The organism is Mesorhizobium sp. M0159 (assembly GCF_040322295.1).
Taxonomy (GTDB): Bacteria; Pseudomonadota; Alphaproteobacteria; order Rhizobiales; family Rhizobiaceae; genus Mesorhizobium.
Genome location: NZ_JAMYTF010000005.1, coordinates 169,441 through 225,690, shown reverse-complemented (window position 1 = coordinate 225,690; position 56,250 = coordinate 169,441). Strand labels below are relative to the sequence as shown.

The 56,250-nt window shown below is 61.9% G+C and carries 55 protein-coding genes (2 of these 55 cut by a window edge); 16 read left to right on the top strand and 39 right to left on the bottom strand.

Features of this window, described 5'->3' with window-relative positions; genetic code table 11:
* The 7 genes from NKJ32_RS07780 to NKJ32_RS07750 form a co-directional block, all read right to left on the bottom strand.
* Nucleotides 1-186, bottom strand: partial view of a methyltetrahydrofolate cobalamin methyltransferase gene (locus NKJ32_RS07780; protein ID WP_352568951.1) — the start only. The gene continues 789 nt to the left of window position 1, outside the view; only the first 186 of its 975 coding nucleotides appear in the window; it begins with the start codon at nucleotides 184-186; the stop codon falls past the left edge of the window.
* An 80-nt stretch (nucleotides 187-266) separates the two neighbouring features.
* Nucleotides 267-1,358 (bottom strand): methylenetetrahydrofolate reductase, encoded by a 1,092-nt coding sequence (locus tag NKJ32_RS07775; protein WP_352827246.1) that lies wholly within the window; start codon nucleotides 1,356-1,358, stop codon nucleotides 267-269.
* A complete protein-coding gene (locus NKJ32_RS07770) occupies nucleotides 1,355-1,978 on the bottom strand; it encodes a methylenetetrahydrofolate reductase C-terminal domain-containing protein (RefSeq protein WP_352568950.1) in 624 nt (207 codons plus the stop codon). Before NKJ32_RS07770 ends, NKJ32_RS07775 begins: the two co-directional genes overlap by 4 nt.
* On the bottom strand, nucleotides 1,971-2,273 hold the full coding sequence (locus tag NKJ32_RS07765) for a virulence factor (protein ID WP_352452105.1): 303 nt from the start codon (nucleotides 2,271-2,273) through the stop codon (nucleotides 1,971-1,973). Before NKJ32_RS07765 ends, NKJ32_RS07770 begins: the two co-directional genes overlap by 8 nt.
* Before the next feature lie 235 nt (nucleotides 2,274-2,508).
* Complete coding sequence (locus tag NKJ32_RS07760; RefSeq protein ID WP_352568949.1) at nucleotides 2,509-3,420, bottom strand: fatty acid desaturase family protein; 912 nt, start codon at nucleotides 3,418-3,420, stop codon at nucleotides 2,509-2,511.
* A gap of 43 nt (nucleotides 3,421-3,463) precedes the next feature.
* Entirely contained in the window at nucleotides 3,464-4,246 is a 783-nt protein-coding gene (locus NKJ32_RS07755; protein WP_352568948.1) for a formyl transferase, read from the bottom strand.
* A 79-nt stretch (nucleotides 4,247-4,325) separates the two neighbouring features.
* Entirely contained in the window at nucleotides 4,326-4,901 is a 576-nt protein-coding gene (locus tag NKJ32_RS07750; protein ID WP_352568947.1) for a DUF4893 domain-containing protein, read from the bottom strand.
* 121 nt (nucleotides 4,902-5,022) lie between these two features.
* Here NKJ32_RS07750 and NKJ32_RS07745 point away from each other — a divergent pair, with 121 nt between their 5' ends.
* The gene (locus NKJ32_RS07745) at nucleotides 5,023-5,946 is read left to right on the top strand and encodes an NAD-dependent epimerase/dehydratase family protein (RefSeq protein WP_352827242.1); all 924 of its coding nucleotides are present in this window, start codon (nucleotides 5,023-5,025) and stop codon (nucleotides 5,944-5,946) included.
* An 8-nt stretch (nucleotides 5,947-5,954) separates the two neighbouring features.
* Here NKJ32_RS07745 and NKJ32_RS07740 read toward each other — a convergent pair whose 3' ends face one another.
* Nucleotides 5,955-6,584 (bottom strand): DUF1638 domain-containing protein, encoded by a 630-nt coding sequence (locus NKJ32_RS07740; RefSeq protein ID WP_352568945.1) that lies wholly within the window; start codon nucleotides 6,582-6,584, stop codon nucleotides 5,955-5,957.
* Nucleotides 6,585-6,648: 64 nt separating this feature from the next.
* Here NKJ32_RS07740 and NKJ32_RS07735 point away from each other — a divergent pair, with 64 nt between their 5' ends.
* Complete coding sequence (locus NKJ32_RS07735; protein ID WP_023676507.1) at nucleotides 6,649-6,789, top strand: entericidin A/B family lipoprotein; 141 nt, start codon at nucleotides 6,649-6,651, stop codon at nucleotides 6,787-6,789.
* An 81-nt stretch (nucleotides 6,790-6,870) separates the two neighbouring features.
* Here NKJ32_RS07735 and NKJ32_RS07730 read toward each other — a convergent pair whose 3' ends face one another.
* The gene (locus tag NKJ32_RS07730; protein WP_023676506.1) at nucleotides 6,871-7,569 is read right to left on the bottom strand and encodes a cobalamin B12-binding domain-containing protein; all 699 of its coding nucleotides are present in this window, start codon (nucleotides 7,567-7,569) and stop codon (nucleotides 6,871-6,873) included.
* Between the two features lie 308 nt (nucleotides 7,570-7,877).
* On the opposite strand from NKJ32_RS07730, the gene NKJ32_RS07725 reads away from it, so the two are divergent.
* From NKJ32_RS07725 to NKJ32_RS07705, 5 genes are all read left to right on the top strand, one after another.
* Nucleotides 7,878-9,452 (top strand): trimethylamine methyltransferase family protein, encoded by a 1,575-nt coding sequence (locus tag NKJ32_RS07725; RefSeq protein WP_352587662.1) that lies wholly within the window; start codon nucleotides 7,878-7,880, stop codon nucleotides 9,450-9,452.
* Nucleotides 9,453-9,600: 148 nt separating this feature from the next.
* Nucleotides 9,601-10,230: a hypothetical protein gene (locus tag NKJ32_RS07720; protein WP_352587665.1), complete on the top strand. Its 630-nt coding sequence runs from the start codon at nucleotides 9,601-9,603 to the stop codon at nucleotides 10,228-10,230.
* Between the two features lie 104 nt (nucleotides 10,231-10,334).
* A complete protein-coding gene (locus NKJ32_RS07715) occupies nucleotides 10,335-11,090 on the top strand; it encodes a dienelactone hydrolase family protein (protein WP_023676503.1) in 756 nt (251 codons plus the stop codon).
* Between the two features lie 68 nt (nucleotides 11,091-11,158).
* Nucleotides 11,159-11,719: an RNA polymerase sigma factor gene (locus tag NKJ32_RS07710; protein WP_023676502.1), complete on the top strand. Its 561-nt coding sequence runs from the start codon at nucleotides 11,159-11,161 to the stop codon at nucleotides 11,717-11,719.
* Between the two features lie 2 nt (nucleotides 11,720-11,721).
* On the top strand, nucleotides 11,722-13,824 hold the full coding sequence (locus NKJ32_RS07705) for a vWA domain-containing protein (RefSeq protein ID WP_352827239.1): 2,103 nt from the start codon (nucleotides 11,722-11,724) through the stop codon (nucleotides 13,822-13,824).
* A 148-nt stretch (nucleotides 13,825-13,972) separates the two neighbouring features.
* Here the strand turns inward: NKJ32_RS07705 and bmt are convergent, their stop codons facing one another.
* Entirely contained in the window at nucleotides 13,973-14,989 is a 1,017-nt protein-coding gene (gene bmt / locus NKJ32_RS07700) for a betaine--homocysteine S-methyltransferase (protein WP_352454606.1), read from the bottom strand.
* A gap of 88 nt (nucleotides 14,990-15,077) precedes the next feature.
* Nucleotides 15,078-15,920 carry a helix-turn-helix domain-containing protein gene (locus NKJ32_RS07695; protein WP_023676499.1) on the bottom strand — a complete coding sequence of 281 codons (843 nt, stop codon included), beginning with the start codon at nucleotides 15,918-15,920 and terminating at the stop codon, nucleotides 15,078-15,080.
* A gap of 228 nt (nucleotides 15,921-16,148) precedes the next feature.
* Between NKJ32_RS07695 and NKJ32_RS07690 the strand changes: the two genes are divergently transcribed.
* A complete protein-coding gene (locus NKJ32_RS07690) occupies nucleotides 16,149-17,159 on the top strand; it encodes a fatty acid desaturase (RefSeq protein WP_031211723.1) in 1,011 nt (336 codons plus the stop codon).
* 83 nt (nucleotides 17,160-17,242) lie between these two features.
* Nucleotides 17,243-18,043, top strand: a complete 801-nt coding sequence (locus tag NKJ32_RS07685; protein ID WP_023676497.1) for a phosphate/phosphite/phosphonate ABC transporter substrate-binding protein — start codon at nucleotides 17,243-17,245, stop codon at nucleotides 18,041-18,043.
* A 108-nt stretch (nucleotides 18,044-18,151) separates the two neighbouring features.
* Here NKJ32_RS07685 and NKJ32_RS07680 read toward each other — a convergent pair whose 3' ends face one another.
* The 4 genes from NKJ32_RS07680 to NKJ32_RS07665 form a co-directional block, all read right to left on the bottom strand.
* Entirely contained in the window at nucleotides 18,152-19,465 is a 1,314-nt protein-coding gene (locus NKJ32_RS07680) for a M24 family metallopeptidase (RefSeq protein ID WP_352827296.1), read from the bottom strand.
* 25 nt (nucleotides 19,466-19,490) lie between these two features.
* Nucleotides 19,491-21,068, bottom strand: a complete 1,578-nt coding sequence (locus NKJ32_RS07675; protein WP_352827234.1) for an ArnT family glycosyltransferase — start codon at nucleotides 21,066-21,068, stop codon at nucleotides 19,491-19,493.
* Nucleotides 21,069-21,156: 88 nt separating this feature from the next.
* Nucleotides 21,157-23,754, bottom strand: coding sequence for a GcvT family protein (locus NKJ32_RS07670; protein ID WP_352756703.1), 2,598 nt, complete (start codon nucleotides 23,752-23,754; stop codon nucleotides 21,157-21,159).
* 132 nt (nucleotides 23,755-23,886) lie between these two features.
* On the bottom strand, nucleotides 23,887-25,464 hold the full coding sequence (locus tag NKJ32_RS07665) for a trimethylamine methyltransferase family protein (protein WP_023676493.1): 1,578 nt from the start codon (nucleotides 25,462-25,464) through the stop codon (nucleotides 23,887-23,889).
* A gap of 208 nt (nucleotides 25,465-25,672) precedes the next feature.
* Between NKJ32_RS07665 and NKJ32_RS07660 the strand changes: the two genes are divergently transcribed.
* From NKJ32_RS07660 to NKJ32_RS07650, 3 genes are all read left to right on the top strand, one after another.
* Nucleotides 25,673-26,833, top strand: a complete 1,161-nt coding sequence (locus NKJ32_RS07660) for an MFS transporter (protein WP_352587678.1) — start codon at nucleotides 25,673-25,675, stop codon at nucleotides 26,831-26,833.
* A gap of 95 nt (nucleotides 26,834-26,928) precedes the next feature.
* Complete coding sequence (locus tag NKJ32_RS07655) at nucleotides 26,929-28,998, top strand: prolyl oligopeptidase family serine peptidase (protein ID WP_352587681.1); 2,070 nt, start codon at nucleotides 26,929-26,931, stop codon at nucleotides 28,996-28,998.
* Nucleotides 28,999-29,238: 240 nt separating this feature from the next.
* On the top strand, nucleotides 29,239-30,618 hold the full coding sequence (locus NKJ32_RS07650) for an aspartate aminotransferase family protein (protein ID WP_352452083.1): 1,380 nt from the start codon (nucleotides 29,239-29,241) through the stop codon (nucleotides 30,616-30,618).
* Nucleotides 30,619-30,946: 328 nt separating this feature from the next.
* On the opposite strand, the gene mmsB is transcribed toward NKJ32_RS07650, so the two are convergent.
* Nucleotides 30,947-31,831 carry a 3-hydroxyisobutyrate dehydrogenase gene (gene mmsB / locus NKJ32_RS07645; RefSeq protein ID WP_023676486.1) on the bottom strand — a complete coding sequence of 295 codons (885 nt, stop codon included), beginning with the start codon at nucleotides 31,829-31,831 and terminating at the stop codon, nucleotides 30,947-30,949.
* A 169-nt stretch (nucleotides 31,832-32,000) separates the two neighbouring features.
* The gene (locus NKJ32_RS07640; protein WP_023676485.1) at nucleotides 32,001-33,167 is read right to left on the bottom strand and encodes an isobutyryl-CoA dehydrogenase; all 1,167 of its coding nucleotides are present in this window, start codon (nucleotides 33,165-33,167) and stop codon (nucleotides 32,001-32,003) included.
* Between the two features lie 151 nt (nucleotides 33,168-33,318).
* On the opposite strand from NKJ32_RS07640, the gene NKJ32_RS07635 reads away from it, so the two are divergent.
* Both NKJ32_RS07635 and NKJ32_RS07630 read left to right on the top strand, forming a co-directional pair.
* Nucleotides 33,319-33,933, top strand: a complete 615-nt coding sequence (locus NKJ32_RS07635; protein WP_023676484.1) for a dimethylsulfonioproprionate lyase family protein — start codon at nucleotides 33,319-33,321, stop codon at nucleotides 33,931-33,933.
* Nucleotides 33,934-33,935: 2 nt separating this feature from the next.
* The gene (locus NKJ32_RS07630) at nucleotides 33,936-35,405 is read left to right on the top strand and encodes a cobyric acid synthase (RefSeq protein WP_023676483.1); all 1,470 of its coding nucleotides are present in this window, start codon (nucleotides 33,936-33,938) and stop codon (nucleotides 35,403-35,405) included.
* Between the two features lie 52 nt (nucleotides 35,406-35,457).
* Here NKJ32_RS07630 and NKJ32_RS07625 read toward each other — a convergent pair whose 3' ends face one another.
* The 3 genes from NKJ32_RS07625 to NKJ32_RS07615 all read right to left on the bottom strand — a co-directional run bounded on the left by NKJ32_RS07625 (nucleotide 35,458) and on the right by NKJ32_RS07615 (nucleotide 37,063).
* A complete protein-coding gene (locus NKJ32_RS07625; protein ID WP_023676482.1) occupies nucleotides 35,458-35,877 on the bottom strand; it encodes a VOC family protein in 420 nt (139 codons plus the stop codon).
* 73 nt (nucleotides 35,878-35,950) lie between these two features.
* Entirely contained in the window at nucleotides 35,951-36,781 is an 831-nt protein-coding gene (locus NKJ32_RS07620; RefSeq protein WP_352635610.1) for a helix-turn-helix domain-containing protein, read from the bottom strand.
* 111 nt (nucleotides 36,782-36,892) lie between these two features.
* On the bottom strand, nucleotides 36,893-37,063 hold the full coding sequence (locus NKJ32_RS07615; RefSeq protein WP_023676480.1) for a hypothetical protein: 171 nt from the start codon (nucleotides 37,061-37,063) through the stop codon (nucleotides 36,893-36,895).
* A gap of 154 nt (nucleotides 37,064-37,217) precedes the next feature.
* On the opposite strand from NKJ32_RS07615, the gene NKJ32_RS07610 reads away from it, so the two are divergent.
* Nucleotides 37,218-37,649: a TerB family tellurite resistance protein gene (locus tag NKJ32_RS07610; protein WP_023676479.1), complete on the top strand. Its 432-nt coding sequence runs from the start codon at nucleotides 37,218-37,220 to the stop codon at nucleotides 37,647-37,649.
* Between the two features lie 298 nt (nucleotides 37,650-37,947).
* On the opposite strand, the gene NKJ32_RS07605 is transcribed toward NKJ32_RS07610, so the two are convergent.
* The 12 genes from NKJ32_RS07605 to NKJ32_RS07550 all read right to left on the bottom strand — a co-directional run bounded on the left by NKJ32_RS07605 (nucleotide 37,948) and on the right by NKJ32_RS07550 (nucleotide 48,198).
* Nucleotides 37,948-38,223, bottom strand: coding sequence for a hypothetical protein (locus NKJ32_RS07605; protein ID WP_023676478.1), 276 nt, complete (start codon nucleotides 38,221-38,223; stop codon nucleotides 37,948-37,950).
* 134 nt (nucleotides 38,224-38,357) lie between these two features.
* The gene (locus NKJ32_RS07600; RefSeq protein ID WP_156937333.1) at nucleotides 38,358-38,549 is read right to left on the bottom strand and encodes a hypothetical protein; all 192 of its coding nucleotides are present in this window, start codon (nucleotides 38,547-38,549) and stop codon (nucleotides 38,358-38,360) included.
* Between the two features lie 17 nt (nucleotides 38,550-38,566).
* Entirely contained in the window at nucleotides 38,567-39,007 is a 441-nt protein-coding gene (locus tag NKJ32_RS07595; protein WP_352568929.1) for a hypothetical protein, read from the bottom strand.
* Nucleotides 39,008-39,134: 127 nt separating this feature from the next.
* Complete coding sequence (locus tag NKJ32_RS07590; protein WP_023676476.1) at nucleotides 39,135-39,335, bottom strand: DUF4926 domain-containing protein; 201 nt, start codon at nucleotides 39,333-39,335, stop codon at nucleotides 39,135-39,137.
* Nucleotides 39,336-39,474: 139 nt separating this feature from the next.
* On the bottom strand, nucleotides 39,475-39,666 hold the full coding sequence (locus NKJ32_RS07585) for a hypothetical protein (protein WP_023676475.1): 192 nt from the start codon (nucleotides 39,664-39,666) through the stop codon (nucleotides 39,475-39,477).
* A gap of 137 nt (nucleotides 39,667-39,803) precedes the next feature.
* On the bottom strand, nucleotides 39,804-40,427 hold the full coding sequence (locus NKJ32_RS07580) for a DNA polymerase Y subunit UmuC family protein (RefSeq protein ID WP_156937332.1): 624 nt from the start codon (nucleotides 40,425-40,427) through the stop codon (nucleotides 39,804-39,806).
* Nucleotides 40,428-40,719: 292 nt separating this feature from the next.
* Nucleotides 40,720-41,184 (bottom strand): Imm26 family immunity protein, encoded by a 465-nt coding sequence (locus NKJ32_RS07575; RefSeq protein WP_023676473.1) that lies wholly within the window; start codon nucleotides 41,182-41,184, stop codon nucleotides 40,720-40,722.
* A 448-nt stretch (nucleotides 41,185-41,632) separates the two neighbouring features.
* Complete coding sequence (locus tag NKJ32_RS07570) at nucleotides 41,633-43,252, bottom strand: ABC transporter ATP-binding protein (protein ID WP_352757453.1); 1,620 nt, start codon at nucleotides 43,250-43,252, stop codon at nucleotides 41,633-41,635.
* Nucleotides 43,249-44,118, bottom strand: coding sequence for an ABC transporter permease (locus tag NKJ32_RS07565; RefSeq protein WP_352757454.1), 870 nt, complete (start codon nucleotides 44,116-44,118; stop codon nucleotides 43,249-43,251). The genes NKJ32_RS07570 and NKJ32_RS07565 overlap by 4 nt, the downstream gene beginning before the upstream one ends.
* Nucleotides 44,115-45,062 carry an ABC transporter permease gene (locus tag NKJ32_RS07560; RefSeq protein WP_352757455.1) on the bottom strand — a complete coding sequence of 316 codons (948 nt, stop codon included), beginning with the start codon at nucleotides 45,060-45,062 and terminating at the stop codon, nucleotides 44,115-44,117. The genes NKJ32_RS07565 and NKJ32_RS07560 overlap by 4 nt, the downstream gene beginning before the upstream one ends.
* A gap of 236 nt (nucleotides 45,063-45,298) precedes the next feature.
* A complete protein-coding gene (locus tag NKJ32_RS07555) occupies nucleotides 45,299-46,777 on the bottom strand; it encodes an ABC transporter substrate-binding protein (RefSeq protein WP_352568927.1) in 1,479 nt (492 codons plus the stop codon).
* A gap of 131 nt (nucleotides 46,778-46,908) precedes the next feature.
* The gene (locus NKJ32_RS07550) at nucleotides 46,909-48,198 is read right to left on the bottom strand and encodes an acetylornithine deacetylase/succinyl-diaminopimelate desuccinylase family protein (RefSeq protein ID WP_352757456.1); all 1,290 of its coding nucleotides are present in this window, start codon (nucleotides 48,196-48,198) and stop codon (nucleotides 46,909-46,911) included.
* A gap of 222 nt (nucleotides 48,199-48,420) precedes the next feature.
* Between NKJ32_RS07550 and NKJ32_RS07545 the strand changes: the two genes are divergently transcribed.
* A complete protein-coding gene (locus NKJ32_RS07545; RefSeq protein ID WP_352757464.1) occupies nucleotides 48,421-48,849 on the top strand; it encodes a L,D-transpeptidase in 429 nt (142 codons plus the stop codon).
* 143 nt (nucleotides 48,850-48,992) lie between these two features.
* Here NKJ32_RS07545 and NKJ32_RS07540 read toward each other — a convergent pair whose 3' ends face one another.
* The 7 genes from NKJ32_RS07540 to NKJ32_RS07510 all read right to left on the bottom strand — a co-directional run.
* Entirely contained in the window at nucleotides 48,993-49,985 is a 993-nt protein-coding gene (locus NKJ32_RS07540; RefSeq protein ID WP_352757457.1) for a lipid A biosynthesis lauroyl acyltransferase, read from the bottom strand.
* Nucleotide 49,986: 1 nt separating this feature from the next.
* A complete protein-coding gene (locus NKJ32_RS07535) occupies nucleotides 49,987-51,015 on the bottom strand; it encodes a zinc-binding dehydrogenase (protein ID WP_352757458.1) in 1,029 nt (342 codons plus the stop codon).
* 36 nt (nucleotides 51,016-51,051) lie between these two features.
* Complete coding sequence (locus NKJ32_RS07530) at nucleotides 51,052-52,323, bottom strand: beta-ketoacyl-ACP synthase (RefSeq protein WP_352757459.1); 1,272 nt, start codon at nucleotides 52,321-52,323, stop codon at nucleotides 51,052-51,054.
* Between the two features lie 75 nt (nucleotides 52,324-52,398).
* Entirely contained in the window at nucleotides 52,399-53,586 is a 1,188-nt protein-coding gene (locus NKJ32_RS07525; protein ID WP_352757460.1) for a beta-ketoacyl-ACP synthase, read from the bottom strand.
* Nucleotides 53,587-53,625: 39 nt separating this feature from the next.
* Nucleotides 53,626-53,910 (bottom strand): acyl carrier protein, encoded by a 285-nt coding sequence (locus tag NKJ32_RS07520; protein ID WP_023676462.1) that lies wholly within the window; start codon nucleotides 53,908-53,910, stop codon nucleotides 53,626-53,628.
* 213 nt (nucleotides 53,911-54,123) lie between these two features.
* Nucleotides 54,124-54,672, bottom strand: coding sequence for a histidine phosphatase family protein (locus tag NKJ32_RS07515; RefSeq protein ID WP_352454578.1), 549 nt, complete (start codon nucleotides 54,670-54,672; stop codon nucleotides 54,124-54,126).
* 106 nt (nucleotides 54,673-54,778) lie between these two features.
* Nucleotides 54,779-56,250 carry the 3' portion of a caspase family protein gene (locus NKJ32_RS07510; RefSeq protein ID WP_352757461.1) on the bottom strand. Its footprint extends 964 nt past the window's final position, so the window shows 1,472 of its 2,436 coding nt (coding positions 965-2,436); the start codon falls outside the window, past its right edge; it ends in the stop codon at nucleotides 54,779-54,781.

The following is a 56,250-nucleotide window of genomic DNA, read 5'->3' as shown; positions in this document are numbered from 1 at the left end:
CATGGTCGCCCCGCAGGCGGCCTGCTCCAGCGCATCCTTGATGACGGTCTCAAAATTGCCGGCGATCATTTCGGCGGCCAGCTTTTTGCGGCCGGTCGGATTGATGCGCTCGCCGATCACGCAGAAGGGCTGATCGAAGCCGATGATGATTTCTCGTGTCGCCGAGGCGACGATGGTGCGGGTCATGAAATCTCTCCATCGTGATATAAAGAGTTCTTTATATCGTTATCTGTTTCTGATCAAGCGAATGCTGACGATTCGCGCTGTCAATGCGCGGTCTTGACCATGTCGACCTGGGTTTCAGTGAGGTCGTCATGCAGTATGTGGTCGAGCCGGTCGGCAACGAGCTGGTCGTCGCGGCGGATTTCGCGTTTCCACGGCCGGCGACCCTTCAGCACGCCGGATTCGTCGACGATCTCGGCGACGTATTCTTCCTGGCGGTAGGCCATCACATGGACGCCGGATACACCGGGAATTTCCTTCACCTCATTGATGATGTCGATGCAGAGCTGCTTGCCTTCCTTCTTCTGATCCTGGGCGCCTTCCAGGCGCTTGACGATCTGATCGGGAATGTGAATGCCCGGTACGTTGGAGCGGATCCATTTGGCCGTCTTGGCCGAGGCCAGCGGCCCGACGCCGCACAGGATGAAACATTTCTCGGTATAGCCGAGATCGCGGACCTTCTGCATGTAGGTGCGGAACATCGGTACGTCGAAGCAGTACTGGCTCTGCACGAACTGTGCCCCGGCGGCGATCTTCTTGCCCAGCCGATAGGGCCGGAAATCGATCGGCGGCGCGAACGGGTTGATGGCCGCGCCAAGGAAAAGCTGCGGCGGCGTCGTGAGTTTTCGGCCGGACAGGAATTTGCCGTTATCGCGCATAACGCGGCAGGTTTCGAGCAGCGACATGCAGTCGAGATCGAACACCGGCTTGGCGCCGGGCTGGTCGCCGGCCTGCACGCCGTCGCCGGTCAGGCACAGCATGTTGGCGACGCCCATCGCAGCACCCCCAAGCACGTCGCCCTGGATGGCGATGCGGTTCCGGTCGCGGCAGGCGATCTGCATGATCGGGGCATAGCCCATGCGGGTCAGCAGCGCGCAGATGCCGACCGACGACATGTGGCAGTTGGCGCCGGAAGCGTCGACGGCATTGATGGCGTCGACCCAACCGTCGAAAATCCTGGCGCGGTTGTAGACGTCTTCCGGATCGGCGCTGTCAGGCGGATTGAGCTCGGTCGTCACTGCGAACTCGCCGCGCCTGAGGACGCGTTCCAGCCGGCCACGCGAGGTGTGGCCGGGCAGGGGATCGAGCGGCAAATGGATGCCGGCCGGATTCTCGTCTGGGTGACGGCCGATCATGCCGACGCTCCGGTCTTCGTAGTATTCCGGGCCGCATTGCGGGCGGCCGCGGCCTGCGCGGTGACCCGCAGCCAGGCGGAGGTTTCGCGCAAGGACTGATCCACCGGCTTCTGCACTTCCAAAATCTTGTCGCCATGCACCATGTTCCGCGAGCCTTCCCAGGCTTTGACCCAGACGCAAGGCATGTCAGGCTCGACCTCGCAATTGCCGTTGGCGCGGACACCGCCGCAAGGGCCGTTGCGCAATTGCTTGGGGCAGTTCATTGGGCACGACATGCCGGTCGAGGAAAGGATGCACTGGCCGCACATGCGGCAGTCGAACATGAATCCCTTGACGCGCTTTTCGACGAATTTCACCGGCCCTTCGACCCGGCTGTAGCCGATGCCCTTCCATAGCGGGTGGAGAGCCAGGAATATGTCGGCGAACCTGGCGTAGAACCATTCGAGCAGCCGCGAATGCCGCACCGACCAAAGCCGCACCGCAAACGACCGCTGCACACGCCGCTGTGGCGACACGTCGGCCGGCTTGTAGTCGGATTTCGGCGCCGCCTTCTTGACGATGGTCGCCTGGGTCACGCCGGCTTGAGCCGTCGTCGCCGGCATTGATTGGGGATCAGACATTTTCTTTGCCCCCCGCCTTGACCAGAGCGACCAGCCGCTCACGGTCGTATTTCGCATCAAGTTCCTGAAGAGCCTTCTCGGCCTCGGCTTCAAGATCGTCACTGACCGGGAGGGGTTCTGCCTTGCGCCATTCGGCAAGATAGTCGTCGGTGCCGCCAGCGCCGGTGCGCATGGCGCACATGTCGATCGCCTCGGTGAAGCGCAGCGGCAGTTCGCGCTTGGCGTTCTGCCGGCCCTTCTTGACGATGACCTGGGCGGGGATGTCGCGCCAGTAGACGACGATCAGATCGGCCATAATTTCCTGCTCCTGCAGAGCGCCGTGCGTCCAATCGGACGCACAAACGATGCTCTACCATTTAACTCCGCTGCATCGTGCTCTCCGAAGATCGATTCCGATCTTTTGGCCAATGCAGTGGTTTCGAGCATTGCCGGAAGCGCTGTTGGGCTGCTTGTTATGGGACGACGCGGGGGCCTTCAAAAGCGACGCAATCGACGGCCGCGGTTGAAAGCGGAGTTTCTTCCAGCACTGGTCAGCCGGCGCGGCCATCGTAGCTGCCGACCAGCTTCCTGTGGAAGCGCACGTAACCTCGTTCGGTCGTGCGTAAATGCTCCGCGACGATGTCATGGAAGCGCGGCAGGCGGTGGAAGGGAACGGCCGGATAGGAATGGTGCTCGGAATGGTACGGCATGTTCCAAGCCACGAAGCGCACCAGCCTTGTGGTGAAGGTGGTGCGGGTGTTCTCGAGCATGTTGGCGACATGCGGGCACAACGCGTGCTCGGCCAGCAGGTAGGCACGCAAAAACGGCTGTCCGACCAGCACCGGCACGATCCAGACCCACAACAGCAGCGCCGACTGTATGGCGAGAGATGCGGCCAGCAACACCGCATAGCCGATCAGGAACAGCCGTGCTTCGGCAGCCACCTTGGCGCGGCCCTTTTCCGGCACAAAACCGTCGCGGTTGCGGCCAGCCGCGTTGGTTATGACCACGCGGGCCATGCCGCTCCAGTAGGGGCCGCCGGAGAGATAACGCAGGTACTGGCCGATGGTCTCCGGCTTCGGGGCCATGAGTTCGGGGTCGTTGTCCGGGTCGTGCGTGTGGCGGTGGTGGGCGAAATGGAAGTAGCGGAACCATGCCGGCGGCAGCAGGATCAGGAAGCCGGCCACGGTGGCGATGGTGCGATTGAGCAACGCCGTTCTGAACGCCGTTTCATGGATGGTCTCATGCAACAGCGTGAAGAAGAAGACGATCAGGATTCCCTGCGGCAAGATGAGAAGCGGCCAGAACGGGATGCGGGCGGCGATCAGCGCGCCCAGCACGACAACCAGCCCGCCATGGACGGCCAGCCGGATAATGCCGGGTCCGTCCAGCCTGGCGGTGAGGTCGCGACGGTCCTCGACCGAAAGGCCGGCAATGATGGTGCGGTGGTCGATGTCGCTCATGATGCAATGTTAGTGGCGGGTGGCTGTCCGGTAAATCGGCGCGTCACCAGACGCCGTTCCTTATCCCCGTCCAGAGATAAAACCATACCGTCGGATGATACCATTGTTTCGAAGGCAGGCCGGGATCCACCGTGCCGACCTTGCCGGCCAGCGCATCCCTGACGGCTTCGACGCAGATGTCGCGCGAGAAGGCCGCCTGCCGCAACGCGTAGCTTGAAATTGTGTCGCCCGGCTGCGGTTTGCCACGCGTCTGCCGCAGCACGCCGCCAGTGTCGACGCCGGCGTCGACCAGATGCACGGTGGTGCCGAAGTTCTCCGCATCGCCTGAAGCCAGCGCCCAGTAGCCGCCGTTCATGCCACGATATTTCGGGGCGATGCCGGCATGGTAGTTGAGGACCGGGCAAGGGATTTTCGCCAGCGTCTGCCGCGACAGCAAGCGGCAGCCGGCGAGCAGCACCACACCCGGCTGGATTTCCGCGATCGCCTGCAGGCACTCCGGCGCGTTGGCCGACGAGACATAAATGATCTTTTGCCCAGGCTTCGGTTCGGTTTGCAGCTTCTGCCCGGCGGCAAGCCGTGCTGCGTGGCCGGCGAAGAAGCGCTTGCCGAAGCGCGTCAGCACCATCGTGCCGAGTTGACCGATGGCCGAGGTCCAGCCTTGCCGCCGCGCCCGCGCGAGAAGCAATTGCTTTTTGGATTCAGGAGCTTCGAGGATGACGCTGACCGGGCCGAGTTGATCGGCGACGGCGTTGACGATCGCCCAGATATGCGGGCCGCCTTCGGTGACGACGACGATCGGCCGTTGGTTTGTTTTCGACAGTGCCATGCTCTGCGACCTCCCGCAAAGAACCTGTTCTTTGCGCGCGAATGCTAGGCTGACCGGGTTAACCCCTGGTGATCGGGGCTCAGCGCTTGAATTCGAGGATATCGAGCTTCGATTCATAATAGGGCGCCGGGAACTCGATGCGCCATTCACTGGCGCTGTTGCGGAAGGCATAGCCGACCTGATCGCTTTCCGGGCCGCTGCCGTAGGGCTTTGCCGGATCGTCGTTGACGTGGAAGGAACCGAGATAGATCGCGCGTTTCTCGCCATCGTCGAAGAAGCGGCCCTTGGTGCGCTGCGAGCCGGTGATCTTTTCCAGGCTCCAGCCGGAACCGTCGTCACTCACCTTGCATTTGAACCAGCCATAGATGACGAGCGGGCTCAATCCGCCGGCCTTGATGGTGCGGCATTGCCATTTGCCGGTCAGGTCCTTGTCAGAGAAGGGAACCAGCGGCTTTGCCAGCAAGGCGTCGAGCTGCTTGACCTCGGCGGGATCGCCGGCCTTCGCCTCGTCAAGCGCTGCCTTGCGCGTCTCGCCATATTTGTTGAGCCGCGCCTTGTCGGCAGCCGTTATCAGCTTCTGCACCTCGCCATCGGCGAACGCGGGCATGGTCAAGCAGAGGACAGTTGCTGCGGCAAACATGAGGCGAGCGATCATCGGTGGCGTTTCCCTTTTGATGGCTGGAGCAGGCTGTTTTCTTGTCTGGCGCATACCTTAATGTTTCGCCGCGTTCTGTCATCCGTGCCTGAGCATCGACAGCAGAAACGAGGTGGAAAGAATGCGGATCTTGCTGACGGGATCGTCCGGTTGGCTGGGCAGCGCCTTGGCGCCGCGGCTGCGGGCTCTTGGTCATGACGTCACCGGCCTCGATCCCGTCCCATCCTCGGAAACGCGAATCGTCGGCTCTGTCGCCGATCGCGACCTGGTCATGAGGGCGGTCGAGGAGAACCGCATCGAGGCCATCATCCATAGCGGCGCGCTGCACAAGCCTGACATCGAACGTCATCACAACGAGGATTTCGTCGAGACGAATGTGCGCGGCACGCTCAACCTGCTCGATGCGGCAGCAGCTTTTGGCGTTCAGCGCTTCGTGTTTACGTCGACGACATCGCTGATGATTTCCGAGTCCATACGCACCGGCTTCACCGGCGGGGCGCGCAAGGCGGCATGGCTGACGGAAGACATGTCGCCTGAACCGCGCAACATCTACGGCGTCACCAAGCTTTCAGCCGAACAGCTCTGCCGGCTCTATCATTTGCAGTTCGGCCTGCCGGTGATCGTGTTGCGCACCGCCCGGTTTTTTCCCGAGGCGGACGACACGGCGCACGTGATCGAACAGTCGGATGCCAACACCAAGGCCAATGAGCTGTTGTTCCGCCGGCTGACGGTGGAGGACGCAGCCGACGCCCACATCGCTGCCCTGGAGAAAGCGCCGCAATTGGGCTTCGACACTTTCATCATCTCGGCACCGACGCCTTTCCAGCCCGAAGATTGCGCGGCCTTGATCGCAGACGCGCCGTCGGTCGTCGCGCGCTATTTTCCGGATTATCCGGCACTCTACACGAAGAAAGGCTGGACGATGTTTTCGTCGATCGACCGGGTCTATGATGCGTCGCGGGCGAGGGACCGGCTGGGTTTCGTCTGCAAGACGAGCTTTGCCGATGTGCTCGCCGGGCTCGAAGCTGAAGAACGCTTTGCCTAGAAATATCGTCAAGCCAGGATTGCAGCGCTGGCCAGTTCCTTCGTCAGGTCACCATAGCCGGTCGAGCGCCGCTCATAAGCGAGGCCGAGCATTTTCGCCGCCTTTTCGGCGACCTTGTCGAGTTCCGGGTCGTCGGTCTGGGCGATATAGATCAGCTTCTCGTAATTGCCGAAATAGTCCTTGATCAGCTCCGGGTGCTTGTCCAGACCGAGCGGCTTCATGAAGAAGGCATCGAATTGCCGGCAGAGGAAATCGGTCATGTAGAACGACATCATGTCGTCATCGGCGACCTTCGCATAGGCATCCATGCCCTGGTAGAAGGCAAAGCAATGCGGCCCGGCCATACGCTCGACGCCGTGCTTCTCGCAGATCCGGTCGAGCAGGCCACCCGTGCCGCAATCGGCATAGCCGACGAATATGTGTCTGTAGCCGTCGGTCTTGGCCTTCTCGATAGCCTTGTCCATGGCCGGCGCGATGCGGTCCGGATAGAAATGGAACTCCGCCGGCAAGCAGGTCAGGTCGAGATGGTCGAGCCCGAGCTGCTCCTTGACCGCCAAAACTTCGCGCGCAATCATCCCGCAGGCGATGACGAGCAGCCTGTCGCCTTGATCGGATTGTTGTTTTCGCGCGGTAGTCATGGAACCAGTCTAATCCATCTTCGTTGCTGTCCAGCGAATTTATATCCTGAGGGAGACACCATTCATGAAATTGTTCCGCGTCGCGCCAATCGCTATTCTCGCCTGCGCCTTGGCTGTTTCGGCCTGCGCCAACACGGTGCGCGGCGTCGGTAAGGATATCAAATCCACTGCGAAGGCTGTTGACGATACCGTCAAGAAACCCTGATCCGCACGGCTCTAAATATTTGGGAATAAAAAAGCCGCACTGCAAGGCGCGGCTTTTCTCGTCGGTGCCGGACTTATTGGCTCAGGCCGAAGCGCGGACGTTGTGCTTGCGCTTCATGAAGTCCTTGGCGGTCTCGACCGCCACCGCGGCGTCGCGGCAATAGGCGTCGGCGCCGACGGCTTTGCCGAATTCCTCGTTGAGCGGTGCGCCGCCGACCAGCACGACATAGTCATCGCGAATGCCCTTTTCCTTCATCGTATCGATGACGACTTTCATGTAAGGCATGGTCGTCGTCAGCAGCGCCGACATGCCGATGATGTCGGGCTGGTGCTTTTCGATGGCATCGAGATATTTTTCGACCGCATTGTTGATGCCGAGGTCAATGACATCGAAGCCGGCGCCTTCCATCATCATGCCGACCAGATTCTTGCCGATGTCATGGATGTCGCCCTTGACGGTGCCGATCACCATCTTACCCTGCTTCGGCGCGCCGGTGGCGACAAGCAGCGGACGCAGGATGAACATGCCGGCCTTCATCGCGTTGGCCGACAGCAGCACTTCGGGAACGAACAGGATGCCGTCGCGGAAGTCCTCGCCGACGATGCGCATGCCCTCGACCAGAGCCTCGGTTAACACCTTGTAAGGCGCCCAGCCGCGCTCGAGAAGGATATTGGTGCCTTCCTCGATTTCTTCCTTCAACCCGTCATAAAGATCGTCGTGCATCTGCTGCACCAACTCGTCGTCGGAGAGTTCCGAAAGGATGATCTCGTCGTCGGCCATTTTTTCTCAGGCTCCTTGCCGGCTACAACTGTTGCGGCAGCTTAAAAATATCGCGTCAATACCTAACCCGCACGGGCCGGTTGTCCATAGCTGATTTGCGACTTCCCGCAAAACGAAAGCGACCGTAAATCTCTTGGAATTCTTGTCGATTTTGCGACAGGCGTTGGCGCTGGCGGGCCGTTTCGAATAGGGTGCATGGCTACGATCCGGCCAGAGACCGCAATATGCGGCCGCAAACGGATTTCAGGCCGGTGCAAGAGCCCGGCCGGAGTAAATCAGGCCAGAACGAAAGCCAGGGAAGAACGATTATGAGTGAGAACGCGCCGGTCGATCAGGAAGCGTCAAACGCACGGCGCGGGCGCGCTGCCAGCGGTGGCGCCGCAGCCCGACGGGCTGCACGTTCGGGCGGCGGCCCCGGCACACAGCTCACCTATATCAAGCGCAAGATCAACGTCTATGAAGTGCTGGACGAGGAAGGGCTGGCGCTGATCGAAAAGAACACCGACACGGTGCTGGAGGAGATCGGCATCATCTTCCGCGACGACGCCGAGGCGCTGCAGCTTTGGAAAGAGGCGGGCGCCGACGTCAAGGGCGAGCGGGTGCATTTCCCCAAGGGCCTCTGCCGCTCGCTGTTGAAGACCGCTCCGTCCGTCTATACCCAGCACGCCCGCAACGGCGAGCGCTCGGTGCAGATCGGCGGCAACGCGACAGTGTTCGCGCCGGTCTATGGACCGCCCTTCGTGCGCGATCTCGACGGCGTCAGGCGCTATGCGACGATCGAGGATTTCCGGAATTTCGTGAAACTCGCCTATATGGCGCCGTCGATCCATCATTCGGGCGGCACGGTTTGCGAGCCGGTCGACGTGCCGGTCAACAAACGGCATCTCGACATGGTCTACAGCCATATCAAATATTCGGACAAGCCGTTCATGGGCTCGGTGACCGCGCCCGAGCGCGCTGAAGATACGGTGGCGATGGCCAAGATCGTGTTTGGTGACGATTTCGTCGAGAACAACACGGTGCTGACCAGCCTGATCAATGCCAACTCGCCGATGGTCTTCGACGAGACCATGCTGGGAGCGCTGAAGGTCTATTCGCGCCACAATCAGGCCTGCATCGTCACGCCGTTCATCCTTGCCGGTGCGATGAGCCCGGTGACGGTCGCCGGCACGCTGACCCAGGTTTTGGCCGAGGTTCTGGCCGGGGCGTCGTTCACACAGCTGATCCGGCCGGGTGCGCCGGTGCTGTTCGGCACCTTCGCCTCGTCGATCTCAATGCAGTCTGGCGCGCCGACCTTCGGCACGCCGGAGCCGTCGCTTGTCTCGTATGGCGCCGCACAGCTTGCCCGTCGGCTCGGCCTGCCGTTTCGCACCGGCGGTTCGCTCTGTGCTTCAAAAATCCCCGATGCGCAGGCCGCCTACGAGAGCGCCAACACGCTCAACTCGACGATCCTCGCCGGCACCAACTTCGTGCTGCATTCGGCCGGCTGGCTCGAGGGCGGTCTCGCCTCCTGCTACGAAAAATTCATGATGGACATCGACCAGCTCGGCATGACGCAGAAGTTCTCCGAGGGTGTCGACCTGTCGGAAAACGGCCAGGCGATGGATGCCATCCGCCAGGTCGGCCCAGGCAGCCACTATCTCGGCTGCGATCACACCCAGGCCAATTTCCAGACCGCGTTCTACCGCTCCAACATCGCCGATAACAATTCCTACGAGCAGTGGCTGGCCGAAGGCGAAAAAACCGCGCCGCAGCGCGCCAACGAGCTCGCGCGCCGCTGGCTCGAAAGCTACGAGGCGCCGTATCTCGATCCGGGCATCGACGATGGGCTGAAGGACTTCATCGCCAGGAAGAAGTCGTCGATGGCCGACGCCTTCACCTGAAAGGAGCCCGAATCAGGCGGGGCTAAAGTCGCCAACATCATCCACAAGGAAGTCTGGCGGAGTGCCTTCTCCGACCCGGACAAGAAGGGGTGATCCCGAGCGCGGCATGACTGAAACCATCGCGGCAGCGCTTTCCGCCTCCGGCCTCATGCTTCGCGGCGGCTTCAATTTTGCAGGTGGTGAAGAAACACCCTCCGGTCTCTCCGGCGTCGCCGCCAAATCCGTGCTGCTGGTGGGGCAGGCGGGTGCCGCACCTTGGCCGCACTTCCTGCGCTGGTTGGAGAAACAGTCACAGCCGATCGACGATCCGCTCGACAGATGGTCGCGCGAAGTGATCGGCGCGGTGGCCGGAAAATTCGGGGCGCGCGCCGTGTCACCGTCCGACAGGCCTTATCTGCCGTTCCAGCAATGGGCGATGCGTGCGGAGGGGCTGAAGCCGTCGCCGCTCGGCATTCTCATGCATCCGAAATACGGGCTCTGGCATGCCTATCGCGGCGCGCTGCTGTTCGAAAATGAGATTGCGCTCCAAGAACCCCACGACGTGATTCACCTTTGCGATACATGTTTGGAAAAACCTTGCCTGAAATCCTGTCCGGTCGAGGCTTATTCTGCGAATGGTTTTGCACATGAAACCTGTCTGGCCCATGTGCGCGGGCAAAACGGCGCGCCCTGCCGGACCGGCGGCTGCCTCGAACGCAACGCCTGTCCTTACGCTACCGATTATCGCTATCCGGCCGAGGTTCAGGCCTTTCACATGGCAGCATTCGCGCGTCTGTAGCGTCGCCGAATGCCGCACGAAATCTTGAAGCAGATCGCCTCATTACAGCTTGCCGCGACGGTCACCGCGGGTATCTATCGCACGTCAGATCAACGGAGCGGATGATGGCCACGCAAGCGATGCAGATCAAGACAAGCGACGGCATTGCCAAGGCCCGGCTGTACCGTTCGGCGGCCCCAGCCAAGGCAGCGATCATCCTCTACATGGACGTTTTCGGTCCGCGACCGGCGCTTGATCAGATGGCGGAGCGGCTTACGGGCGAGGGCTATGCGGTGCTTGTGCCGGACCTTTTTTACCGCAATGCGCCCTACGGTCCGTTCGATCCCAAGACTGCGTTCGGCGACGAGAGGAGCAAGGCCGCCATCACAGGTCTCCTGGGCGGCACGACCCAGGAGATGACGATCCGCGACAGCGGCGCTTTCCTCGATGTGCTCGCTGCCCAGGGCCTAACCGGGCCGGTCGGCATTGTCGGCTATTGCATGGGCGGAGCGCGGGCGCTGAACGCGGCGGCCAGCTATCCCGATCGCATCGCCGCCGCGGCCACTTTTCACGGCGGCAATCTGGCTGGTGACGCAGCCGACAGTCCGCATCGGAAGGCCGCCTCGGTCAAGGCAAGGGTCTATATCGGCACTGCCGGTGTGGACCGCAGCTTTCCGCCGGAGCAATCGGCGCGGCTGGCCGAAACACTGCGCGCCGCCGAGGTCGATCATGTCATAGAGAACTATGCCGGCATGGCGCATGGCTGGTGCATGCCGGACCATAGTGCCTTCGATGCAGCCGGCGCCGAACGCCACTGGAAGCGGCTGACGACGCTGTTTGCGGAGACGCTCGGCCAAGGCACGCCAACCATTACGACGTGACCGCCCGCCAAAAAATTCTTTCCATCGCCCCAAGGAACCGCCATTAGCCTTCGTCCAACAGGCAAATGATGGCGATGATGCTGGACGAAAGCGAAGCCTCCGACGCCGAACTGATCGGACGGGCGAAGGGCGGAGACCGGGGTGCTTTCGGCAAGTTGCTCGAAAGGCACTATGGTTTCGTCTATCGCGCCGCCTATCGTTGGTGCGGGAAAAAGGCCGACGCCGAGGACATCGCCCAGGAAGTCTGCGTCCGGCTCGGGCGGGCGATCCGCGACTATCACGGCAGCGGTGCCTTCACGACGTGGCTCTACACCATGACGCTGAATGCGGCGCGCGACATGATGCGCAAGACCGCCCGCGAGACGGTCAAGACCGAGGCCTATGGCGCCTATGCGCTGATTTCGGGGGAAATCTCGGCTGAGCCGGAAGACCCGGCCGAGACGCTCTGGGCAGCGGTGCGCAAGCTGCCGGACAAGCAGCGCGATGCGGTGCTGCTGGTTTATGGCGAAGGGCTGAGCCACGCCGCCGCCGCCGAGGCGATGGCGATCTCGGAGACGACGGTTTCCTGGCACATCCATGAAGCGAAGAAACGGCTGAAGACGCTGATGCGTTCAGCCGGGGAAGTGTGACCATGGTCGACGACAACGAACTGAACAGACTGCGCGACATCGCAGCACCGGCGCCGGACGCGGACGCAAAGGCGCGTGCCCTCCAGGCCGCGCTGCGCGCCTATGACATGGAAGAAAAAACTTTGCCGGGCGCCCAAGGATCGGTGAGCGGGCTTCGTCTCACAGAGCGAGCACAAAGGCTCTGGAGCGAAATCATGCAAAAGAAACTCTTCGCCACGCCGGCCATTGCCGGGCTCGTTGCCCTGCCGATCGCCGGATACGCTACCATTTATATGCTGGGGGAATCCAAATTCGGCGGGGATAAGATCACCGAAACGCTGGCTGACAAACCGGCGACCGTCAAACCGCCGGTCGTTGCCGAAGCGGACAAGCAGAAGAAGGCGGACGCCGACAGTGAAAGCCGCGACACCGGCGAGGCGCTTGTGGCGCCGACATCGCCGCCGAAGGCGGAATCGACCGCGGTCGGCGGGCTGACGCAGCAGGATGTGCTCAGCCGCAATGCACCCGAACCGGCGCAGAGCGGCGAGTTCGCGTTGGATGGGGGTGCAAGCTCCGCGGCTCCGGCAGTCGATGGCGGCGCGCGGGTCGGACGCGTGCCTGGCACGGTTGCCGAGCCCAAGCTGATGGCACAGCAGCCCGCCGCTGCGCCGGCCGACCAGATGCTGCCGCAAGAGGAAAACCGCGACCGCGTCGAGAATTTCAAGACCAACCCGGTGCATGCCGCACTTGAAGACCCGGTCTCGACCTTCTCGATCGATGTCGACACCGCTTCCTATTCCTTCGTCCGGCGCTCGCTGAAGGAAGGCTTTATCCCGCAGGCCGACACGGTTCGCGTCGAGGAGATGATCAACTACTTCCCTTATGCCTGGAAGGGACCGGACTCCGCCTCGACGCCGTTCAACTCGACCGTCAGCGTCATGCCGACGCCGTGGAACGAGCACACCAGGCTGATGCATGTCGCAATCAAGGGTTTCGACGTGAAGCCGGCCGAGCAGCCCAGGGCCAATCTGGTCTTCCTGATCGATGTGTCGGGCTCGATGAACGAGCAGGACAAGCTGCCGCTCCTGCAGTCGGCCTTCCGGCTGCTTGTCAACAAGCTGAGACCTGACGACACCGTCTCGATCGTCACCTATGCGGGCGATGCCGGTACCGTGCTGGAGCCCACCAAGGCTTCGGAAAAGGACAAGATCCTCGCTGCCATCGACAATCTGACATCCGGCGGCTCGACGGCAGGCGAGGCCGGCATCAAGGAAGCCTACAGGCTGGCGCAGAAATCCTTCGTCAAGGACGGCATCAATCGGGTGATGCTCGCCACCGATGGCGACTTCAATGTCGGCCAGACCGACGACGACGACCTGAAGCGGCTGATCGAAAAGGAGCGCAAGACAGGCGTATTCCTGTCGGTGTTCGGCTTCGGCCGCGACAATCTGAACGACCAGATGATGCAGACCATCGCCCAGAACGGCAATGGCACTGCTGCCTACATCGATACGTTGGCGGAGGCCGAGAAGGTGCTGGTCGAGGATGCCTCCTCGACACTGTTCACCATCGCCAAGGACGTGAAGATCCAGGTCGAGTTCAACCCGAACAAGGTCTCGGAGTACCGGCTGATTGGCTACGAAACCCGCGCCTTGAACCGAGAGGATTTCAACAATGACCGGGTCGATGCCGGCGAGATCGGCTCAGGTCATTCAGTCACCGCGATCTACGAGATCACGCCTAAGGGCAGCGGCGGCGAACAGATCGACCAGCTGCGCTACGGCCAGGCCTCGGTGAACAATGGCGGTGTCGCCAATGCCGACGAATATGCTTTCGTCAAGATCCGTTACAAGCTGCCGAACGAGGACACCTCGAAGCTGATCACCACGCCGGTAACGTCAACCAACGAGGTGGCGTCGTTCGACCAGGCCAGCACCGACCAGCGTTTCTCCGTTGCCGTTGCTGCCTTCGGCCAGAAGCTGCGCGACGAGGATGCGACCGCGAAGTTCGGCTACGACAAGATCATGCAGATTGCCACCGCCGCCAGAGGAGCCGACCCGTTTGGATACCGGTCCGAGTTCCTCTCGCTTGTGCGCCTTGCCTCGGCGCTCGGCGGTAACCCGTAGTGGCAATGACGGCCGGTTTCTTCAGATGGGATCGTTCTGATAGGGGGAGCCGGCCTACGGGCGGGTGAGGCAGGCCGGCGAGGGAAACCTTGCCGGCCTTTTTTCGCGGCCGCACTGCTTCGCGCGGACCATGTCGCAGACGAAAGCGTCAGGCGCGTCCGCGGCGCCGCTCGCGGCGGGCTTCGCTGGTCTCGGCGACGTTGACCGTAGCCTGCTTGTTGCGCATCGGGCCGATGCGTTCGACGATCTGCTCGACGGTCGGGCGATCCGACTTGGTGTGCGCATCGAGCGCCTTGCGCATGGCGGCGAGGTGCTGGAACGAGGTGCCGCAGCAGCCGCCGACGATTTTGGCGCCGGCATCGACGGCGAGGCGCACATAGTCGGCCATCAGCTCGGGTGTGCCGGAATAGTAGATCTCGGCACCGCGAAATTCGGGAATGCCGCAATTGCCCTTGACGATCACCGTTGCTTCCGGCTTCGCCTCGGTCATGTCGAGCAGCGAAGCGAGAATGTCGGAGGCGCCGACACCGCAATTGGCGCCGACACCGAGCGGTGTCTGCGACAGGCCGTCGACGACGCCGTGGATGTCCTTCGGCAGCAGTCCCATCATGGTGCGGCCGGCGGTGTCGAAGGAGCCGGTATAGGTATAGGGCAGGCCGACGCGGATGGCGGCTTCGGCGGCGGCGCGGATTTCGTCAGGCGCCGACATGGTTTCGATCCAGGCGACTTCGGCGCCGCCGGCCTTCAGCCCCTCAATCTGCTCGGCAAAGGCTTCGACCGCCTCGTCATAGGTCATGGCGCCGAGCGGCACCAGCAGCTCGCCGGTCGGGCCAACGGAGCCGGCCACGATCACCTTGCGGCCAGCGTTGCCGGCGACGGCGCTTGCGATCTCGGCCGCGCGCTTGTTCAGCGCATAGACGCGGTCCTGCGCGTGGTGCAGCTTGAGCCGATGGCGGGTGCCGCCAAAAGAGTTGGTCAGGATGATGTCGGCGCCGGCATCGACAAAATTCTGGTGCAGGCTGGTGATGGTGTCGGGCGCGGTCTCGTTCAAGAGCTCGGGAGCCTCTCCGGCCTCAAGGCCCATGGCGAACAGATTGGTGCCGGTGGCGCCATCGGCGAGCAGGACGCCCTTTTCGGCAAGCAGAGCGTCGATCGGATTGGTCATGTGAAATACGCCTTCCCGGAAGAATAACTGAGATAAGGATATAAAGAATTCTTTATGTGCCGTCAATGTCGGCACGTAGAGCAACCGGTCAAAATTGCATCTCCGCCAGCTTTCGTGTGAAGCTGGCCGCTTCATGCGCGTTGACGTCCGCGGCACGGATCAGATTGTCGAAATGGCTGGTCAGGGTGCGGATCGGCTGCGTGGCGTTCAGCACCAGATACATGTCGCCGACGTAAATGGCGGCGCGATAGGGCCCGAAGATGGTGTAGGGGATCGAATAGCGCATCCGCCCGTCATAGAGAAACAGGCGGAAGGTGGGATAGAGGTCGTCGAGCAGCGTCGCCATATGGAGGAGCTGCTGGTGGCGGTCGGCCTCCGGAAAGCGGTCCCACACGCCCAGCCCACGCGCGAAGATCTCCAGCGTGTGGCGCGGCATACAGACTTCCATGTCGGTTTCGGGCCGTCGGTTGTAGTCGATGCGGTACTGCGTTTCGCCGGCCTGTGCCTCGCGGCTCTTGTTGGCGATGACGGCTTCGTAGTCGACAAGCGCCTCGGTGCGCAGAAGATCGGGAATGCCGGCCGGCACGTAGCGGATTTTCGTTCCCGCCGCCTCGGCATGCCAGCGAGCCAGCAGCGTGCGGTCGAAGCCGTCCGGCGCCTCCTCGATCTCAAGGCTCTCGCGGATTTCGCCGGTAACACCCTCGTCGTGGCTGAGGCCGAGCAACCAGTCGAGCGAGACTTTGAATTCGGCGGCGATGTTGAGCAGCGTTTCGGCGCGGGGAAGGCGGGTCGAGGCGCCGGAGAGCAGCTGCGACAGTGCCGAACGGTCGATGCCAACCGCGGCGGCGAAGGCCGACTGGTTCAAATCGGACCTTGTCAAGAGCATTTTCAGGCGCTCGCGAAAGATCGTCGACAGGTCGCGCTTGTCCAAATCTCTACTCTCCCTGACGTGAGCAAAATTTTGCGCCGAAGCGCTCTACATGGCGTTTCGAGCGCAAATGAATCTACGAGCTTGTTTACAATAGATAACATCTGCAGCTGAAAATGCGCAATCGCAACAGTTTGTGCGCTTTATCGCGTTGCAGCGATGCAACGCTCCTGACACAATGCTGTCAGGAATCAAACGGGTTCCGGCGACTGGAAGGCAGTGGTCGATAGCATGACGAGCATGGGCAACAGGCGACACGGCGCAGCGGGCATCGAATGGCCGACCGTATTTCTCGCACTTCTCTGCTACGGCGGCTGGCTCGCTACCGGCTTCCTGCTCTGGCCATCCTACCCGCTGCTGGCACTCGCCTTTCTGACCCTGATTGCGGCGCTGCAATCCTCGCTGATGCACGAGGTCCTGCACGGCCACCCAACCCGGAATGCGCGGCTCAACGAAGCCTTTGTGTTCCTGCCGATTGGCCTTGTCTGGCCGTTTCGCCGATTCAAGACCATTCATCTGCGCCACCATGCAGACGAGCGCCTGACCGATCCGCTCGACGATCCCGAAAGCTATTACAAGGCTCTCTGGCAGCACGAGGAGCTGCCGTCGGCGATGAAATTCCTGCTGAAGGTCAACAACACGATGATCGGGCGTTTGGTGCTAGGCCCGTGGCTTTCCTGCATCGGCTTTTTCATCGACGACGCCAGGCAGGTTGCCGCGGGCGACAATTCCATCCGCAAGGCATGGCTGCTGCATGCGATCGGCCTCGTCGTGGTGCTGCCCATCGTGCAGTTCGGCTTCGGCATGCCGTTGTGGCTTTACGTTCTGGTGCCGGTATGGCTGGGACAATCGCTGATTTCGATCCGCACCTACGCCGAGCACCAATGGTCTGAACATCCGGAAGGCCGCACGATCATCGTCGAGCGCTCGCCGCTGTCCTTCCTGTTCCTCAACAACAATCTGCATTTCGTCCATCACAAGAGCCCGACGGTGGCCTGGTACAGGCTGCCGAAGGTGTTTCGCGACCGCCGTGACGAATGGCTGCGGATGAACAATGGCTACGCCTATCCGAACTATTTCGCGCTGCTCAAGGCCTATGCCTTCAAGGCGAAGGAGCCGGTCGTCCATCCCGTGCTGCGGCGCATGCCGGAACCAGGACGCGCATTCAAGCCGCGCGTCAGGGCACGCAGCCTCAATGGGCTTGGCAGCGCACCGGTACCCGCCGAGCCGCCGAAAGAATGATTCTTGCGTTGTTGCAGGCGGTGCCGCGCGGACGACGCTTTCCTGACCTTGTCAATTTCCCCGCATAACGGTCAAATCCCGGCATGAGCGAATTCATTGCGGCTTTGCCGATGTACGACTGGCCGGAAGCGCGGGACGATGTCGACGCGCAATGGGCGCGGCTGCGCGATGCTTTCAGACAAAAAGGCATCGATGCGCCGGAGACGATCATCCGCCGCACCGGCGATTTGCCCCCCGTGCCTGGCGGTATTCGCGATGATCAGGGAAAACCCATCGCGCCCGATCCGGCGACATTGCCGCCGGACGAACTGGATTTTCACCAGCTCTGGCTGCATCCGGCGCTGCTCTTTGCGCAAACCTGCTGGGGACCGATGGAACTCGGCCTGTCGCAGCGTGTCCAGCTCGTCGGCCAGCCGCGTTACGACGCCTTCGAGGGTGGACAGGGCGAACTCTATTCGAGCGCCATCGTCATGAGGGCGGGCGAGGCACCGCCGGCAAGGGCGCCGGCCGACGGCGGTGCCGTCATTCCGCTCGATCAGCTTCGCAGCAAGCGCTTCACCTTCAACAGCCTCGATTCCATGTCGGGCATCATCGCGCCAGCCCGCGACCTGCAAGCATTGGGCGAGAGTTTGGATATCTTTTCCGCGCTGAGCGAAAGCTGTGGGCACCGTGCTTCGATCGTTGCCGTTGCCGAGGGCAGGGCGGACGTCGCGGCGATCGATTGCGAGAGCTGGGCGCTGGCGCAGCGTTTCGAGCCGGCGGCGCAGAAGGTGACGGTCGTCGGCTGGACAAGGCGGCGCAAAGGCTTGCCGTTCATCACCGCCAGGACGACGCCGGAAACGATCGTCGCCGCGATGCGCGAGGCGATCGCAGCGCTCACGTAAAGCGCGTCGCGTTCGGTCGGCCTCATGCGACGCGCTTTAGATTCTTGTTTTATGCATGTCGTTATCGCAAAGCCGCTGCACACTTTGCGCGACATGCATTAGCGTCGCTCAGCCGCCAAGTAGCCGATTGTCGAGCGGGTAGGTCGAAAGCTTCTCGTTGCCGGTTTCAGTGATCAGGATCTGTTCTTCGATCTTGACGCCTTCGTAGCCGCCAAGCCGACCGATATAGCTCTCGACGCACAGCACCATGCCAGGTTCGAGCACTCCGTCCGGTGTGTCGTCGGTCCAGTCGCTAGCATGCGGCAAAGTCGGGTATTCGTCGGCAAGGCCGACGCCGTGATAGAGCACCCCGTAACGGGCCGGGAAGCAGTCTCCCGGTGGCACTGACGAGCCCTCGACGAGGTCGCGGAACGATATGCCCGGCCGCATCAGCTCCGTGTTGTGGGCGATCTGGTCGGCGGCGATGCGGAACAGGTCGCGCTGCTCCTGCGACGGCGGCGCGTCACCGCAAAGCCAGGTGCGCGAAAGGTCGGCGCAGAAGCCGTAAGGACCGATCAGGTCGGTGTCGAAAGCGACGAGCTCGCCGGCCTCGATCGCCCGCGACGAACACTCCTGGAACCATGGATTGGTGCGCGGCCCCGACGACAGGAGCCGGGTTTCGATCCATTCGCCGCCGCGCGCGATGTTGCCGCGATGGAGTTCGGCCCACAATTCGTTCTCGGAGATGCCAGGCCTCAGCGCCTTCTCCATCTCGCCCATTGCCGCCTCGCAAGCGGCGATCGCCCGGCGCATGGCAAGGATCTCGTCGGGTGATTTTATCAGCCGCGCATTTTCCATCACCGCCTCGCCATTGCCGGTCGAGATGCCGAGGCGGGCGAGCTCTTCGATGCCCTCGGGATTGATATGGTCGACGGCGATACGGCGATTGTCGCCACCATGTTCCAATACCAGCTCGGCGATGCCGGCTGCCCAGCGGCGGACTTTTCGACCGGTCAGCTCGCCGCTGTACAGATAAGCCCACGACACCGCCGGCCGCACCTCGTCGACGACGCCGGAATGATCGGAAAGGTGCTCGCAGGAGAAATAGTCGAACAGCACCACCGGGCCATCGGTGGCAACGAAACAATGCCTGGTCCGATTGTGTGAGACCCAGAGCTGCATGTTGGTCGCATCCGTTGCGTAGCGGATGTTGACCGGATCGTAGAGCAGGGCTCCCGCATAGTCGCGGCGCTTCAGCTCGGCGCGGATGCGCTCGAGCCGGTATCGGCGCATGGCGGGCAGGTCAGGAGCAGCAATGCCCGCCGCCTGCCATTCGGCTTCCGCCAGCGCTCCATAGCCCAGCGCATGCTGGTTGAGTTCAGCGGCCTTCAGCCGCGATTTTTTGTGCAGCACATCATTCGAGCCGTCGGGCTCGAACGGCATGATCTTGCGGTGATGACGGGGCCGGTCAGTCGGGTTCCTGTCCACCCTCGGCTCCTCCGCTAACGCCTTCCTTGGGCGCCGTGGCTTCTCCCACCGCCATTCTCTTCAATCTTACATAGGCGCCGGCCCGGGCGGACTTGCCGGTGCCGCGCAACAGCGGAACCATCATTTGCCGTGGTTGGCCGTCCGGCTCATAGCCGGCCGCTTTGAGCTGCTCCAAAATGACCGGACGCGGATCGTCTCGGTCAAGCCAGACGAGTACGGCTGGCTCCTGCATCAGCGTTTCGAAATTAGGCACTTCCTGGTCAAGTGCGACCAGTTTTTCGTCGACCAACCGCAGGTTTCCGACCCATGCACCATCAGATATTGCGGTTTTGACCGGTCCGTCCGCAGTCAGCTGGCGATAGAGGGCGGGGTAATCCACGCGGATCATCCGCGAGAGGCCACTGGTCCCGTTTATCTGGACGTACCAGGTGGCGGGCGCGAGCAGCACGGCGATGATCGCTCCAGCCGCGATCACCAGAAGCTGCGCATTCCTGCCCCGCGGCGCCAGCCGTTCCATTGTAGCGACGATGGCCAGCGGCAAGATGAACAGGACGGGCAGCAGCCAGCGGTCCTTGACCACCGTCACGCCGGTGGCAAGTACAAGTATTGCCAGCATGGCCAAGCCGAGCGCCAAAGTACGCCACAACAGAATTTCCCTTGCCGGACCTTTCGGGTGCCGCTCGGAGAAACGGAACTTCGCCAGCCAGAAAGTGAGGGCGGAAACGAGAACGGGCAAGACCGCGAAATTGAAGGTGCCCATGATAAACTTGCCGGCGCCGACAAAGGCCGCCGCCACGCGCCCTTGTTGCGCGTCTATTCCGAACTTCTCGCCTCTCGACAATAAATCGGCGGGATGCATGAGGCTCCAATAGGTGGTTGGCGCCAGCACCAATATCGCGACTGCTATGCTGATGGCGAACTTCGGATCGAGGATCGCGCCGCGCCATTCGCGCAGCGACAGCACGGCCGCAACAAGGGCCACCACGAGGAAGACATCATTATATTTGGCAAGAATTGCCGCCGCCGTGGCCAGGCCAAACGCCGCATAGGCGATCATGCTTCGCCGCTCGAGAAGATAGGCCATGGCCAGCAGGAGCAGCGAGCAGAAGCCGACGACGGCGACGGAATGCGACAAGGCGCGCTGCGATTCCCAGACGATCTGCGGGATCGTAAACAGGCCGAACATGGCCGCCGCCGCTGTCGCTTTGGTGTAGCCGAACCGCCGCATGGCGGCGAACACGCTGCAGGCGCCAAGGAACAGCACGGAGTATTTGACGAGCTTCAGCGTGAAGATACTGGTGCCGAAAACATGCGCGGCCAGCCAGTTGATCCAGGTGTACAGGGGTGGTTGCGAGCCGCCATATCCAGCCCAGAGATACGGAACATAGATCAGCTGCTCCGCATCATCGATGCCGACGCCGGTTCCCGCCCAAGAGCTCAACAGGGACAGTATGATGGTCTGCAAGGCAAAGTAAGCCGCGACCATGATGATCGCCGCCGGGAAGGGGCCGATCCGTCCCTCGGCCAGCCACTCGGCCCATCTCAGATTGTACTTCAATGAAATCTCATCGCACTTGCCAGCAGAGTGTTGCCGGCTGCGCTAGCATGAAGAGTATGCTCCGCACAATGCGACCGGCTGGCTGCGCCTACGTCCTCATCTTTTCGCCGCTCGGGTCGAAGGGCGGCTCGACATTGATGCGTGCCGGCCGCCGTTGCCCGAGGATTTCGATCTCGAACAGCCCGGCGCTCTCGTTCTCGGCAAGCGCTGCCGGTACATAGCCTTGCGCCATCGACTTCTCGACATAATGCGCATAGCCGCCGGAGGTGACCCAGCCGACCACGCGCCAGTCGCCGTCGACAATGCCGCGCACGGCAGACGCGCCTTCGGCGGCGTTCGAGCCGCGCACTTCCTTGCCGCCCGCGTCGAAGCGCGGCGCGCCATAGCCATGCGGCTTTTCCACGGTGCCGTAATCCTTGCCGCCGACCTTGGCCCAGATCGGCTCGTCGCCCATGACGTCTGCATCCGCGGCATCGACGATGAAGGAGACACGGCGCAGTTTCGGCCCTTCTGCCTGTTCCTTGGCCGCTGCTTCCCGGCCGATGAAGTCGTTCTTCTCTAGCTTGATGAAGCGGTCCATCGAGCCTTCGAACGGTCCGTAGATCGGACGTAACTCGCGGAACCAGGTCGGGAAGTTCTTCTCAAGGCGCATCGAGAGCAAAGCCCGCATGCCGAAATCGACAAGGCCAAACTCTTCGCCAGCCTCCTTGATTGCCTTGTAGACCAGGCGCTGGTAGGCAGGCGCCATCCAGATCTCATAGCCGAGGTCGCCGGTGTAGGTGATCCGGTTGACCATGCAGGGCGCTCCGCCGACCGCCATCTCGCGGAAATCCATGAAGCGGAAGGCCTTGGTCGAGATGTCGACATCGACCAGTTTCTGCAGCAGGTCGCGGGATTTCGGCCCGGCGATCGACAACCCGACCAGCGTCTGGTCGAAGCGGTGGATGCGCACCTCTGACGCCCTTGGACCGTCCTTCGGCAGATGCTTCTCGAACCAGCGCATGTGGTATTTTTGCGCTGCCGAAGAACCCCATATCATGAAGCGGTCTTCCCCACCCCTTGGGCCCGCCTTGGCAATGGTGAAGTCCCCGATCAGCCGGCCGAACTCGTTCAGCATGGGCGTCAGCACGATGCGGCCGGTCTTCGGCATGCGATTGGTCATCAGACGGTTGAGGAAGTCCTCGGCCCCTGGCCCGGAGACTTCGTATTTGGCGAAGTTGGCGATCTCGGTGACGCCGACCCTCTCGCGGGTGGCGCGCACTTCCTCGCCGATCGGGCGGAAATCATTGGAGCGGTGGAAGGACACGACGTCCTTCGGCTCCGAGCCTTTCGGCGCGAACCAGAGCGGGGTTTCGAGACCCCAGCTGTCGCCCATGACGGCGTTGTTGGCGAGCATGGTGTCGTAAAGCGGGGTCGTCTTCGCTGGTCTTGCCGCCGGTAATTCCTCGTTGGGAAAGCGGATGGAGAAGCGGCGCGAATAATTTTCGCGGACCTTTGCGTTGGTATAGCGCAGCGTTGCCCATTCGCCGAAGCGCGCAACGTCCATGCCCCAGACGTCGAAGCCGGGGTCGCCATGGACCATCCAGTTCGACAGCGCCAGGCCGACGCCGCCGCCCTGGCTGAAGCCGGCCATGACGGCGCAGGCGCACCAGAAATTGGTCAGGCCCTGCACCGGGCCGACCAGCGGGTTGCCGTCCAGCGCGAAGGTGAAGGGGCCGTTGATGATCTGCTTGATGCCGGCCTTCTCGATGCCGGGGAAATGCTTGAAGCCGATCTCGAGCGACGGCGCGATGCGGTCGATGTCTGGCTGCAGCAGCTCGTGGCCGAAATCCCAGGGCGTGCTGACCGGCGACCACGGCTTGCAGGCCTTTTCATAGGTGCCGAGCAGGATGCCGTTGCGCTCCTGGCGGGTATAGATCTCGCCCTTGAAATCGAGCACGCCAATCATCTCGCGGCCGGTCGACTTGTTGAATTCCTCGACCTCCGGCATCGGCTCGGTCAGGAGATACATGTGCTCCATGGCCAGCACCGGCAGTTCGACGCCGACCATGCGACCGATCTCGCGCGCCCACAGGCCGCCGCAGTTAACCACATGCTCGGCTTTGACTGTGCCTTGCTCAGTGACGACGTTCCAGGTGCCGTCGACCTCCTGCGTCAGTTCCACGACGCGGTTGCGCAGTACGATCTCGGCGCCTAGCTTCCTGGCGGCCTTGGCATAGGCATGGGTGGTGCCGGAAGGGTCGAGATGACCCTCGACTGGATCCCACATGGCGCCGACGAAATTCGTCTCGTCCATCAGCGGGAACATCGCCTTGGCTTCGGACGGCGTGATCAGTTCGGTGTCCATGCCGAGATAGCGGCCCTTGGCGTGGGCGAGCCGCAAGAAGTCCATGCGCTCGGGCGTGTCAGCCATCATCACGCCGCCGGTCAGGTGCAGCGAGCAGGATTGGCCGGAAATCTCCTCGATCTCCTTGTAAAGCTGCACCGTGTAGGCCTGCAGCTTGGCGACGTTGGGATCGCCGTTCAGCGTATGGAAGCCGCCCGCCGCATGCCAGGACGAGCCGGAAGTGAGCTCCGAACGCTCGATCAGCATGATGTCGTTCCAGCCAGCCTTGGCCAGATGATAGAGCACCGAGCAGCCAACGACCCCGCCGCCGATGACAACCGCTTTTGCATGAGATTTCATGAAGATAATTCCGTTTTTGAAGAGATTGAATCGAGTGAGCGGGGCGCGAAAACAAAGCGGAGATCGGATACAGCGATGTTTCCGGTCAGCCTGCCATCAAGACGGAGTGGGGGTCGACTACTCATCAGATGATCAGAAATCGGTCGGCGCGCCGCCTTCGGCCCGGCGCTTGTCGACGAAAGCGTTGAGCTCCTCCCTGATTGCCGGATCCATGTAAGGCTCTTCATAGGAGGCCAGCCGTTCCTTCCAGACGCGATTGGCCTTTTCGAGCGCCGTCGGCGACCCGGCCTCCGCCCAACTCTCGAAATTGCGCCAGTCCGAGATAATAGGCGCATAGAACGCGGTCTTGTAGCGGTCCTGCGTGTGCTGGGTGCCGAAGAAATGGCCGCCGGGGCCGACGGACTGTATGGCGTCGAAACCGAGTGCTTCCTCGGAAAGATCGAGCGGCGTCAGGAACTCGGCGACCATCTGCAACAGGTCTATGTCGAGGATGGTCTTCTCGTAGGAGCAGCGCAGGCCGCCTTCCAGCCAGCCGGCCGCATGCATCATCAGATTGCCGCCGCCCTGGATGGCGCCCCACAGTGAGAACACGCTTTCATAGGCGGCCTGCGCATCGACCGTGTTGGCGGCGCAGGTGTTGGAGGTGCGGTAGGGGATGTTGTAGCGGCGGGCGAGCTGCCCGCCGACCAGCTGCGCCTTCATATATTCCGGCGTGCCGAAGGCCGGCGCGCCGGACTTCATATCGACGTTCGAGGTGAAGCCGCCGTAGCCGACAGGCGCGCCCTTGCGCACCATCTGCGCAAAGGCGATGCCGGACAGCGCCTCGGCATTCTGCTGCACCAGCGCGCCGGCAATCGTCACCGGCGCCATGGCGCCGGACAGGGTGAACGGCGTCACGATGACCACCTGGCCCTTGCTCGACATCTGGATGATGCCTTCCATCATCGGCACGTCGAGCTTGAGCGGCGAATTGGTGTTGATGATGGTGAATACCGACGGCTCTGCAAGCAACTGCTCATGGCTGATGCCACGTGCGATCCTGGTGATCTCAATGCCGTCGACGTTGCGCTCCTTGCCGAGCGAATAGATGTGGAACATCTTGTCGGTCAGCGTGGCGAGGTCACGGATGCATTCAAGGTGGCGGACGGACGGATGGATGTCGATCGGCTCGACCGGATAGCCGCCCGTGCAGTTCAATATGTTGTGCATCTGCGCAAGCTTGAGGAAGTTGCGGTAGTCCTGCTGGTTGCCCGGCCGGCGGCCGCGGTCGACGTCGGAGCAATTGGGCGCCGACGCCATCATCGAGATGATCAGATTATCGCCGCCGAAGCGCACGTTGTGCGCCGGGTTGCGGGCGTGGATGGTGAATTCCGGCGGGCAGTGCGCAACCAGTTCCAGGATCATGTCACTGTCGAAGCGCACCCGCTCGCTGCCTTCGCGGACATCGGCGCCATGCGCCTTCATGATGCGCCGGGCTTCGTCATGCAGCACGTCGACGCCGATTTCCCGCAGCACGCGCAGAGAGGCGAGGTGGATAGATTCCAGCTCGTCGTCGGAAACCAGCCGGGTCGGCGCCAGCGGGTTCTTCAACTGCCGAAACGGCGGCTGCTCGAACGCCGCCGATCCGCCGGCACGCTTTCCCGCGCGGCCGCCGCGACGGGCGCGGTCGTTTGCCAATGCGGGTTCGGCGGGCTGAAGGGCGGCGGTCATGATAGTCCTCGTACGCTGCGGCAATGCGGCGGCATAATGGACTGCCGGCCGACCAGCCATTGCGGAGGCGGCGACCACTAGGACGAGGGAAGCGACATGCCTGAAGGGCAGCCGGAGGGATCGTCAGGCTCTTATCTCTTCCGGCTGGCGCAAGCGGTTTTCGTTGCCGGTGCTTACCGCGATGAAAGCGAAACGCTAGTCCTGCATCATGGACCGGGCGGAACAGGACAGCGGCGAGACAGTGCAATGGGCGGCGATCACCGGCGTGATCGCCACCGTCTCGGTGTTCGCCATCGCGCAAGGGCTGAGCTATCCGCTGTTGAGCTTCATCCTGCAGCGCCAGGGCGTCTCGCCGGCCATGATCGGCCTATCGGCGGCAATGACGCCGATCGGCTTCATCGTCTCGTCGCCGCTGGTTCCGGCGCTGGCGCGGCGTTTCGGGGCAGGGCGCACCGCGCTTACTTGCGCGGCACTTTCCGCGCTGGTGCTGGCGCTGATCGGCTGGACGCAAAGTGTCTATCTGTGGTTTCCGCTGCGCTTTTTGATCGGCGCCGTCACCAACCCGCTCTACGTGCTGAGCGAAGTCTGGGTGATCGCACTGGCGCCGCCGGCACGCCGCGGCCGCGTCATGGGCATCTATTCGACGATCATTTCGGCGGGCTTTGCGGCGGGGCCGCTGTGCCTGCTTGCGGTCGGCACCGAGGGATGGCCGCCGTTTCTGGTCGGCATCGCCGCATTCCTGTTTTGCGGCGCCTGCCTCGCCTCGGTGCTGGCACGGCTGCCCAAGGTCGACGAGAGCGGGCACCGCGTTTCGGTGCTGGGGTTCGTGCCGCAGGCGTGGCTGCTGTTATCGGCGGTGATCGTGGCCGCCGGTTTCGAACAGGCGGTGCTCGCCTTGCTGCCGGTCTATGGAACGCATTACGGCATCGCCGAAGCGCGCATGTCGGCGCTGCTGTCGGTGATGATCGCCGGCAACATCGCTATGCAGGTGCCGCTCGGCCTGCTGGCGGAACGACTGACGGCGCGGCTGGTGCGGTTCATCTGTGTTTCGATGACGGTGCTGGGATGCGTTCTGTTGCCGGTTCTCATCGAGACGCCGCTGATCTGGCCGTGCGTCTTCATCTGGGGCGCGGTTTCCTACGGCATTTACACGATGTCGATCATTGAACTCGGCGAGCGGTTCACCGGCTCGGCACTGGTCGCCGGCAACGCCGCCTTCTCGCTGATGTGGGGCGTCGGCGGCATCGCCGTGCCGCCGCTGGCGGGCAGCGCCATGGATGTTGTTGGCGCCGGCGGCCTGCCAATGACGCTCGGTGCCATTTGCCTGGCGCTGGCAGTTGTAACGGTCATTCGAAGACGGATGGTGTGAATGCCAGAAAGCCGCCGTTTCTGACGAATGGCTTGAATGTAAGCGGCCCCATGTCGATCTTGGCTATGTCGCCACCCGACTCAACCGGAGACCTCATGACCAAATCGAATACCAAGGGCCAGCCGGGTTCGGCGGCCGAAGACCCGTTTCTCTGGCTTGAGGACAGGAGGGGCAAGCAGGCGCTCGACTGGGTGCATCACCAAAATGCAGTTACGGTCGGGGAGCTGCAGGGTGATCCGTCCTATCAGACGTCGTTCGAGACGGCGCTCGACCTGATGACAGCCGAGGATAACATCGCCGTCGGGGCCGCTATCAACGGCTATGTCTATAATTTCTGGCAGGACCGGACGAACGTACTCGGCCTCTGGCGGCGCACCACCGTCGCCTCCTACAAGACCGACAAGCCGGAATGGCAGACGATCATCGACTTCGACAGTCTGGCGGCGAAAGAGGGGGTGAAATGGGTGTTCAGCGGCGCCAGCCGGCTCTACCCCGACTTCAGCCGCTGCCTGCTCAACCTGTCGCCGGATGGCGGCGATGCCAGCGAGATGCGCGAATTCGATATCGAAAGCAGATCGTTCGTCGATGGCGGCTTTCGCGCTCCTGCCTCGAAATCGAGCTTTAGCTGGCTGGACGAGGACACGGTTATCGTTTCCGCCGCCTTCGAGGAGGACGACAAGACCCAGTCCGGTTATCCGCGCGTGGTCAAGCTTTGGCGGCGCGGCACGCCACTGGAAGCGGCGATGCCGATCTTCGAGGCGCTGAAGCAGGATCTTGCCGCCGGCGGGTCCGTCGAATTCGACGGCGACAAGCGTCATGTCTTCCTCGCCCGGACCATCGACTTCTTCGCCTCGCACAGCTTCCTGCGGCTGCCTTCCGGCGGAAACAGGCGCATCCCGTTGCCGGACGACGTCACCGATACGGCGCTGTTCAAAGGCCAGCTCGTCTTTGGCGTGCGTACCCCGTGGACTGCGCCGGACGGCACGCTGTGTAAGCCCGACGGACTCTATTCACTCGATTTCGAGCGCTGGATCGAAACCGGGCTATTCGGATCCCTCGATACCGTGCTCGAGCCGGCGCACCGCGTCTCGATCGCCGGCATTGCCCGCACGCAGGACCGGCTGTTCATCAATTTGATGGACAATGTGCGCGGCAAGGTCGTCGCCGGCAAGCGCAGCGACAGCGGCTGGGAGTTCAAGCCCGTGGCGTTGCCCGAAAACGGCAATGTCGGCATCAGCCATGCCGAGCATTTCGGTTCCAGCGTCTCCTTCTCCTTCACCGATTTCCTGACGCCGAGCTCGATCATCTGGTCGGACGACAACGCCGCGGGGCTGGCAACGGTGAAGTCGCAGCCGGCGCGTTTCGACGCGTCGTCCCTGCTCTCCGAACAGTTCGAGGCGCGCTCGAAGGATGGCACGATGATCCCGTACTTCGTCGTCAGGAGGCGCGACTTGCATGGACCCGTGCCGACATTGCTTTACGGCTATGGCGGCTTCGAAGTGCCGCTGCTGCCCGGCTATGCCGGCGTACGCGGCAGGCTGTGGCTGGAGAAGGGCAATGCCTATGTGCAGGCCAACATCCGCGGCGGCGGCGAGTTCGGCCCGAACTGGCACCAGGCGGCGCTCAAGGCCAATCGCCAGAATGCCTTCGACGATTTCGCTGCCGTCGCGCAAGATCTGGTCAAACGCGGCATCGCTACGCCCGCCACACTGGGCATCCAGGGCGGATCGAATGGTGGCTTGCTGACCGGCGTCTCGCTGACCCAGCACCCGGAATTGTTCGGTGCAGTGATCATCGACGTGCCGCTGCTCGATATGCTGCGCTACACCGAGCTGCCGCCCGGCGCGTCATGGATGGCCGAGTATGGCGATCCGGCGAAGCCGGAAGAGGCAGCCTGGCTCGCCGCCTATTCGCCCTATCAGCATGTAGACACGGATGCAGCCTATCCGCCGGTGTTGCTGACGACCTCGACCGCCGACGATCGCGTCCATCCCGGGCATGCCCGCAAGATGGCGGCACGGCTGCAGGCGGCCGGCCACGGCAAGACGCTGTTCTTCGAGGAGACCGAGGGCGGCCATGGCGGACGCGGCGACCGGCGGCCGCAGGCCGCACAGGCGGCGATGAAGTACGTCTTCCTGCAGCGGGCCCTGACTGGCACCAATTGACCGGCGTCGCTTGACCGGCACGGCTTGAACTGAGGGCTCGAGGCAGCCTAAGGTGCATGCATGGCTCGGCTGGCGAAATCGGGTTGCGCATTTGGGGTGGCGGTGACGCCGTCGTCGCGCACGCTACGCGCCGAGCTGTTGCGGCTCTGCGCTCGCATCGGCTATTCGCCGCCCGCTGTCCTCTGACGAATCCGCCCCGGCGCGAAAGCTGCCGGATTGGTTCAAGAGGAAAGACCAGACATGACCTACCAGAATTATTCGCTGAAGCAGCTTCAGCAGATCGATGCCGCGCATCACCTTCATCCGTTCACCGACCACAAAGAGATGCGCGAGACCGGCTCGCGCATCATCACCCACGCCAACGGGCCGTTCATCTATGATGCCGAAGGGACGGAAATCCTCGACGGCATGGCTGGGCTGTGGTGCGTCAATGTCGGCTATGGCCGCGACGAGCTTGCCGACGCCGCCTACGCCCAGATGAAGGAATTGCCCTACTACAACTCTTTCTTCAAATGCTCGACGCCGACGCCGGTTCTGCTGTCGAAAAAGCTGGCGGAGATCGCGCCAAGGCACATCAACCAGGTGTTCTACGGCTCGTCCGGTTCGGAGGCCAACGACACGGCGCTGCGCCTGGTCCGTCACTATTGGGTGCTGGAAGGCAGGCCCGAGAAGAACCGCATTATCTCACGCAAGATGGGCTACCACGGCTCGACCATCGCCGGCGCCTCGCTCGGCGGCATGGATTTGATGCACAAGCAGCTCGGCGGCGCCGTGCCCAACATCGTCCATGTGATGATGCCCTATGCCTATGAGCTCGCACTGCCCGGCGAAAGCGACCATGATTTCGGCCTGCGTGCGGCAAAAGCGGTCGAGGACGCGATCCTCGAAGCCGGCGCCGACAAGGTGGCCGCCTTCATCGGCGAGCCGGTAATGGGGGCAGGCGGGGTGAAGATCCCGCCGATGAGCTATTGGCCGGAGGTGCAGCGCATCTGCCGCAAATACGATGTCCTGCTGATGCTGGACGAGGTCATCACCGGATATGGCCGCACAGGCGAGTGGTTCGCCGCACAAGCCTTCGATGTCGAGCCCGACACCATCACCACGGCCAAGGCGCTGACCTCTGGCTATCAGCCGCTGTCGGCGCTGCTGGTCGGCGACCGCATCGCGGCGACGCTGGTCGAAAAGGGCGGCGAATTCTATCACGGCTACACCTATGCCGGGCATCCGGTGGCCTGCGCGGTGGCACTGAAGAACCTCGAGATCATCGAGCGCGAAGGCCTGGTCGAGCGCGTGAGGAACGACACCGGGCCTTACTTCGCCAGGGCGCTGCAGGAACGTCTCGGTGGGCACGATCTGGTCGGCGAGGTGCGCTCGTTCGGGCTGATGGGGGCGATCGAGATCGTCAAGGACAAGGTGACCAAGGAGCGCTTCCTGCCGGCCGGCAGCGCGGCGGTGATGGTTCGCGACCACGCGATTGTCCAGGGCATGATGCTGCGCGCTACCGGCGACACGATGATCCTGTCGCCGCCGCTGATCTGGACGCGCGAGACGATCGACATGGCCTGCGACCGCATCGCCACGGCGCTCGACCTGGCGCAAGCAGATTTGCGCAAGCATTAGGGAGGCGATCGCTGGGCGCTCCATGTCGGGCGCCCGGCGTTCGAATGGGCGCTCGCCAGGCGAGGATGCGAAAACGCAAAAACCGCGCTCCATCGGAACGCGGCTTTGCCAGATACGCATGGCGCTTCGCCAACAATACACTTGCGAAACTAACGGCGAAACTTACGGGCTCCGGTACGCGAGACCTGATCCGGAGCGCCGGGCGGATGTCCGCCTCGCAATCCGTTCTAAACGCATATCGTTACTGCAGGGTTAGCAAGAGCTTAAGCAAACCTAAATTTGCCGACTTTCCGCTTTGGGCAGATCGAAAACCTGTGAACTTGGAAGCTTACGCCGGGTTACCACGGAGGAAATTAATGATGCCGGAAAAATCCGCGCCGGCATTCCCTTGTGCGTTGAACAGCGCATAGAGCTGGGCTGCCTCGGCGCCGAGCGGCGTTGCTGCACCGACGCTCTGTGCGGCCTCCTGCGACAGTTTCAGGTCCTTCAGCATCAGTGCCGCCGCGAACCCAGGCTTATAGCCATTGTTGGCGGGCGATGTCGGCACCGGGCCGGGCACCGGGCAATAGGTGGTCAGCGACCAGCACTGGCCGGACGAGGTCGAGGCGACGTCGAACAGCGCCTGGTGCGACAGGCCGAGCTTTTCCGCCAGCACGAAGGCCTCGGCAACGCCGATCATCGAAATGCCCAAAATCATATTGTTGCAGATCTTCGCCGCCTGTCCGGCGCCGTCGTCGCCGCAATGAACGATGCGGCCGGCCATCGGCTTGAGGATTGGTTCGGCCTTGGCGAAGGCATCCTTCGAACCGCCGGCCATGAAGGTCAGCGTGCCGGCCGCCGCACCGCCCGTGCCGCCGGAGACCGGCGCGTCGATCGACAGCAACCCGTGCTTGGCGGCGATGGCATGGGCCTTTCGAGCCGACTCGACATCGATGGTCGAGGAATCGATGAACAGCGCGCCTTTTTTTGCCTTGGACGCTATGTCTGCGTAAACCGACAGAACATGCTTGCCGGCCGGCAACATGGTGATGACCGCATCGGCGTCTTTCACCGCCGCAACGGCGTTGGCCATGACGACGACGCCGTGTTCCCTGGCGATGACGAGGTTCTCCGGCACCAGGTCGAAGCCGTGCACGGCATATCCGGCCTTGACCAGGTTGGAGGCCATCGGATTGCCCATATTGCCGAGGCCGATGAAGGCGATGGTGGTCATAATGGCGCTCCGTGAGTGGAATAGTGAATAGTGAATAGTGAATAGTCAGTAGTCAGTAGTCAGTAGTAAGTAGTCAGTATGGATCATGTATTACCTCATGGTCTATATGATAGCCTCACCATTCACCATGCACCATTCACCATTCACTATTCACTATTCACTAAATTCTCTATCGTCCGATCAGCGCGCGAGCGATGATGACGCGCATGATCTCGTTGGTGCCTTCGAGGATCTGGTGGACACGCAGGTCCCGCACCAGCTTCTCGATGCCGTAGTCGTGCAGGTAACCATAGCCGCCATGCAGCTGCAGGGCGTCGTTGGCCACGTTGAAGCCGGTGTCGGTGACGAAGCGCTTGGCCATCGCCGACCATTTCGAGGCATCCGGCGCGTTGCGGTCGAGCTTCGAGGCGGCGGTGTAGAGGAAGACGCGCGCTGCCTGCAGTTCGGTCTCCATGTCGGCGAGCTTGAACTGCAGCGCCTGGAACTGGTTGATCTTCGAGCCGAAAGCCTTGCGTTCGGCGGTGTAGGCGAGTGCCTTGTCGAGCGCCGATTGCGCGCCGCCGAGCGAGCAGGCAGCGATGTTCAACCGGCCGCCGTCCAACCCGGCCATGGCGATGCCGAAACCGGCGCCCTCGACCGACAGCAGGTTTTCCGCCGGCACCTTGCAGTCCTCGAAGACGACCTGGCGGGTCGACTGCATGTGCCAGCCCATCTTGCGCTCGTTGGCGCCGAAGGAAAGGCCGGGCGCATCGTTCGGCACGACGAAGGTGGAAATGCCTTTCGGCCCGTCGGCGCCGGTGCGCGCCATGACGACATAGAGGTCGCTGTCGCCGGCACCGGAGATAAACTGCTTGGCGCCGTTCAGCACATAATCGCCGCCGCTTTTGACCGCACGCGTCTTCAGCGCCGCGGCATCGGATCCCGAACCCGGCTCGGTCAGGCAGTAGCTGGCCAGCCATTCCATCGAGGTCAGCTTCGGCAGGAAGCGCCGACATTGCTCGTCGCTGCCGAAGCGGTCGATCATCGATGCCGCCATATTGTGGATCGAGATGAAGGCGGAAAACGCCGGATCGGCCCGCGAAAGCGCTTCGAAGATCAGCACGGCGTCGAGCCGGCCGAGCCCCGAGCCGCCGACATCCTCGCGGACATAGATGCCGCCAAGGCCGAGCGGACCTGTCTCGCGGATCACATCGGCGGGGAAATACTTGTTGCGATCCCAGTCGAGTGCGTTCGGCGCCACACGGTCGGCGGCGAAGGCTTGCGCCATCTCCTGGATGGCGCGCTGGTCTTCGTTGAGTTCGAACTGGCTGGTGCCCGCATCGACAGCGGCGTCCATGGCGTGCTCCCTGATGTTTCCGGCCTGCTGGCCTGTCGTTTTTGGCTTTGCGCGCAGTCCAATCTAGACCAATGATGCCGCCGCGCAACCCGATCGTCTCCATCCAACCATCTGGGCAGCGGCTGTGTGCGAATGCGCTTTGGAGCAAAGTGTGACGACAAATTTCGACGAACTGCTTGGACGCTTCCATGCCTATCTCCAGACGTTCGATGATGCGCTGGTGCGCGACGCCGTGGCCCGAATCGGCTGGGACATGCCAAGCCGGCCGCTCGAACCGCATGCACTGCCTTGTCTCCTTCAGCTCGACCGTATCGTCGAACTCGCTCCCGCTGCGGCCAAGCCGCTGGCGCGGCTGGTTGCGGAGCGTCGCGGCGATCTGCGCTGGGGGCAAACCTATGGCGAGGCGGATTTCGGCAAGGTTTTCATCGACAATTACGGCTGGCTGGAGGTGTTCGGTACACGCGGGCATTTCGTCAATGACGAGGTTGCGGCCGGCCTGCTGATCCTTGGACCCGACATCGTCTACCCCGATCATCACCATGTCGCGGAGGAGATCTACATCCCGCTGACCGGCGGCACCGAATGGCGCATGGGCGACGGCGGTTTTCGCCTTCGAGCGGCGGGCGAGGTGATCCACCATGCCTCTGACATCAACCACGCCATGCGCACCGGCAAGGAGCCGCTGCTGGCGCTCTATCTCTGGCGTGGCGGGCCACTGGCGGCCAAGTCGACGATCACCGGAACTGTTGCGCAGGGCAGGGGCTGATAATGGCCAAGGCGATCATGCTGCAGGGCACGGGTTCGGATGTCGGCAAGACGGTGCTCGTCGCCGGTCTGTGCCGCGCGGCGAAGAAGCGCGGCTTGAAGGTGCGGCCGTTCAAGCCGCAGAACATGTCCAACAACGCCGCCGTCGCCGATATTCCAGGCGATTCAGGCGGCGGCGAGATCGGCCGCGCCCAATGGCTGCAGGCGATCGCCTGCGGCGTGGCGCCGACGATCCACATGAACCCGGTGCTGCTCAAGCCGCAGACCGATGTCGGCGCTCAAGTCGTCGTGCAGGGCAAGGTGTTCGGCGAGGCGCGGGCGCGCGACTACCAGGCGCTGAAGGGCCGGCTGATGGATGCGGTGCTGGACTCCTGGGCGACGGTCGGCGAGGGCGCCGACCTAGTCATTGTCGAGGGCGCGGGATCGCCGGCCGAGATCAATCTCAGGAGCCACGACATTGCCAATATGGGCTTTGCGACGCGCGCCGGCGTGCCGGTGATCCTGGTCGGCGATATCGATCGCGGCGGCGTCATCGCCTCGGTCGCGGGCACCCATCTGATCCTGCCGGACGAGGACCGGCGCATGATCGTCGGCTACCTTATCAACAAGTTCCGCGGCGATGTCTCGCTGTTCGACGATGGCATCGAGGCGATCGAAAAATTCACCGGCTGGCGCTGTTTTGGCGTCGTGCCGTGGCTGAAGGCGGCGGCGCGGCTGCCATCGGAAGATTCCGTCGTGCTCGAACGACTGGCGTCCGGCGAGAAGCGCGCGCTGAAGGTTGCCGTGCCGATGCTCTCGCGCATCGCCAATTTCGACGATCTCGACCCGCTCAAGGCCGAACCGCAGGTCGAGGTGGTGTTCGTGCCGCCTGGTGAGCGCTTGCCCGAAGATGCGGGTCTGGTGGTCATTCCCGGCTCGAAGTCGACGATCGGCGATCTCCTGAAATTTCGCGAGAACGGCTGGGACCGCGACCTTGCCGCGCATAGGAAACGCGGTGGTCATATCGTCGGCATTTGCGGCGGCTTCCAGATGCTTGGTCGTAGCGTGCGCGATCCCGACGGCATCGAGGGCAGCGTTACAGAAACGCAAGGCCTCGGGCTGCTCGACGTCGAAACGGTGATGGAGCCGGAAAAGACGGTGCGCAACGTCAGCGCGCGCTCGGTGCCGTTCGATCTGCCGCTCGAGGGCTACGAGATCCATCTCGGCCGCACCACAGGTCCGGATACGCTGCGGCCGTCCGCCGTTATCAACGGCATCGATGACGGTGCTATCTCGGCCGACGGCAAGGTGCTGGGCACCTATATGCACGGGCTGTTTTCCGCCGATGCCTTCCGGGCGAAATTCCTCGAAAGCCTTGGCGTCAAGGGCGGCGGCATCGACTACCGCGCCGAGGTCGAACGGGCACTGGACGAGATCGCAGCCGAACTGGAAACCCACCTCGACTGCGACGCGATTTTTGGGCTGGCGCGTTAGATACTTTGCTTGAGCATGATCTTGTCCGAAAACCGGTCTCCACTTTTCGGGATCATGCTTTCTCGTCAGCCTTCGGCCAGTAGGTGCCGAACGACCAGACATTGCCTTCCGGATCGCGGCAGATGAATTCGCGGCTGCCATAGTCGCGGTCGGTGAGTTCTTCCAGAATCTCGGCGCCGGCGGTCTTTGCCCGCGCGTATGCCGCGTCTGCGTCAGCGACCGCAACGTAGATCGACTTGCCGCCGTCCGAACCCGGCGCGCCGACCATCTTGCCATAGGCGTCGTCGCGCGCCGTGCCGAGCATGATGATCGAGGAGCCGAACGCGAGTTCGGCGTGGTGCACCACGTCGCCTTCGCCATAGCGGGCGCGGACGCTGAAGCCGAAGGCCTCGCACAGCCAATCGATCATCTTGCCGGCATTCCTGTAGCGCAGCGCCGGATAAAGCCGCGGTGGTTCGGTGGTGTTCGGCATGGCTGATCTCCTTCAGCGGGTTGGTCGATCAACCCAGTCTGCGCGAAGGCCGGTTGCGCGTCTTGAAGAAATGTTACCTGGCGGCAAGGGCCGTCGGCGCGACGCCTGCGAGGTCGCGAAACTCGCGTACCAGATGCGCCTGGTCGGCATAGCCGCAGTCGGCGGCGATGTCGGCCCAAGCGCTGTTCGACTGTCTCGACAGCCCAAGCGCATGGTTGAAGCGGACAATGCGCGACAGCGTTTTTGGGCCGGTTCCGATCGCGTCCGAAAATTTTCCGTTAAGATGCTTGCGGCTCCAGCCAAGCTTTTCGGCCAGCGTCGAGATGCGGGTCCGCCCACGCGTCGAGACGATCGTCTCATAGGCCCAGACTATGTCGGCTTGAGTGCGGTCCGCGGTTGCCAACCGATCGCCGACGAAGGCTTCGGCGATGGCAAAGCGTGAGCTCCAATCCGGCGCATTGCCGAGCCTTTCGCGAAATGCGATGCCTTCAACGCCGAGCACGTCATCCAGGCCGACCATGCGGTCGGTCAGTTCGCTCATCGGCCGGCCGAAGAAGCGACGAGCGCCGAGCGGGGTGAAATTGACCTGCATACAGCAGGTGCCGCCGCAGGATTCGATCACCACCGGCCCGGCATAAAGGCCGGCGGCAAAACTGGCGAAGCGGTCATTGTCGCTGGGGTCCCTGCCGAGCCCAATGGCAAAGGGTTCGGCAAAGCTGATGACCAGCGGCACGGTCAGCGAGGCATATTCGATGGCGCGGAAATGGCCTGGCATGGTTTCGCGAAAGCCGCACATGTCGGTGACGACGCCCTGAAGCCGATGGCTCGGCGCGCGCCGCACCATCTCGAACCGATCGAGGCCTGGGCTTTCGTGACGGCTGTCGTCTTTGCTGTCGGCGGGCATCAAGCTTTCCTTCCGCCAAGCAACTTTAACAGACCATCCGCCGGAATCAAAAGCGCCCGGTTTTGGCCGGGCGCTCCGAGTTGCCTGAGATTCTGAATTGTCTGGACGTGTTTAAGCGCCGCGCATCAGGCAGCCGGCGGCCAGCACAATGTAGGCGATGACGACAATCCACGCGGCATTCAAAGGGATGAACGCAAGAACGCCAAGCGCGGCGAGAACGCCGATGATGGCGATGACAAGGGATATAATGAAAATAAGCTGGGTAGGCGCACTGAGATTCATGTTCGGTCCCTCCTCAACATGATTCGTACAGCGGCATACTATCAGTCGCGCGGTCACACACCAATGAGTGCACGCAGGCGGCTTTTCCACCATTCGCACCCCGTTTGCGCAAATCCGATTCCGCGCTACCTTCCGAACGAATCGGAAGGGGCTGATGGCGATGGGATTGCTGGACCAGATACGCTCGATCTTCGACGGCGATCCTGGCGTGCGCAAGGTCGCGGACGATCCGGTGCTGTCGGCGGAGCTGCTGATGCTGTTCCGTATGATATTGGCCGATGGATCGGTCAGCGAAAGCGAAATGACAGCCTTCAGGCGTATCTGCCGGGACGCCTTCGGCATTCCCGAAACCAGCATCGACAGCGTCATCGAATATCTCAACGAATTCGGCTACGAGACCAACGGCTCGCAAGCCGTCGCGCAGTTCCGCGACCTCGACGTCGAACGGCGCAAGCTGCTCGCCCGCCACATGGCCGAAATCGCCAAGGCCGATTCGCAACTCGCCGGGAGCGAAATGCAGCTGTTGCGCCGCACGCTCGACCTGCTCGACATCAGCCCGGCCGATGTGGTGAAGCCTCAAGGCTGAGGCATCGGCTGACTTTCTGAACGTCATTTTGTCTGTCATAGGCCATCCTCCAGGATAACCTGTCACAGATATTATCTGTGTTCTCACTTACGGGGTGCAGTGTATTCGCGGGTGGCGCACGGGGTATGGGATAGTTTGCCAAGCGCACGTCACTGTCACCACTACTCCTCAAGCGTCAAATGTGATGAATTCAGTATAAACTTGTGGTCAAATAAAATAACGGTGCATTGGTAAAACATATATGCCGCGATCGGATCTTGATGATCCGGTTCCGCCTTATATTCTTCAGTGCTGTATACTACGTCGAAAGATTTTCAAATAAAGCATCGTCAGACCAAAGATCGTATTGCTTGGGCATATTTGGTTCATCAGGCTTGCCGAGATAGGTCCAAATCTGACTTCTTCTAATGGCTTTTATGTCACCAAATTGTGCGGTCAATTTTTCACGCGATAGTGCGTCCTTCCATCTGGACGAAGGGCCGGTGATTTTCTGATAGAATATAAGCAAGACCAATACGGCAGTCACAGCACTCAGCACAGCTGCCGAAAATATGCACTGCTTACTAATTTTCATTTCAGCCCCCAATTTCTGACGTCGACATCAATCGGGATCAAGCGACCTGAAAGAGGGTGAGCTATAAACCCCGGGGTAATCGTGCTTCAAGCCCTCCTCTGTTCCGTAGTGAACATCGAACTAGCCCGCACCAATCATTCCAAAATCGCCGGCAACTGTCGGGGCGCGCTACCATTAACATTCAGACTTCCCGTGTAAACTGCAGTGTGCCCGGTGGCATCATCGAATTTTGCAGTCCACGAAACAACATCACCGATTTTAGCGTCTTTTTGGGAAACAATCTTGGAACCGGGAAGATCCCCCTTGCCGCTCCAGCGGATGCTCAAAGTACTATCATAGTGCGCTATCTCTTTCTCTTATGCCGGGCAATAAAAGCAACGGAAATCAAAGAGAATGCAGCCATAATTGCGAGATACGCGACAGCTAATTCGCTTTCACCCAAGGCACCTGAAATCAAAAAATGAATGACAGTAATTAAAAGTAATACATAGTGATACTTCTGGATCATACCCAAATTATATATCATGTTTATGTTTGATTTTGTATACGACCATCCGGTCCAGTCATTTTTGAAATTCCTCTCCAGATAACCGATGGGGTGTTCGAAACGATTAAGAAGCTCCGCTAACCTTCTTGGAAATGCAAAGGAGGCAGCAAGTATCGCGAAAATAAAAACCACCATCCAGGCGGATTCACCCCACGCCAGCGAAATAGGAATGGTCGCAATCGACGTCCATACGGATGTTACTGAGAATATCCTCTCAAAAGTCCCGTTCATATCCATAGTCTCTGCGCCTCCGATCTTCTAGCTATTTCGACCGAGCGAACACAACAAAAAGTGCACTGTTACCGTAATTCGCACTGTCACCGTAATTCGGAGAGGAGATATGGAAAGAGTGCGCTGTAATTCCTTACACAGCAATCAGTACGAACTGGTTTGGAAGTAAGGCTAATTGAGCGATGGTCTTCCCATTTTCGCTACTGAATTCAATCTCGTATGCCTCCTCGGGATAAGAATGCTCTTCAACAACGACTCCTAACGCTCCGGCCTGAAGGGATTCTCCCAGCATATCACAAATCAATCTCACAACGTCGTTGATCTTTGGTTTCATAGCGGGACTCTACTTCACGAATAGTGTCATCAGCGACGGGACGTTTGAACCGGGGGCTAAAAATCCACCCGGTGCGAACCTCAACGGTGCCGGCCGGACCTGTAACAGTTACGTCCACCGTATATCGAGCTCCGTATTATCAACAACCCGTCTGGCCGGAGGCATCGCGCACGCTGGTCGTGGTGTGGGTCAGCGTGCCCAGCGTGACGTCCCGGCGGGCGAGCTTGCCAAAGCCGTCATACTTGTTGCCTTGCGTTGCCCCAGGGTTGGTGGAGGTGAGCTGGCCGATGTTGTAGAAGCCGGACGCCGCTATGCGGGCAAGGCGGGCCATGTGGTCAATCTACGTGCAATGATAGCCGGGCGAACGCGATAAAAGTGCACCGAAATTGCGAAATTCTCTCCAGTTCCTGCCGCACAATAGCGGCCACTAAGTAATGACCCGCGTCATTTAGGATCTGTGAATGGCAACTAACGACCTTGTGCACTGGCCCGATAATCCAACAACTCTTGCATTTCTACAATCTCTTCCCCGTATTGTCCCGTGACCTTAATGGTGTGGGTGTCAAGATCAACCAGACTCTTCAGGAACAAAATGGTGGGCCGCGCGTGCTCAATTCGAACCAAACCTAAAAGCCTTATCGCATAGAGCGAATTCGCATCCCCGCCTCCTTTTTGGGCCAAAGACATTTTCAATTCTTCCTGCAATTTTTCAATATCGTCGTAAATGCCAACATAAGAGTCCGTAAGCGATCGAGTTACTTGATCAAAATCTTTCGTTCTCTCGTCCAATTGCAATGGAGTCGCAAGATTCTTATCAATCAATCTCGTCCATATAAAAAGGTAAAGTGCACCAGTATCCTCATTAAATTCTTCATATTTCGTATTCCAGTCTATGAACTCCTTCGCAATTTGCGAGGTTACGCGTGATATACATTTCTCCTCAACTGCTCGCCAAGTGAACGGCCAATTATCTGCAAAGATTCCATTTGAACAGTTCAGTATCTCAGGAGTTGATGGCACAGTACAGGCCGATCCTCCGAAAACCAAAATTGCAACAAATCCGGCAATTTTCAATGCTATTTTAAAATGCATGATGGCAACTCCTCACGGACCAATTGGGAAATCATTTACCTGTAAACTCGCACTACCCACCTTATTCGGGCCGATTACATTCATAAGCGAGTTATAGTCTTTATTGTTCTCCACCAAACAACCCAGTGACATCCCTCCTTCACTAGTCGTGGGGCTCCTCCCCGGATGAATAGTCCGCCCGATGCAAATTAGCCGCTGACGCCGCCAAAAAAGTTCCGCGCGGCATTGACGAGAGGCCGGCTAGTGGGAGTCACCGTAATTCGTAATTCACATCGTTACCGTCATTCCTTGATCAATGGGGTTTCAGCTGCTCGATCAGAATCAATTCGACGGCTTGATATCCGTGTAAACCGTCCTGCTCCAAATCGCCCGCCGAAGCTACGCTAGTTTGGCTCTCTAGCTTCGATGGATCAGACTCTGAGTATTTTCGAATAAGAATTCGGTTGGAAAGGCTTTCTTTGTGAACGAAGGTTGGCATAGGCCATTTGTCTTCTGCCCAGCTCTTCATTTGACCAATAATTGGCCAAGTTCCATTTATTAAACCGAGATCGCCACACCGTAGGCACCTGACTGCATTATCTGGACTAAGGTCATTTAATTCATCCGCCTTTGGCAATTCCAGACGCATTGGTCCAAATAGATATGCTAGAATAATCTTTCCCATTGGGGCCATATGAGCTACCAAGCCAAGCCCATAGCCACCTGATCTCAACGGAATGGCAAACAGGGTGCCTTCCTTGTAGGGTAGTTTTCTCACTTTAAGGTTACCTTTACTACAGATGCCGGCGTGATGCGGAAGGCGCGAGTGGTGATTAGTTACGGCTTTGTTGGAGCGCCAAGCTCTCGTGTGTTTGGGGGCTATCCGTTGCTGCCAGTCGTTTTGCTTAGCTTAAGCGCGACGATGCGGAGAATACGCGGCAGGACAAAGCCGAACGGGCGAGGCAGAAAACATACATTAATACCGCAATTTCCAAACCTAAGTTCGCTAAATCTCCTTCGCGCGCAAAGGGACGATCAGGTCCGGGTTGCGCGATCGGCGATCGGCCCAATGGCCCCATATTTTTTCTACTTTCATAGGCTGGCCACAAACAGTCGTCTCCCCCACGTCGCCAACCACCGGAGCCTCCTCGTGGGGCGAGCCACCGGTCTCGCCCCGTCCTTCGGACCCCACAGTGGGAGATCGGAAGGCCCGTGCCCCTTGCGGCTCAGCCCTGTTCCTGCAGCCTTTTTGCAATTGCCCGGTGCAAATCGGGAGCAGCAGTGACCAGCGCCTTGGCCGCTTCGGATTGCGGGTGGTCGAGCACTTCGCTCGTCCTGCCGCGCTCGACGATCTTGCCATCATGCATGACCATCACCTCGTCGGTGATGGCGCGGGCGACGGTCAGATCATGGGTGATGAACAGATAGGCGATGCCGAGTTTTTGGTTGAGCTCGGCGAACAAATCGAGGATCTGCGCGCGGATCGAGACGTCGAGCGCCGAGACCGGCTCGTCGGCGACGACCAGCTTCGGCCGGGTGATGATGGCGCGGGCGATCGACAGGCGCTGGCGCTGGCCGCCCGAAAACTCGTGCGGGTATTTGTCCATGTCGCCTGGTGAGAGGCCGACCTCGTGCAGCGCATGCGCCACCATCTCGCGCCGCGCGGCGGGCGCCGGCTTCTTCTCCAGCACATGCAGCGGCTCGGCCACCAATCTCTCGACCTTCTGGCGTGGGTCGAACGAGCCGTACGGGTCCTGGAACACGACCTGCATGTCGCGCCGCGCCGGCTTCAGCTCCGCCTCGCTCTTGCCGGTGAGGGTGTCGCCGCGGAAGCGGATTGTCCCTGATGTCGGCCTGTCCAGCGCCAGGACCATGCGGGCAAGCGTCGACTTGCCGCAACCGGAGCGCCCGACCAACGCCACCGACTGGCCGGGCGCCATGGAGAAGGAAACATCGTCGACGGCGCGGATGGGAGCCCCTCGCTTGAGCAGCGATATGCGCCGTGCCGGATAGTCGCGCGTCACGCTCTCTACCTCAACCAGAGGTTTTCCTTGGCCGACGCTGTGCCTAGCCCGCGCGGGCACATGCATCGAGGCCTGCGCCAGCTGGCGCGTATAGGGATGAAGCTGTCCGGACAGAATGCGCGCCGTGTCGCCGGCCTCCATCACCTCGCCATGGCGCAGGATGGTGATGCGGTCCGCCATCTCGGTCACCACGGCGAGGTCGTGCGAGATCAGCAGCAGGCCCATGCGGTTTTCCGCTACGAGGTCGCGCAGCAGGTCGAGGATCTGCGCCTGCAGCACCACGTCGAGCGCGGTCGTCGGCTCGTCGGCGATCAACAGCTTGGGTTTCAGCGCACAGGCGATGGCGATGACGACGCGCTGGCGCTGGCCTCCGGACAACTCGTGCGGATAACGCGACAGCGGGAACTGCGCCGCCGGCAGGCCGACCCGGTCCAGCATTTTTCGCGCCCGTTCCTCGGCGTCGCCGCGGCTCGCCCTGGTGTGCCAGCGAATACCCTCGGCGACCTGCTCGCCGATGGTCTTGACCGGGTTGAGCGCCGTCATCGGCTCCTGGAACACCATGCCGATGTCGTCGCCGCGCAGCGCGCACATCTGGTCCTCGCTCGCCGCCAGGATGTCGATGCCGTCGAAGGTGACGCGTCCGCTGGCGTGCGCCGCCCAGGGCAGCAACTGCATCACCGCGAGCGCCGTCATCGACTTGCCGGAGCCGGATTCGCCGACCAGCCCCATGACTTCGCCGGGCGCGACGGAAAGTTCGATGTCCCTGAGGATGGGCGTGCCGCCGATGGTCAGCGACAGCTTGTCGATTTCGAGCAGGCTCATCGCTGCCGCCGCGATTTCGGATCGAGAATGTCGGCAATGCCGTCACCAAGCAGGTTCAAGCCAAGCACGGTGATGACGATCGCCATGCCGGGAAAGATCGCCATCCACGGCGCCACCACCATGCGGGTCTGGGCGTCGAACAGCATGCGGCCCCAACTCGGCATCGGCGGCTGCGTGCCAAGCCCGACATAGGAAAGCCCGGCTTCGGCCAGTATGCCCAGCGCGAACTGGATGGTGCCTTGCACCAGCAGCAGCGTGGCGATGTTGGGCAGCACATGTTCGATGCTGATCAGCGTCCTGCTCTTGCCGGCGGCGCGGGCGGCGAGGATGAATTCGCGCGGCCAGATCGCCAGGGCGCCGGCCCGGGCGACGCGCGCGAACACTGGGATGTTGAAGATGCCGATGGCAATGATGGCGTTGAACGCGCCGGGCCCGAAGATGGCCGTGATCATGATTGCCGAAAGCAGCGCCGGAAAGGCGAAGACCAGGTCGTTCAGTCGCATCAGCACGTCATCAACGAAGCCGCCGCGCGCCGCGGCAAAGGCGCCGAGCGGCACGCCGACGCCCATGCCGATGCCGACCGCCACCAGCGCCACGGCAATCGAGTTGCGGGCGCCGACCATGATCATCGACAGGATGTCGCGACCGAAATGGTCGGTGCCGAACCAGTGCGCCAGCGACGGCGCCTGGGTCTTGTCGGAAATGACCAGCCTGGTGACATCGTAAGGCGTCCAGAAGAAGGACAGGATCGCGACCGCCGCCACCAGTGCGGTGATGACGAAGCCGGCGAGGAACGAACGGTTTCGAAACGCCTTGGCCAGGATGCCGGCAAGGTTCTCGTCGGGGATGTCGATGTGCAGCGTCATTGCCGGCCTCTCAGGCGCGGATCGACCACCGCATAGGAGAGATCGACAACGAAATTGACGATGATGACCGCGGCGACCAGCAACATGACGACGCTCTCGACCACAATCAGGTCACGCTGGTTGATCGCCTGGAACACCAGCCGCCCGAGGCCGGGCAAATAGAAGACGTTTTCGATGATGATGGTGCCGGCAAGCAGGAAGGCGAATTGCAGGCCTAAAATGGTGACCACCGGGATCATGGCGTTGCGCAGTGCGTGCCGCCACAAGACAAGGCGATAGGGCAGGCCCTTGGCGCGGGCGGTGCGGATGTAGTCCTCGTTCAGCACTTCGATTAGCGCCGAGCGGGTGACCCGGGCGAGGATCGCCGCCTGCGGCAGAGCGAGAGCGACCGCCGGCAGGAGCAGCGACTTCAGCGCCGGCCAGACACCGGCGCTCCAGCCGGGAAAACCGCCGCCCGGCACCAGCCGCAGCCAGACGGCGAAAAGATAGATCAGCATCAGCGCAAACCAGAAGTTGGGCACGGCGACGCCAAGCTGGGCGGCGCCCATCGCGATCGTGTCGCCGGCCCGGCCGCGCCGGCTGGCGGAAGACAGCCCGACCGGAATGGCAATGACGGTGGACAGCGCCAGCGCCATCAGTGCCAGCGGCAGCGAGACGACGAGGCGCTCGCGGACAAGATCGATGACCGGCACCGAATAGGTGTAGGAACGGCCGAAATCGAGGCTCAGCAAGCCGCCGGCCCAATGCAGGTAGCGCAGCACGACGGGAGCGTTGAGGCCCATCTGGTTGCGCAGCAATTCGATCTGGTCGGCGCTGGCGTTCAGGCCAAGCATCAGCCGCGCCGGGTCGCCGGGAATGATCTCCAGCACGGCAAAGACCACCATCGAGGCCAGAACCAGCGTGACGATGGCGATGGCGAGCCGCTTGAGGAGATAGGCGGTCATGAGGGGACCGGTGCAAGCGCCGGGCGAAGCTTGCGTTCCCGCCCACCCCCCTCTGTCCTGCCGGACATCTCCCCCTCAAGGGGGGAGATTGGCAGTTTCCACGCCGGCACTGTCCTTGCAACGCTAGTGGTTAGCGAAAGCGGGGGTGAGGGCTCAATCTCCCCCCTTGAGGGGGAGATGTCCGGCAGGACAGAGGGGGGTGTGACGGAGTGCAACTTTCGCCTTTCTGTCAGCGATCAATCCGTCCACTTCACCTTGGTCAGGTCGTTGGCCTGGATCGGGGCGTTTTCCCATAGGCCCTGCAGTTTGGCGTCCCAGACGCCGACCTTCGGCAGCTCGTAGAGGAAGCCGACCACGGCGTCATCGGCCAGGACCTTCTGCGCCTCGCCGAGCAGCGTCGTGCGCTTGGCCTCGTCGGAGGTAAGGTTCAGCTCGTCGATGATCTTGTCGAAGGCCGGGTTGTCGTAGTTGAAGTAATAGTCCTTGCGCGAATAGATATCGATGTCGTTAGGCTCGGTGTGGGAAACGATGGTCAGGTCGTAATCCTTCTTGGTGAAGACCTGGTCCAGCCATTGCGCCCATTCGACCGGGATGATCTCGAGATCGATGCCGATTTCGCGAAGCTCGGAGGCGATGATCTCGCCACCAAGCCGCGCGTAGGAGGGCGGCGGCAGCTTCAGCGTCGCCTTGAAGCCATTCTCCAGGCCGGCTTCCTTCAGCAACTCCTTGGCTTTCTCCACATTGTGCGGGTAGAGGCCGGTGAGGTCGACATAGGCCTTGCTGGCCGGCGACATGTGCGAGCCGATCGGCACGCCGAGGCCGGCCGAGGCGCCGTCGATGATCGCCTTGCGATCGAGCGCAAAGGAAATCGCCTGCCTGACCTGCAGCTTGTCGAAGGGCGGCTTCTTGTTGTTGATCGACAGGATGGTTTCACCCTCGGTCGAGCCGATTACCACCTTGAAGCGCGGGTCGTCCTTGACCTGGGCGACGCTGTCGGGGTCGAAGAAGGGAAAGGCCTGAACGTCGCCGGAAAGCAGCGCCGGAACGGCGGCGGCGGCATCCGGAATGATGCGGAACTCGGCCTTGTCGAGGAACACCGGGGCGCCCCAGTAATTTTCCGACTTGACCAGCGTGATCGACGAGCCCTTGGCCCAGTTCTGGAACTTGAACGGGCCGGTGCCAACAGGCTTTTCCTTGTTGGTGTCGGCGGTCTCAGGCGCCACGATCACCGCATCGCCCCAGCCCATATTGTAGAGGAACGAGCCTTGCGGGTTCTTCAGCGTGACATTCACCGTCGCAGGATCGACGACCTCGACCTTGTCGATGGCGGCGAACAGGCTCTTTTGCGCGTTGACGGAATTGTCGGCGCGGGCACGATCGAGCGAGAATTTCACGTCGTCGGCGTTGAAGTCGCTGCCGTCATGGAATTTCACGCCTGTATGCAGCTTGAAAGTGTAGACCTTGCCGTCGTCGGAAATGCTCCAGCTTTCGGCGAGATCGGGCAGCACCTCGCCGTTCGGGCCGATGCGGGTCAGGCCCTCGAAGACATTGGCATAGAGTACCTCGTCGATTGCCGCGGCGGCACCCGCGGTCGGGTCGAGATGCGGGGGTTCGAGCGTAATGCCGATGACCAGGTCGGTGCGCGCGGCCATCGCCGAGGTTCCGGCGGCCAACGCTAGCGCCGCGGCGGCCAGAATGGTTTTCCACAATTTCATCGTGCAACTCCCCATATGCTAAAACACGTGCTCAAAACCCGGCGGATAGAAGCGTGAATTCGCCGCCGAGTAAATTGCGTTTCGTACCGTCCGCCGACGCCGGGAGGAATGTTTTTTCGCCCATGGCCGGATCATAGCGGGCCGGCGCCCCTCAGCAGCACGTCGAGGCCGATCGCCATCACCTTTGCCGAGTCCAGCATGTCGGCAATGCCGACCCATTCGTCGGGCCGGTGGGCGAGATCGAGAATGCCCGGGCCATAGGCGATGCAGTCATAGATGTGGCCGATGCGGGCGATGTGCTTCTGGTCATAGGTGCCGGGCGAAATCACATAATCCGGCTCGCGGTCGAATATCTCCATGATGCCTTGCGCGACCGCCTTAACCACCGGCGCGTCGCGCTCGGTCATCAGCGGCAGCACCTCCATCAGATCGCGGATTTCGTAATCGAATTTTTTGCGCTCGCGCTTCAGCCGTTCCAGAATATCGGTCACCTCGCTCTTGACCGCAGCGAGATCCTCTTCGAGCAGGAAGCGGCGGTCGATGGTCAGCCGGCAGGAATCGGGCACGTTGGGCGAGGGCAGGCCGGGCCGGAAATCCTCCGTCTGGCCGCCATGGATCGAGTTGATGTTCATGGTCGAGCGTTTTGCGCCTTCGGGCACGACCGGCATGCGCGTCATCTTGCGGTCGAGCGCCGGAAACAATTCGTCTTCGAAGGCCCGCAGCACGGCGCCCATATGGCGCACTGCGTTGTCGCCGAGGAACGGCATCGAGCCGTGCGCGATCTCGCCCTTGGTCTCGATCTCCGCCCACCAGACGCCGCGATGGCCAAGGCAGATGCGATCCTTGTTGAGCGGCTCGGGAATGATGACGTGGTCGACCTTCGGCCTGGAGAAATAGCCGAGCTTCGCCAGATGCGCGACGCCGCCAAAGCCGCCGGACTCCTCGTCGACCGTGCCTGAAATCTCGATGGCGCCGGGAAAATCGGGAAAGACCTCCATGAAGGCTTCAGCGGCGATGATCGAGGCGGCAAGCCCGCCTTTCATGTCGCATGCGCCGCGGCCATAGACCTTGCCATCCCTGACGATGCCGGCGAACGGATCGAGGCTCCAGCCGTCGCCGGGCTCGACGACGTCGATATGCGAATTGAAGTGCACGCAAGCACCCGGCGCCCGGCCATCGAAACGGGCGACGACGTTGACGCGCGGATAATGGTCAGTGTCGCCAGGCGTGCCTTCAGCACGGATGAATTCGATCTCAAAACCGCGCTTCTTCAGCCGCGCGCCGATAAATTCGGCACATGGCCGATAGGCTTCGCCGGGCGGATTGATGGTCGGAAAGCGGATCAGATCCGCGGTCAGCGCAACCAGATCATCGGCCCGGTCATCGATCGCCTTGAGGAGCCGTTCGTTCGGTTCGTTCATTCGGCGAATTGAGCAGCGGATGAGGGGGTTTTGCAAGCCCGATGGCGAATTGCGAGGCGATTGCGTGTCGTTACGGCAACTATTGCGGGAAATCGTTCAAATTCGCTGCTTTGGATTGGTGAAATCGTCAGGGAGTAGGTGTTAGCTCGCTGGCTTGCCATCAAAACGCTGGAGAACAGCGTGACGGCAGGCAGGCAAGGGGCATCAAAGGGGTTTGATTGCATGAAAAACACTGTTCTCATGGCAGCGGCATTAGTAGCGATGCTGTTCGGTTCGTCGTTCGAGAGCCGTGCGGCCAGCCTGGTCGCAAACATCGACATATCCTCACAGACGATGACGGTAAGATACGGGCTTGCGTATTACCGGTGGAGCGTTTCCACCGCCCGCAAAGGCTACATCACGCCGCGCGGCAGCTATCGCCCACAGCGGACGGCCCGGATGTGGTATTCGCGCAAATACGACATGTCGCCGATGCCCTATTCGGTGTTCTTCCGCGGCGGCTATGCTATCCACGGCACCGGCGCGATCCGGCAATTGGGGCGCCCGGCATCGCATGGCTGTGTGCGCCTCCACCCCAGCAACGCCGCCGCGTTCTATTCGATGGTGCGCAAAGCCGGCTTCGGTAATACGCGGATTCTCGTGACGAATTAGGGCCTGCTCCTCGGCCCGCAATAAAAAACCCGCCGGAGCGGCGGGTTCGTCGGGGCCAAATAGCACCATACCGAAATTAGTAGCATAGCTGCCGGCACAAAGCAAGAACAAAATAGGGCCTGTGCCCAAAAAGATCGTTCCGCTCAGGCGGCTTTGTCGCGCACTGTCGCCGGCCGACGCTTTTTGCGGCCGCTGATCTCCCAGCGCTTGTGGAACCACATCCACTGGCCGGGGTCTTCTCGCACCCAGCGCTCGACCACGTCGTTGAGAAGCTGGGTGGTGGCGCGGACGTCGACACTGCCGCCGGCGGTGCGCGGCAAGGTGAGCTTGTCCTCGATCTCGAGCCGGAAACGGTTGTTCGGCAGGCGCACGCAGCGCGCCGGGTAGACATCGCAATCGTAGTGCCGCGCCAGGGTGCCGAGAACCCGGTTGCTCTCGCAGGGGCGGCCGAAGAATGTCGTCTCGAGCCCGCCCGTGAATTTCTGGTCGACCAGCACGCCGATATTGCCGCCTTTCTCGAGGATGGCCGCAAGTGCGAACGAGGCACCGGTCGAAGACGGCAGCAGCGATCCCATGCTCGAGCGGCGGGTCGAGAGGATGTAGTCGGCGAGGTAAGGGTTGTTGGGCGGGCGAAAGAGCGCCGTGATGTTCATGCCGAAGGTCGCCGCCGCCACTGGCAGCAGCTCGAAATTCCCGAGATGCCCAGTGAAGACGATATGCGGCTTGTCCTCGCCGGCAATGCGCACGAAATGCTCCACGCCCTTGACCTCGACACGGCCCGGCTTCGTCGCAGTGGGATCGTAGTCGAACAAAGCATCGAGAAAGATGTATTCGGCGGCCAGGCGGGCCATGTTGCCCCACATGTCGGAAGCGATCGCCTCGATCTCGGCATCGCTCTTTTCCGGATAGGCCTTGCGCAGATTGTCGACGGCAACCTGATGGCGCGCTACCCAAGGGCCGATGCGGCGGGCAGCGCGGTCGGCGAAATTGAGCGCCCTGTCGGGCGGCAGCAGGCGCAGCGCGGAGATGATGATCATCGCGACTCGCGCGACCAGCCAGTAGTTGAACTGGCGAAGCCGCCTGCCATAGCGGAATCCCACGTCCCTGCGGATCTTCCTGAAGGCGTTGCCGATCATTTCAGCCGACGCGCAGGATGATCTTGCCGAAGACGTCGCGGCCTTCCATGCGCTTCAGCGCCGCATCGATGCCGTCGAAGCCGACCTCGGTGTCGATCACCGGCGCGACCAGGCCCGCCGCCATCTTCTGCATGGCGTCGGCCATGTTTTCCATGCGGCAGCCGAACGAGCCGAGCAGCTTCAGCTGCTGCTGGAACAACTGCATCAAATTGATCTGCGTCGACACGCCGGAGGTCGAGCCGCAGGTGACCAGCCGACCGCCGCGTTTGAGGCACAGCATGGACGCGGCAAAGGTGTCGGCGCCGACATGCTCGAACACCACGTCGACGCCCTTCTTCTTGGTCAGCTTGCGCACGATGCCTTCGAAGCGGTCGTCGCGGTAATTGATGACGTGGTCGGCGCCGAGCGCCTTGGCCTTGTCGATCTTGTCGTTCGAGCCGACGGTGGTGATGACCGTGCAGCCCATCTTCTTGGCCAGCTGAATCGCGGCGGAGCCGATGCCGGAGCCGCCGGCATGGACCAGTATCGTCTCGCCGGGCTGCAACCGGGCATTGTCGAACAGCATGTGCTCGACTGTGCCGAAGGTGACAGGCGCCACCGCCGCGCCGATTTCGCTCACGCCGGACGGAGCTGGGACCAGAAGGCGCGCCGGCAGGTTGATCTTTTCCTGCGCAAAGCCGTCGAGATGGAAGCCGTGCACGCCCGAAACGTGCTCGCAGAGATTGTCGCGGCCTTCGCGGCAGGCGCGGCAAAGACCGCAGGTGCGGGCGCCATAGATCGATACCAGTTGCCCGGGCACAAGGCTGGAAACGCCGGGGCCGACCGCCTCGACCTCGCCGGAAGCCTCGGCGCCGACGACCAGCGGCAGCTTGCGCTTGGCAAAAGCCATGCCGCGCCAGCCCCAGACGTCGATATGGTTCAGCGCCACGGCCTTGATGCGCAGCGTCACCTCGCCGAGCAAAGGCGGCGGCGGCGGCGGCAGGTCCACCGTTTCAAGCCGGCGATCCTCGATAAGTTGCAATGCGCGCATGGTGCCTGTCGGTTCAGTCTGGCTGAAAAAGGTCGCTTAGACCGGTTCCCGCGCCATGACAAGGCAGGTGTTCTGGCCGCCGAAGCCGAAGGAGTTCGACAGGACCGTGCCGACCTCGGCGTTGCGCTTGGTGTTCGGCACCACGTCGAGGACGATCGCCGGGTCGGGATTGTCGTAGTTGATGGTCGGCGGAATGACGCTTTCGCGCATCGTCATCAGCGAAAATGCTGCCTCGACAGCACCGGCAGCCGATAGGGTATGGCCGATCATCGACTTGTTCGACGAGACCGGCATTGACGAGATCCGCTCGCCGAACACCGTCGACAGCGACAAATGCTCCATCTTGTCGTTTTCGGGCGTCGAGGTGCCATGGGCGTTGACATAATCGATCCCGTCCTCGCTCAAGCCGGCATCGGCAAGGGCGGCGCGCACCGCCGCGATCGCCGGCGAACCGTCCGGCTTGGAGCGCGTGCGATGGAAGTCGTCGGCCTTTTCGCCGCAGCCGCGCAATATGCCGAGAATGGTGGCGCCGCGGGCAAGTGCTGTCTCCAGCGATTCAAGCACCAGGGCGCCCGAGCCTTCCGCCAGCACGAAGCCGTCACGATCCTTGGAGAAGGGTTTTGAGGCCTTTTCGGGGATGTCGTTATGGGTCGAGAGCGCGGACAGAAGCGAGAAGCGGATCAGCGCCTCGGCGGTCGCCGAGCCGTCGGCGCCGATCGACAGCGCCCTGTCGCATTCGCCGCGGCGGATCGCCTCGACGCCGAGCTGGATCGCCGTGGCGCCCGAAGCGCACGCGGTCGACAGCGTGATCGGCAGGCCGCGCGTTCCGAAACGGTCGGCAAGCCGGTCGGCAATCGAGCCGAACTGGGTGGTCTCGAAAATGTCGAGTTCCCTGAGGCCGCGCGCTACCCGCAGCAGCCTCTCGGCACCGGTCTCGTGCGTGTCGGAATTGTAGAGCGAAAAGCGCTCGCTCCAGTCGAGCTCGACCGGCGGCGAAGCGAGGAAAAGCGGTCCGCCGAAATCGCCGGCATCGAGGCCCGCCTCCGACATCGCTTCCTGGGCGGCGGTTTCGGCAAGCTCATAGGTGAGGAGACTGGCGCCCTTGGAGCTCGACGGCAGGAAGTCGATCATGCCGGAGATGCGGGTGTTGAGATGATCGACCGGGAAGCGGGTGATCGGATGGATGCCGGATTTGCCTGACGTAAGTGCCGCCCAATTATCGGCTTTGCCGACACCGAGCGACGTCACCACGCCGATGCCGGTGACGGCGACGATCGGCCTGCCCATGTGGTCGTTCAGATTGGCCATTTGTTGTCCAAAAACCTGTTTCTCTTGGTGCGTCGGATCGCCCGAAAACCGCGCCACACTTTTCGGTCCGATGCTCTAGGCGGCTTTGATCAGCGCCATGCCCTCGAATTGGTGATAGCCGATCGCTGTTGCAAGGACGGTCTTCGGGACACCGGCAAACGGTTTTTCGACTGTGGCGTCGAAGACAGGATAGGCGGCCTTGCGGTCGACAGCCAGTGCCGCCAGCGCAACGGCGAAGGGGAACTGCGCTTCCTTCATGTGGCCGGTCAGCGTCGAAAAGCCGCGTGCGGCGATCGCCGGATTGGCGTCGAGCGCCGATTTCTCGGCGGCGGTCGCGGCATGGGCGCCCGAAGCGCCGGAGATCGCGAGCAGCTCGCCATTCGGCAATGCGGCCTGCTTCAGCAGCGCGGCGATCTCACCGTCGAGTTCGCCCCGCCGGCGCTTGGCACGGCCGGACAGGATCGGGCCGAGTTCCGCATAGATCTTCCGGCCACGGCTTTCCGCATGCTCGCGCTGCTCCAGGACGAGAAACGCGCCGCCGGATCCGGTCACCACGCCGCCGCCCTCGGCACCTTGCCTTTGCCAGACCGGCGTCCACGGACCGCGGTGCAGGTAGCCGGCCAGTTCATAGCCGAGCAGCATGTCGGAGTGTTCGGTCTGGAAAGCGCCGCCGACCAGTATATGCGTCGACTGGCCGGAGCGGATGCGCGCGGCCGCCGTCTCGACAGCGGCAACGCCGGCACCTTCCTCGCCCATGAAGGTGCGCGACGATCCCGTCACCTTGTGGACGATCGAGATGTTGCCGGCGAGCAGGTTGGAGAGCTGTGCCAGAAACAGCGTCGGGCGCAATTCCGTGGTCAGCTTCTCGTTGAGCAGCACGTCGCGGTCATTGCGGCTTTCCGATGCCGCGAGAATGGCCGCGTCGACTGCCTCGTCGCGCTCGCCGCCGCCGGCGGCCACCACCATGTCCATGGTCGCGCAGAGTTCGTCATTGCCCTTGATGCCGGCATCGTCGAGCGCAAGGCCGGCCGCATAGGTGCCGAGCCTCTGCCAGGTCTCCATCTGCCGCTGGTCGCCACGCTTGGCGATCTGCAGGTTCCAGTCGATCTCCGGCAGCGGGTGGACTGTATAGGGCGAGAAGCGCGAGGCCTCCAGAACCGGTTCAAGGCGCGGCTGGACGAGCTTTTGCCAATGCGCATCCGGACCCTCGCCCAATGACGAGACAAGGCCGATGCCTGATATGACGACGTCGCGGGGGTTCATGGGCGGCTGTTGTGGGTGAGGGCGCGTCAAGCGCTGTGCTTAGATGGCGTTCTTGGCGGCGACGAGCGCGTCGATCTTGGCGCACAGGTTCTTCATGACGAAATAGTCGTCGGTCGAGGCCTTGCCGTCGTTGACCTCCTGCGTCCACTTTTCCAACGGCACCTTGATGCCGAATTCCTTGTCGATGGCAAAGACGATGTCGAGGAAGTCGAGGCTGTCGATGCCGAGATCGTCGATGGTGTGGCTTTCGGGCGTGATCGTCTCGATGTCGATCTCGCTGGTGTCGGCGATGATCTTGGCGACTTTGTCGAACGTGGTGGACAAGGGCTTTTCCTTCGATTGCGGGCGGAATCTGTCCGCATGTGTTTTGGGCTGTCTAATCGGTTTTTCCGGGCAGGAAAAGGCCTCATACGCCGGGCGCAGATGGGATTGCTGCCCAGGCGGAGCAAGATGAGATCGGAATCCAACCACGGCTTCTCGTGGCAGTGGCATTTCGGCAACACCTATCTCGCTCGACGCGAGGAGCGACCGGCCCGGTCAGAAGGTAACGCGGCCGAGCACGCGCAGGCCGTCGCCTTGCGGCTCGACGACCACGGCTTCGCCTTCGCGCGGCGAGATGCCGGTCAATTCCTTGATGTCTTCGAGATGCGTGACCATGACCAGATTGTCGGATCCGGAATAGCCGCGGATCTCTGCCAGGATCGCCGCGATCTGAGCGGCCTTCTCCTTTTCGTCGGTCTTCAGCAGGTCAAGCGGTGCGAACGGCTCCGGTTCGCTTTCGAAAGCGATGCGCGCGGTTTCGAGGCAGCGGCAATAGCGGCTGGACAGCACGCGCTCGACCGGTGCCGCGCGGGCGCCAAACAGCGCGCCGATCTTGCGCGCCTGTTGCTTGCCGCGCTCCGAGAGATTGACCTGGGTGGCGCATTTGCCGAGGTCGAAATTGGCCGCATCGGTGGTGCCTGTGACCATGGCATGGCGAAGCAGCACGACATGCCCGCCGTCGCGCAGCAGCGCCCAGCCGGCTTCCGTCGCATGGGCTGTGGCGGAAACGGCAAGCAACAGCAGCGCCAGCACAAATCGAAGCATCAGACATCCTTTTCGGGTGACCGGCAGGCAGGTCCCCGGTGACCGGCATATAGGGACGGCAAAGCCGGCTGAAAGACAAGCCGAGTGCAACCTGCGGCCGAGACGCCTATTTCTTCGCTATCTGCTTCTTCACCAGATCGATCTTGCGGTCGGTCAGCGGGATCGGGAGTGTGTAGCCGGCTTCGGTAAAGCCCTGCTTGGCGTTCTCGAAGAATTCGATCGCCTTTTCGAATTCGGCATTGCCACCGCCATAGCTGCCGCGGTTCCAGTGGACGTCGCCGAGATTGTTCTGCTCGAAGGCCCATTGCATCGGCTGGCTTTCGCGGGTGAAGACCTTGAGCGTTGCCTTGAAGGCGGCTTCGGCTTCGTCCAGATATTTGCCGGTGCGTTCGAGATTGCCGAGATTGATCAGGCTCATGCCGATGCCGTTCTGCGCGTTTGCCCAGTCGACGGGCGAGGTCTCGAAGGTCAGCACCTCCAGCGCTGCCCGGCGCGCGGCGATCGAAGCGGCCAGTTTGCGGGGATCGGCCTCGCTCATGCTTAGCCATTGCAGCGCCGAGCCGAGGCCGGCCTGCGCCAGTGCCCATTGCCGCGGCGTGGTCTCGCGCTTGTATTCGCGAAGTGCATCGCGATAGGCCTCGATCGCGTCCTCGTAATGCACCGGCTTGTCGGTCACGCCGCCGAGCAGTTGCAGCGTGTTGCCGAGATTGTAGTGGGTCATCGCCCAGTCGAGCGGAAACTCCTTTTTGGTATAGACGCGCCGTGCCGCCCGGTATGCAGCGGCCGATTGCTCAAGCCTGGCAGGATCGCGCGTGCGCTGGCCAAGCGTCTGGTAGATCGAGCCGAGATTGTTCTCCGCCGAAGCCCAATACGTCGGAAAACGCTGGCGGGTGAAGATGGTCAGCGCATCGCCATAGGCGGCAGCCGCCTCTTCGAGCAGGCCGGTGCCGAGATCGAAACGTGCAGCACTGTTCAGCGCGTTACCCAGATTGAGACGGCTGCTCGCCCAGGAGAGCGGGAAGGTGTCGCGGGTGCGGATTTCGAGCGCGGCGCGGAATGCCGCGGCTGCCTCGTCGATTTTTGCCTTGTCGTTGCGTTGCGTGCCGAGAGACACCAGGGTATTGCCGAGATTGTTCTGGACCATCGCCCACTGAACGGGGGCTTTTTCGCGCGTGTATTCTTCAAGCGCCAGCCGATAGGCGGCCTCGGCCTCAGTCAGGCGCTCGCCGTCCGGTTCGCGCTCCGAAAGCGCGTAAAGCGCAAGGCCAAGGTTGCTTTGCGAGGCGGCCCAGTCCAGCGGGACTTTGTCGCGCGGCCGCTTCTCCAGCGTGGCGCGCATCGCCACCACCGCCTCGTTCAGGCGTTTCGGGTCGCTCTCGCGTTCGCCGATCTTCAACAGCACATTGGCCAGGTTGTTCTGGGCCGCGGCCCAGTTGATGTCGTCCTTCTCGCGCTCGAACACGGCAAGCGAATCGCGAAAGATTTTCGCTGCCTGTTCCAGCCGGTCGGTTTCGCGCTCGCGCTCGCCGATGGTCTGCAGCACCACCGCCATGTTGTTGCGGGTGATCGCCCAGTCGC

Coding starts and splice junctions, on each gene's coding strand:
- NKJ32_RS07705 (WP_352827239.1), top strand. CDS start 11,722: ATGGTCGACGACAACGAACTGAACAGACTGCGCGACATCGCAGCACCG.
- NKJ32_RS07730 (WP_023676506.1), bottom strand. CDS start 7,569: ATGGCCGACGACGAGATCATCCTTTCGGAACTCTCCGACGACGAGTTG.
- NKJ32_RS07550 (WP_352757456.1), bottom strand. CDS start 48,198: ATGAACGAACCGAACGAACGGCTCCTCAAGGCGATCGATGACCGGGCC.
- NKJ32_RS07665 (WP_023676493.1), bottom strand. CDS start 25,464: ATGACCGCCGCCCTTCAGCCCGCCGAACCCGCATTGGCAAACGACCGC.
- NKJ32_RS07725 (WP_352587662.1), top strand. CDS start 7,878: ATGAGTGAGAACGCGCCGGTCGATCAGGAAGCGTCAAACGCACGGCGC.
- NKJ32_RS07660 (WP_352587678.1), top strand. CDS start 25,673: ATGGACCGGGCGGAACAGGACAGCGGCGAGACAGTGCAATGGGCGGCG.
- NKJ32_RS07755 (WP_352568948.1), bottom strand. CDS start 4,246: ATGGCACTGTCGAAAACAAACCAACGGCCGATCGTCGTCGTCACCGAA.
- NKJ32_RS07745 (WP_352827242.1), top strand. CDS start 5,023: ATGCGGATCTTGCTGACGGGATCGTCCGGTTGGCTGGGCAGCGCCTTG.
- NKJ32_RS07555 (WP_352568927.1), bottom strand. CDS start 46,777: ATGAAATTGTGGAAAACCATTCTGGCCGCCGCGGCGCTAGCGTTGGCC.
- NKJ32_RS07620 (WP_352635610.1), bottom strand. CDS start 36,781: ATGCCCGCCGACAGCAAAGACGACAGCCGTCACGAAAGCCCAGGCCTC.
- NKJ32_RS07715 (WP_023676503.1), top strand. CDS start 10,335: ATGGCCACGCAAGCGATGCAGATCAAGACAAGCGACGGCATTGCCAAG.
- NKJ32_RS07690 (WP_031211723.1), top strand. CDS start 16,149: ATGACGAGCATGGGCAACAGGCGACACGGCGCAGCGGGCATCGAATGG.
- NKJ32_RS07610 (WP_023676479.1), top strand. CDS start 37,218: ATGGCGATGGGATTGCTGGACCAGATACGCTCGATCTTCGACGGCGAT.
- NKJ32_RS07615 (WP_023676480.1), bottom strand. CDS start 37,063: ATGAATCTCAGTGCGCCTACCCAGCTTATTTTCATTATATCCCTTGTC.
- NKJ32_RS07650 (WP_352452083.1), top strand. CDS start 29,239: ATGACCTACCAGAATTATTCGCTGAAGCAGCTTCAGCAGATCGATGCC.
- NKJ32_RS07515 (WP_352454578.1), bottom strand. CDS start 54,672: ATGCTTCGATTTGTGCTGGCGCTGCTGTTGCTTGCCGTTTCCGCCACA.
- NKJ32_RS07545 (WP_352757464.1), top strand. CDS start 48,421: ATGAAAAACACTGTTCTCATGGCAGCGGCATTAGTAGCGATGCTGTTC.
- NKJ32_RS07750 (WP_352568947.1), bottom strand. CDS start 4,901: ATGATCGCTCGCCTCATGTTTGCCGCAGCAACTGTCCTCTGCTTGACC.
- NKJ32_RS07540 (WP_352757457.1), bottom strand. CDS start 49,985: ATGATCGGCAACGCCTTCAGGAAGATCCGCAGGGACGTGGGATTCCGC.
- NKJ32_RS07605 (WP_023676478.1), bottom strand. CDS start 38,223: ATGAAAATTAGTAAGCAGTGCATATTTTCGGCAGCTGTGCTGAGTGCT.
- NKJ32_RS07525 (WP_352757460.1), bottom strand. CDS start 53,586: ATGAACCCCCGCGACGTCGTCATATCAGGCATCGGCCTTGTCTCGTCA.
- NKJ32_RS07655 (WP_352587681.1), top strand. CDS start 26,929: ATGACCAAATCGAATACCAAGGGCCAGCCGGGTTCGGCGGCCGAAGAC.
- NKJ32_RS07630 (WP_023676483.1), top strand. CDS start 33,936: ATGGCCAAGGCGATCATGCTGCAGGGCACGGGTTCGGATGTCGGCAAG.
- NKJ32_RS07560 (WP_352757455.1), bottom strand. CDS start 45,062: ATGACCGCCTATCTCCTCAAGCGGCTCGCCATCGCCATCGTCACGCTG.
- NKJ32_RS07710 (WP_023676502.1), top strand. CDS start 11,159: ATGGCGATGATGCTGGACGAAAGCGAAGCCTCCGACGCCGAACTGATC.
- NKJ32_RS07580 (WP_156937332.1), bottom strand. CDS start 40,427: ATGCATTTTAAAATAGCATTGAAAATTGCCGGATTTGTTGCAATTTTG.
- NKJ32_RS07565 (WP_352757454.1), bottom strand. CDS start 44,118: ATGACGCTGCACATCGACATCCCCGACGAGAACCTTGCCGGCATCCTG.
- NKJ32_RS07720 (WP_352587665.1), top strand. CDS start 9,601: ATGCTTCGCGGCGGCTTCAATTTTGCAGGTGGTGAAGAAACACCCTCC.
- NKJ32_RS07640 (WP_023676485.1), bottom strand. CDS start 33,167: ATGGACGCCGCTGTCGATGCGGGCACCAGCCAGTTCGAACTCAACGAA.
- NKJ32_RS07680 (WP_352827296.1), bottom strand. CDS start 19,465: ATGCCGTTCGAGCCCGACGGCTCGAATGATGTGCTGCACAAAAAATCG.
- NKJ32_RS07765 (WP_352452105.1), bottom strand. CDS start 2,273: ATGGCCGATCTGATCGTCGTCTACTGGCGCGACATCCCCGCCCAGGTC.
- NKJ32_RS07775 (WP_352827246.1), bottom strand. CDS start 1,358: ATGATCGGCCGTCACCCAGACGAGAATCCGGCCGGCATCCATTTGCCG.
- NKJ32_RS07570 (WP_352757453.1), bottom strand. CDS start 43,252: ATGAGCCTGCTCGAAATCGACAAGCTGTCGCTGACCATCGGCGGCACG.
- NKJ32_RS07735 (WP_023676507.1), top strand. CDS start 6,649: ATGAAATTGTTCCGCGTCGCGCCAATCGCTATTCTCGCCTGCGCCTTG.
- NKJ32_RS07760 (WP_352568949.1), bottom strand. CDS start 3,420: ATGAGCGACATCGACCACCGCACCATCATTGCCGGCCTTTCGGTCGAG.
- NKJ32_RS07535 (WP_352757458.1), bottom strand. CDS start 51,015: ATGCGCGCATTGCAACTTATCGAGGATCGCCGGCTTGAAACGGTGGAC.
- NKJ32_RS07530 (WP_352757459.1), bottom strand. CDS start 52,323: ATGGCCAATCTGAACGACCACATGGGCAGGCCGATCGTCGCCGTCACC.
- NKJ32_RS07685 (WP_023676497.1), top strand. CDS start 17,243: ATGAGCGAATTCATTGCGGCTTTGCCGATGTACGACTGGCCGGAAGCG.
- mmsB (WP_023676486.1), bottom strand. CDS start 31,831: ATGACCACCATCGCCTTCATCGGCCTCGGCAATATGGGCAATCCGATG.
- NKJ32_RS07740 (WP_352568945.1), bottom strand. CDS start 6,584: ATGACTACCGCGCGAAAACAACAATCCGATCAAGGCGACAGGCTGCTC.
- NKJ32_RS07585 (WP_023676475.1), bottom strand. CDS start 39,666: ATGGCCCGCCTTGCCCGCATAGCGGCGTCCGGCTTCTACAACATCGGC.
- NKJ32_RS07595 (WP_352568929.1), bottom strand. CDS start 39,007: ATGGATATGAACGGGACTTTTGAGAGGATATTCTCAGTAACATCCGTA.
- NKJ32_RS07625 (WP_023676482.1), bottom strand. CDS start 35,877: ATGCCGAACACCACCGAACCACCGCGGCTTTATCCGGCGCTGCGCTAC.
- bmt (WP_352454606.1), bottom strand. CDS start 14,989: ATGACCAATCCGATCGACGCTCTGCTTGCCGAAAAGGGCGTCCTGCTC.
- NKJ32_RS07590 (WP_023676476.1), bottom strand. CDS start 39,335: ATGAAACCAAAGATCAACGACGTTGTGAGATTGATTTGTGATATGCTG.
- NKJ32_RS07770 (WP_352568950.1), bottom strand. CDS start 1,978: ATGTCTGATCCCCAATCAATGCCGGCGACGACGGCTCAAGCCGGCGTG.
- NKJ32_RS07670 (WP_352756703.1), bottom strand. CDS start 23,754: ATGAAATCTCATGCAAAAGCGGTTGTCATCGGCGGCGGGGTCGTTGGC.